The following is a 57,671-nucleotide window of genomic DNA, read 5'->3' as shown; positions in this document are numbered from 1 at the left end:
CTTTACGACGGCGGCTGCGGCGTTGGGAGCGCACCGGCCGTTGGTGGTGGGGGACCGGCTCGACACTGACATCCTGGGCGGCAACAACGCAGGCATGGACACGGCAGTCGTACTGACCGGCATCGACGGGGTCGAAACGGTGCTCGCCGCGCGCACGGCGGAACGGCCACGGTATCTGCTGGGCAGCCTGACCGAATTGTACCGGCCCTATCCTGCCGTTACGCCTGACGGCTCCGGGTTCCGCTGCGGTGCAGCGCTGGCCGCCGTCGAAAACGGAAAGCTCACCGTCTCCGGCAGCCGGGAGGACGTGGACACCTGGCGGGCCACCTGCGCGGCCTGGTGGGATGCCTATCCGCACCAGTCGTCCCCGGCCATGCCTGACCTTTCGGACTGAACGCCGATATTAGACTGACTCATGCGGTTGGGTACATCCGCCGACGCAAGGGAGGAAAGCTTGCACCTGCCAGAAACAGGCGAAAGCGGCGGCCAGATGCAGCCGCAGTGGCCGGTCCCCGGTGACTCCACGGCCGACGAGTCAGTCGACACCATCATCTCCGCCCTGACCCGTATTCCGGACCTCCCGGTACGCGAGCACCAAGCGGTGTACCAGCAGGTCCATGACGATTTGTTGGCCGACCTGGAGACCGAGGCTGATTGAGCCCAATGCCCAGACTGGACCAGGAGCTCGTTGCCCGCGGATTGGCACGGTCCCGTACCCATGCAGCGAAGCTCATAGCGTCAGGGCGGGTCAGCCGTGCCGGAACCGTTCTGACCAAGGCGTCGGCCGCCGTCGGCCCGGACGACCGGCTGGTTGTGGCCGCCGACGGAGGCCCCGATTACGTCAGCAGGGCCGGACACAAACTGGCCGGCGCCCTGGCGGCCTTCCCCGCAGTTGATCCGACCGGCCTGCGCTGCCTCGATGCCGGAGCTTCTACCGGCGGTTTCACCGATGTACTGCTTCGCTCCGGTGCGCGGGAGGTCGTCGCCGTGGACGTCGGGCATGGCCAGCTCGTCGACGCGATTCGCACGGACAGCAGGGTCAGGGTGTTCGAAGGCATGAACGTCCGGTATCTCGACCCGGCAGCGATCGGCGGCCCGGTGGATCTGACCGTCGCGGATTTGTCGTTCATCTCCCTCACCATGGTCATCGAACCCTTGGCCGGCGCCACCCGTCCGACCGGGAATCTCCTGCTGATGGTCAAGCCGCAGTTCGAGGTTGGCCGCGAACGGCTGGCGCGCACCGGCGTCGTAAGTTCACACGCGGAACGCTACAGGGCGGTACGCAACGTTGTTGCCGCGGCCTTGGAGAGGGGGCTGGACGTACGCGGATTGGCGGCCAGTCCGCTCCCGGGACAGGACGGGAACGTCGAATATTTCCTGTGGATAAGTGTGCCGCCGGGGGCTCCCGAGCGCAGAACGGGTAGTGTGCTGCAGGGGGCAGTAGACGCAGCAATGGCCGATTTCCCGCAGGATCGGGGAGCTCGGCCGGACCAGTTGAATGAACCGAGAGGGCAGGAACCGGAAGTGGAGCGATGAGCCGGCGGATATTGGTGCTCGCGCATACCGGGCGGGCAGACGCCTTGGCGGCCGCCCAGGAAACGTGCGCCCAACTCCACTCGTCGGGCCTGGTGCCGGTCATGCGACGGGAGGAGGTCGGACACCTCCAGGAGACCTATGGCGAGCTGGCCGTTCCCACCGAGATCCTGGACGAGGACATCAGCCTGGACGGTGTCGATCTGGGCATGGTGCTCGGCGGTGACGGCACCATCCTGCGCGCCGCTGAACTGGTCCGGGAATCGGACGTCCCGCTGCTTGGCGTCAACCTTGGACATGTCGGCTTCCTGGCCGAGAGCGAGCGGGCGGACCTGGCCCAGACGGTCCACTGGGTGGTAAACCGCGAATACACAGTTGAAGAGCGCCTGACCATTGACGTGCAGGTGTGGCTGGACAAGCGCAAGATTGGCCATACCTGGGCGCTGAACGAGGCAGCGGTGGAAAAAGGCGACCGGCAGCGGATGCTGGAAGTAGTGGTCGAAGTCGATGCCCTGCCCATCAGCTCGTTCGGGTGCGACGGCGTGGTGATGGCCACCCCCACCGGGTCCACGGCCTATGCCTTCTCGGCGGGCGGCCCGGTGGTTTGGCCGCAGGTGGAAGCCCTGCTGATGACACCGATCAGCGCCCACGCGCTGTTCGCCAAACCGTTGGTGGTTGCCCCGGATTCGATCATGGCAGTGGAAGTGCTCAGCCGCAGCGATGCCAACGGCGTATTGTGGTGCGACGGCCGCCGCAGCTTGGAGCTGCCGCCCGGTTCCCGGATCGAAGTGACCCGCTCCAACAAACCCGTGCGGCTGGCCCGCACCCGGAGAACGCCGTTCTCGGAGCGTTTGGTCCGCAAATTTGAACTACCGACGTCGGGATGGCGCGGCCCCGTCAGCCCCTCGGAAGAACAACCGCCGACCTCGTCCCTGCCTACCGTGCGAACAGTGGAACCACGTTACGCCCAGCCAAGCCAGGAGGCGCCAAAGTGATCGAAGAAATCCGGATCCGCAACCTGGGCGTCATCACCGAGGCCACGCTTCCGTTGGGGCCGGGCCTGTCGGTGGTGACGGGCGAGACCGGAGCCGGCAAGACCATGGTGGTCACCGCGCTTGGCCTGCTGCTGGGAGCCCGCGCCGACGCCGGGGCCGTGCGGACCGGGGCACCCAACGCCGTGACCGAGGCCGTGGTTCGGCTTGCCGCGGGAAGTCCTGCCCTGGCCCGCGCCGGTGAAGCGGGGGCGGACATCGACGAGTTCGACGGCGGAGCCGAACTGATGCTCGCCCGTACGGTGAACGCCGACGGCCGCAGCCGCGCGCACGTCGGCGGCCGGGGAGCGCCGGTGGGAACGCTGGCCGAAATAGGCGGTCACCTGGTGGCGGTCCACGGCCAAACAGACCAGCTGCGGCTCAAGAGCCAGCAGGCGCAGCGGGAAGCGCTGGACAAGTTCGCCGGTGAAGCCCTCACCACGGCGCTGTCCGGTTACGCGGCATCGTTCGCCCGGTGGAAGGAAGCCAACGCCGAGCTGGAGACCCTGCGCACCGAAGCCCGCGAACGGCTGCGCGAAGCCGAGGCGCTGCAGCAGGCACTGGAGGAAATTGACGGGCTGGACCCCCAGCCCGGTGAAGACGACGCCCTCAAGGCCGAAGCCGTGAAGCTGGCGAACGTCGAGGAACTGCGGGCTGCTGCCACTTTGGCGCACCAGGCACTCGTGGCCGAGGAGTACACCGACTCTCCGGACGCGACGGCCCTGGTGGACGCTGCGAAGCGGTCGCTGGAGCAGGTCCAGGACGAAGACGCCGAACTGGGCCGCGCTGCGGCCCGGCTGGCCGAAGTCGGAATCATCCTGGCCGACGTCGCCGCGGAGTTGGCGAGCTACGGCGCCTCGCTGGACAGCGAGGGCCCGGGCAGGCTGGAAGAGGTCGAAGCGCGCCGGGCCGACCTGGCACGGCTTGTGCGCAAATACGCGCCCAGCATCGACGAAGTGCTCGAGTGGGCCGTTCAGGCCCGCAGCCGCCTGGAGGACCTGACCGACGACTCCAGCCGGATCGAGCGGTTGGAGGCGGAAATCGCCGAACTGGACTCCGCCTTGGCGGTCCAGTCCGCCGCCGTGACGGCGCTGCGGCGTGAAGCCGCTGCCGAACTTGGCCGCCGGGTCGGCGCAGAACTGTCGGCCCTTGCCATGGCCGAGGCCGAACTGTTGATCGATATCGAACCGGCGCCCGCCCTGACGGTGCACGGCGCCGACGTCATCACGTTCTTGCTGAAGCCGCACCGGGGCGCCCCGCCGCGCCCGCTCGGCAAGGGTGCCTCCGGCGGTGAACTGTCCCGCGTGATGCTGGCCATCGAAGTGGTGCTGGCGGAGGTGGATCCCGTGCCCACCTTCGTCTTCGATGAAGTCGATGCCGGCGTCGGCGGCAAGGCAGCCGTCGAGATCGGCCGTCGCCTGGCCATGCTGGGCCGCTATGTGCAGGTCATCGTGGTGACGCACCTGCCGCAGGTGGCGGCCTTCGCCGACCAGCACATCCGCGTGATCAAGACGGCTGGCGGGGACGACGGCGGAATGACCGCCAGTGACGTCCGGTTGCTCGACGACGAGGAACGGGTGACCGAACTGGCCCGCATGCTTGCGGGCCAGGAAGAATCCCATTCCGCCCGGGCCCACGCCCAGGAACTGATCGATGGAGCGAGGGCGCTGTAGCATCGGCTACAGGCACGACCAGCCCCGCCGCCGGCGGGGGAGGAGTTGACCGGACGGTGTGTGTTCGCACACCCGGCAGCGGTCGGAACGGCCTTGAGATCCGAGGGCGTCCAGAAAGGTGATAGGCTCGAATTCCGTGGTGCAGCGAACTAATTCCCGGTTTTCCAAGTCGTCCAAGACGACCAAACATATCTTCGTCACCGGCGGCGTGGCGTCCTCGCTCGGGAAGGGACTGACGGCTTCAAGCCTCGGCCACCTGCTCCGTGCCCGCGGCCTCTCCGTGACGATGCAGAAGCTCGATCCCTATCTGAACGTGGATCCGGGCACGATGAATCCCTTCCAGCACGGTGAAGTCTTCGTCACGGACGACGGCGCGGAAACCGATCTGGATATCGGACACTACGAGCGGTTCCTGGACGAGAACCTGGACGGCTCGGCAAACGTGACCACCGGCCAGGTTTACTCCACGGTGATCGCCAAGGAACGCCGCGGCGAATACCTCGGCGACACCGTTCAGGTCATCCCGCACATCACCGACGAGATCAAGCGCCGCATGCGCCTGCCCGCCGAGCCTGTCGCGGGTAAGAAGGTTCCGGACGTGATCATCACCGAGATCGGCGGCACCGTCGGCGACATCGAGTCGCAGCCGTTCCTCGAATCCGCCCGCCAGGTCCGCCAGGACGTCGGGAGGAACAACGTGTTCTTCCTCCATGTCTCGCTGGTGCCGTACATCGGCCCGTCGCATGAGTTGAAGACCAAGCCGACACAGCATTCCGTCGCCGCGCTTCGCTCCATCGGCATCCAGCCGGACGCCATCGTCATCCGGTCCGACCGGGAAGTCCCCGCGGCGATGCGGGAGAAAATCGGCCGCATGTGCGACGTGGACATCGACGCAGTCATTGGCTGCCCGGACGCGCCGAGCATCTACGACATCCCCAAGACCCTGCACTCGCAGAACCTGGACGCGTACATCGTGCAGCACCTTGACCTGAAGTTTAAGGATGTCAACTGGACGAAGTGGGACCGACTGCTGTCGGCGGTCCACAACCCGAAGCACCACGTCGAGGTGGCGCTGGTGGGCAAGTACATCGACCTGCCCGACGCCTACCTGTCGGTGACCGAAGCGCTGCGCGCCGGCGGCTTCGCCAACCAGACCCGGGTGAAGATCCGTTGGGTTCCCTCGGACGACTGCGCCACCGAAGAGGGCGCGGCCGCCGCACTCGCCGGCGTGCACGCCATGTGCGTGCCCGGCGGCTTCGGCATCCGTGGCCTGGAGGGCAAGCTCGGCGCACTCAGGTACGCCCGCGAACACAAGCTGCCCACCCTTGGGCTGTGCCTGGGCCTGCAGTCGATGGTGATGGAGTACGCCCGCAACATCGTGGGACTGGAAGACGCTTCGTCCACCGAGTTTGATCCGGACACCAAGCACCCGGTGATCGCCACCATGGCCGAGCAGCTGGACATCGTCGACGGCAAGGGCGATTTGGGCGGCACCATGCGCCTGGGCCTGTACGAGGCAGCGCTGCAGTCCGGTTCGGTCGTTGCAGAGACCTACGGCAGCACCAAGGTCAGCGAACGTCACCGTCATCGCTACGAGGTCAACAACGAATACCGCGACCAGCTGGCTGCGGCGGGCCTGGTTTTCTCGGGTACCTCCCCGGACGGCAAGCTGGTGGAGTTCGTTGAACTGCCCCGTGACGTGCACCCGTACTACGTCTCCACCCAGGCGCATCCGGAACTCAGCTCGCGCCCCACGCGGCCGCACCCGCTGTTCGCAGGCCTCGTTGCCGCCGCCCTGGAACATGGCAAGGCCAAGACACCGGCAAAGTCCGGAGCCTGAGTGTCGGCACACCCCGAGGCCTTCGCGGACGTCCCTGATCCGCGTCCGCTGGTCGACAGCCGTACGGTGTACCGGGGACGCATCTGGGACGTGGTCAGCGACACCTTCACCCTCGGCCCGGGTACCGGCGAGACGTTGGTGCGCGACTACATCGCACATCCGGGGGCGGTGGCCATCCTGGCGATGGACACGGCGGGACGGGTCCTGCTGCTGAGGCAGTACCGGCAGCCCACCAAGATGTCGCTGTGGGAGATCCCCGCGGGCCTGCTGGACGTGGACGGCGAGGACTTCGTGGATGCCGCGGTGCGGGAGCTTGCCGAGGAAGCGGATCTGGTGGCCGGCCGCTGGAACGTGCTGGTGGACTTTTTCAATTCGCCCGGGTCATCCAGCGAGGCGATCCGGATCTACCTGGCCCGTGACCTCTCGGAGGTTCCGGAAGCCGAGCGGCATCAGCGCACCGATGAGGAAGCCGAGATCGAGCACCTCTGGGTGGATCTGGACGACGCGGTGGACGCGGTCATGGCCGGACGGCTGCACAATCCGTCGGCCGTGACCGGGGTGCTCGCCGCCGCCAGGGCTGCCGCCACCGGCTTCGAGGACCTGCGCCCGGCAGATGCTCCATGGCCCGAGCATCCCAGCCGGCGCCCGGACGGTGCAGCTGGAACCGGCCGGGACTGATCCGCCATCGCGTCCGTGCAGGCCCCGTCAGCCAAAGGAGACGAATTCACCGCGACGCCGCTGGGCCGCGCCGCAGGTGACTACTTGCAGCACATGGCGGTGGAACGCGGGCTGGCGGCCAACACCGTAGCGGCCTACCGCAGGGACCTGGGCCGTTACCTGCGTTTCCTGCAGGCGCGCGGGGTTGGCGAGCCGGCCGTGGTGACCCGGCACGATGTCACGGCGTTTGCCCAAGCCATCACCGATGGGTCCGACGGCGCCGCCGCGCTGAGCGTCAGGTCCGCGGCGCGGACCATCGTGGCCGTGCGGGGGCTGCATAAGTTTTGGACGCTTGAAGGGATCACGGAAACCGACCCCGCCACTGACGTGCACCCGCCGATGCCCGGCAAGCGCCTGCCGAAGGCGATTTCCGTAGCCGCTGTGACCCGGATCCTCGAGTCGGCCGGGGCAGACACCCCCACCGGGCTGCGCGACCGGGCGCTCTTGGAGTTCCTGTACGCGACCGGCGCGCGGATCAGCGAAGCGGTTGGCCTGGACGTCGACGATGTCAGCGTCGAACCGCAAGGCGACGGTCCCGCCGTCGTCCGCCTGTTCGGGAAAGGGTCCAAGGAGCGGCTGGTGCCGCTGGGCTCCTTCGCTGCCCAGGCGGCGGACGCGTACCTGGTCCGGGGACGCCCGGCTCTGGCCGCGAAGGGACTCGGCACACCGGCGTTGTTCCTGAACGCCCGCGGCGGCCGGCTGAGCCGCCAAAGCGCCTGGACCATTTTAAAGACTGCCGCGGAGAAGGCCGGGATCGCCCAGCCCGTTTCTCCCCACACCCTGCGGCACTCCTTCGCCACCCACCTGCTGGAGGGCGGCGCGGACGTCCGGGTGGTGCAGGAGCTGCTGGGCCACGCGTCCGTCACCACGACGCAGATCTACACGCTCGTCACCGCCGATACCCTGCGCGAGGTTTACGCGGCGGCGCATCCGCGGGCCCGGGGCTGACGGGTATCCGCGGAGCGCGGGTTCGCCGCAGCGGAACATAACCCCCGGAGCCATGGCGCCGGGTTAGACTCGCTGCCATGACTGTCGCCGTTGCCCTGTGCTTCCTGCTCCGGGAGGAGGACGGGCGCCGTTACGTGCTCCTCGGCCGGAAGAAGACCGGGTTCGGCACCGGGAAGGTCGTGGGGGTCGGCGGCAAGGTGGAGCCGGGGGAGGGCGACGACGATGCAGCCTGCCGGGAGATGCAGGAAGAGACCGGAGTACGCGTCGGGCCCGAGGCGCTGGAGCAGGCCGGACGGATTTTCTTCGATTTCCCGGAACAGCCCGCGTGGAACATGGACACCGCGCTCTTCGTGGCCCGGCGGTGGGAGGGCGACCCGGTCGAGTCTGCGGAAATTGCCCCGGCCTGGTACCGCGTGGACCGGCTGCCGCTGGGGCAGATGTGGCAGGACGCCGGCCATTGGCTGCCGCTGGCGCTGTCGGGGCAGCGGCCGCGGCTGCGGGTGCTGATGCAGCCGGATAACGAAACAGTGGCCGGCGTCGAGAATCTCGACACCGGCCACCGCGTGGCTTGGCAGACTTAGCGTCCCAGCTCCCGCTGGGCGGGCCCGTTGTATTCACTGAGCGGACGGATCAGCGAGTTCGACTCCAGCTGCTCCATGATGTGCGCGGTCCAGCCGGTGATCCGGCTGGCCACGAACAGCGGAGTGAACATTTCCGTGTCGAACCCCATCAGGTGGTAGGTGGGGCCGGCGGGGTAGTCCAGGTTCGGCTTGATGTCCTTCGCCTCGGCCATCGCGTGCTCCAGGCCGTCGTACAGGCCGAGGATTTCGGGGCGGCCGTAGTGGTCGATCATCTTGTCGAGGGCGGCCTTCATGGTCGGCACGCGGGAATCACCGTGCTTGTAGACCCGGTGGCCGAAGCCCATCACCTTCTTCTTTTCCGCCAGGGCCTGCTCCATCCAGGTCCGGGCCCGGGCGGCGGCCTCCTCGCGGGTTTCGTCGGTGCGGATGCCGATTTGTTCGAAGGTGTGCATCACCGCTTCGTTGGCGCCGCCGTGCAGCGGGCCTTTCAGCGCGCCGATGGCACCGGTGACGGCCGAGTGCAGGTCGGACAGCGTGGAGGTGATGACCCGGGCGGTGAAGGTGGAGGCGTTGAACGAGTGTTCGGCGTACAGGATCATGGAGACGTTGAACGCCTCCACGACCTCGGGGGCTGCCTCCTCGCCGAAAGCCATCCAGAGGAAGTTCGCCGCGTAGCCCAGGTCTTCGCGCGGTTCCACCAGGTCCTGGCCGCGGCGCCTGCGCTGGTCGTAGGCCACGACCGCCGGGAAGGCCGCAAACAACTCCAGGGCCTTGGCCATGTTCGCCTTCGGCGACGAATCCTCGGCCAGCCGGTGGCGGGCGCCGATCACGCTGGCCGCGGTCCGGCAGACGTCCATCGGGTGGGCTTCAACCGGCAGCGAATCGATGACCGACTTCACCACCGGATCCAGTGCGCGGCCGCCGCGTTCGGCCGCGGTGAAGTCCCGCAGCTGGTCCGCGTCGGGCAACTCTGAGTTCCACAGCAGATACGCCACCTCTTCGAAGCTGCAGTGCGCGGCCAGGTCCTGGACCGGGTATCCGCGGTACAGCAGCGAGTTGGTCTCCGCGTTGACCTTGGAGATCTTCGTGGTGTCGACGACGACGCCGGCCAGCCCCTTGCGGATCTGCGGTGCTTCGGTTGATGCATCGGTGCTCATGGCGACTCCTATGTCTTGTGGTCAGTGCCGGCCGGGCACCGGGAAATTGAATACAGAGGTGTCGAATTGGTTATACGCCTCATAATCCACCAATTCGTACAAACGCGCACGGGTGAGCATGTCCGCGACCTGCGATTGCTGGGTCCCGTCGGCCTTGATGGCGTCGAGGGTCCGCTCGGCCGCGCCCATGGCGCTGCGCAGCAGGGTGACCGGATAGATCACCATGGTGACCCCGGCGGACGACAGCTGGTCCGCGGTGAACAGGTCGCTCTTGCCGAACTCGGTCATGTTGGCCAGCACGGGCACGTCGACTGCTTCGCGGATGGCAGCGAATTCCTCCAGTGTCCTCATGGCTTCCGGGAAGATGGCGTCGGCGCCGGCGTCGACCAGCGCGCGGGCACGGTCCTGGGCGGCAGCCAGGCCGTCGACGGCTCGGATATCGGTCCGCGCCATGATCAGGAAGTTTTCGTCCCGGCGGGCGTCCGCGGCGGCGCGGATCCGCTTGCTCGCGGTCTCCAGGTCCACCACGTTCTTGCCGTCCAGGTGGCCGCAGCGCTTGGGATTGAACTGGTCCTCGATGTGGCAGCCGGCCAGGCCCGCGTTCTCCAGCTCCTGGATGGTGCGGGCCACGTTCATGGGTTCGCCGAAGCCGGTGTCGGCGTCCACCAGGGCCGGCAGGTCGGTCATCCGCGCGATTTGGCCGGCCCGGGCAGCGACTTCGGTCAGCGTGGTCAGGCCGATGTCCGGCAATCCCAGGTCGTTGGCCAGCACGGCGCCGGAGATGTACACGCCGTCGAACCCCTTCTCCTGGATCAGCCGCGCCGAGAGGGGATTGAACGCGCCGGGGAACTGCTGCAGCTCCCCGGAAGCCAGCCCCTCGCGCAGTGTCCGGCGCTTCTGCTCCGGGGTGGTCGCAGAGTAAAGCATTTAGAACAGCCCCTTCGGTCCGGCCGCGAGGTCGATGACCCCGCCGGCTGCCTGGATATTCAGCTGGTCGAGCTCACCGGCGGCGAGTTCGGGCAGGCGCTCGGCGGCGGCCAGGAACCTGTCGATTTCGGCATCGTCAACGATTCCAGCCGCCAGCGTACGCAGCTTGTTGACGTACTGTTCCCGCGCGAACGGGCGGGCGCCCAGCGGGTGGGCATCGGCCACGGCGATGTCGTCGGTGATGACCGTGCCGTCGGCCAGGGTGATCTCCACGGAGCCGCCGAATGCCTTCTCGGAGACGTCCAGCGAATGGTAGCGGCGGGTCCACTCGGGGTCTTCTTCGGTGGTGACCTTCTGCCACAGCGCCACGGTGTCCGGTCGGGCGGCCCGCTCGGGGGCGTACGAGTCAACGTGGTGCCAGGCGCCGTCCTGCAGCGCCACGGTAAAGATGTACGGGATCGAGTGGTCCAGTGTTTCGCGGGACGCCGCGGGGCTGTACTTCTGCGGATCGTTCGCGCCGGAACCAATCACGTAGTGCGTGTGGTGGCTGGTCTTGATCAGCACCGACTTCACGTTCTCGGCGCGGGTGGCTTCCGGGTGCGCGCGGTGCAGCTTGCGGGCCAGGTCGATCCAGGCCTGGGCCTGGTACTCGGCCGAGTGCTCCTTCGTGTAGGTGTCCAGGATGGCGCGCTTGGGCTCGCCCGGGGCCGGCAGCGGGACGTCGTAGGAGGCGTCGGGGCCGTCCAGGAGCCAGGCGATGACTCCGTCCTCGCCCTCGTAGATCGGCACGGGAGAGGTCTGTCCGCGCATGGCCCGGTCCACGGCTTCCACGGCCATCTTGCCGGCGAAGGCCGGTGCGTGGGCTTTCCAGGTGGAGATTTCGCCCTTGCGGGATTGGCGCGTCGCCGTCGTCGTGTGGAGCGCCTGGCCGACAGCCTGGAAGATGGTCTCCACGTCCAGGCCCAGCAGCGTGCCGATGCCGGCGGCGGCCGACGGGCCCAAATGGGCAACATGGTCGATCTTGTGCTTGTGCAGGCAGATGGCCTTGACCAGGTCCACCTGGATCTCGTAACCGGTGGCGATGCCGCGCATCAAATCCCGGCCACCCGCGCCGACGTGCTGGGCCACCGCGAGGATCGGCGGGATATTGTCGCCCGGGTGCGAGTAGTCGGCGGCCAGGAACGTGTCGTGGTAATCCAGTTCGCGCACGGCCACGCCGTTGGCCCAGGCCGCCCACTCCGGGGAGGTTTTCCCGGCGACGCCGAAGACCCCGGCGCCCTTGCCGCCGCCGGAGACCGGGTGGCTCAGCGCCTGCGCCCGTGCGGCGATAATCGGCCCGCGGTTCAGGGAGGCGACCGCCACCGAGGCATTGTCGATGATCCGGTTGATGACCATCTCGGCTACGTCGTCGGTAACCTCCACCGGGTCGGTGGCTACCCGGGCAATCTTCTGGGCTAGCTGGTCCTCGCGCGGCAGGTTCTCTTCGCTGCGGTAGACGCGAACGTGGTGCTTGACGGTCATTCAGGCTGTCCTCTCGGCTGGCAGGTCGATCCGGTGTTTCGGATCGGTGGTCTTGAAGTGTTCAAGGCTCTGGTGGAGATGGATGCGGGTGGCCGCGGCTGCCACCTGGCTGTCGCCGTCTGCGATGGCGCCGGCGATATTGGCGTGTTCGGCCGCCGACGCCAGCAGGCGGGCCGGGTTGTCCCGCGCGAGCCGGCGGATCCTCACCAAGTGGACGCGCAGGTTGGCCATCGCTTGGCGGAGGTAGGTGTTGGCAGCGGCGCGGTCCACTGCGGCGTCCAGCCTGCCGGCCAGCTCGTAGTATGCCCGGGGATCCGGCACGGCGCCGCGCATGGCCTCGGCAGCCGCAAGGAATTCCTGCTGCAGCCGCCGGAATTCGGCCGGTTCGCCGCGTTTGGCGGCCAAAGCCGTCGCCTGGCACTCCAACGCCGTGCGCAGTTCGAAGAGCTCGGTGACGTTCTCCAGCGAGACATCGGCGACGACGACCCCGCGTCCGGTGTGGGGCGTCGTCAGCCCTTCCGCGGTCAGCCGGCCCAACGCCTCGCGGAGCGGGGTGCGGGAGATGCCCAGCCGGGCGGCCTGTTCCACCTCGGCCAGGACGGTACCCGGAGGCAGCCGCCATTCCACAATGTCCTCGCGCAGCGACCAGTACGCCCGTTCGCCGGCACGCAAGTTCTGCTTCATGGTGCCAGTGTATACACAGTTGCGTCAGTCGTGCGTGAAAAGCGGAAAAAGCGCCGAGTTTGTATACATCGGTGCGCCGCCGGGCTCTCGAAGCGGGTCTTTTACCCCGCCCAGGGCGCTGAACCTTAGACCTCTACTTGAAGCTAAAGGCTCGCCGGTCATCAGCCGCCTTTCGATCGATAACAGGACGGTCACTGTAACCTTGTCAGGAAGAAGAACGGCAGCGAAACGATGGAAGCTGGGTTAGATACGTGAGCAGCGAACAAGGTTCGACAACCACTCTGCGGCAAGCGGACGAGGATGTCCTGGGCCCGACCGGGCGGCCGCTGACCGAGTTCCCAGAACCGCCCGTCCTGACGTCCCATGGTCCCGCGCGAATCGTGGCCATGGTCAACCAAAAGGGCGGGGTCGGCAAGACCACGTCCACCATCAACCTCGGCGCAGCCCTGGCCGAGGTCGGCCGCAAGGTCCTGCTGGTCGATTTCGACCCGCAGGGCGCCCTGTCCGCGGGGCTGGGCACCAATCCGCATGAGTTGGACCTGACCGTCTACAACGTGCTGATGGACCGCAAGACCGACATCCGCGAGGCGATCCAAGCCACGGACGTGGAAAACATCGACCTGCTGCCGGCCAACATCGACCTCTCGGCCGCGGAGGTGCAACTGGTCAACGAGGTGGCGCGCGAACAGGTTTTGGCCCACGCGCTGCGCAAGGTCGAGGACGACTACGACGTCATCCTGATTGACTGCCAGCCCTCGCTGGGCCTGCTGACCGTTAACGCGCTCACCGCAGCCCACGGCGTGATCATTCCGCTCATCTGCGAGTTCTTCGCCCTGCGCGCGGTGGCGCTGTTGGTGGAGACCATCGAAAAGGTCCAGGACCGGCTGAACCCGCGCCTGCAGATCGACGGCGTGTTGGCCACGATGTACGATGCCCGCACCCTGCACAGCCGCGAGGTCATCGGCCGGCTGCTGGAAGCGTTCGGCGACAAGGTCTTCGAAACCGTGATTAAGCGCACCATCAAGTTCGCCGATGCCACCGTCGCCGCCGAACCGATCACCAGCTACGCGGGCAACCACGCCGGCGCGACCGCCTACCGCGACCTGGCCAAGGAGCTCATCGCCCGCGGCGGCGCCCCCTGATGAGGCCGGCGCCGGCAGGGACAGTCCCGGCAGGGACGGTGCCGGCGGGCGGTGCCCCGGCACGGCAGGACTCCGTGACCGGCGTCCAGGAGGGCGACCGGAAGCCGGCGGGCTTCGCCGTCACCCTGGACAATTTCAGCGGGCCGTTCGATTTGCTGCTGGGGCTGATTTCCAAGCACGAACTGGACATCACGGAAGTGGCGCTTGCCCGCGTCACCGACGAGTTCATCTCCTACATCCGCCGCCTGCAGGCCGACGGCAACGACAAGGCCCTGGACGAAGCCAGCGAGTTCCTCGTGATCGCGGCGACCCTGCTGGACCTGAAGGCCGCCCGGCTGCTGCCTACCGGCGAGGTGGAGGACGACGAGGACATCGCCCTGCTCGAGGCCCGGGACCTGCTCTTCGCCCGGCTGCTGCAGTACAAGGCCTTCAAGGAAATCGCGGCCCTGCTGGGCCAGCGCCTGGCCCGGGAGGCAGAACGCTTCCCGCGGCAGGTTGCGCTGGAGCCGCAGTTCGCGGCGCTGCTGCCCGAGCTCGTGTGGCGCACGCCGCTGGCGGAGTTTGCCGCCCTTGCGGCCAAAGCACTGGAGCCCAAGGAGCCCGCGCCGACCCAGGTGGGGCTCGCGCACCTGCATGCGCCGCCGGTCAGCGTGAAGGAGCAGGCGGCCATCCTTGGGGCACGCCTGCAGGCGGGCCGGCCGCTGTCGTTCCGTGCGCTCACCGATGACGCGGACGGCGCGCTGGTGGTGGTTGCGCGGTTCCTGGCGCTGTTGGAGATGTTCCGCGACGGCGTCATCGCGTTCGACCAGGTTGCGCCGCTCGGCGAGCTGACGGTCCGCTGGACCGGCCCGGATACGGATTGGACCGGCGATAGCCTCAGCGAAGAATATGACAACGCACCGGCGGCCGACACGGCCACGGACGGAACGGAGGGACGCGATGACTGATCCGCTGGAGGAATCGGCCGGGCCCCGGATCGACGTGGAGGCGTTGCCGGGCGGTGCCCGCGCCGCCTTGGAAGCGGTCCTGATGGTGATCGACGAACCGGCCACCGATGTTGAATTGGCCACAGCACTGGCCCTGCCGGTGGACACCGTCCGGGCCCTGCTGCTGGACCTGCAGCAGGATTACGACGGCGGTGCACCCGGCAGGCCCGCCGCGGAGCCGCGGGGCTTTGAGCTGCGCAACATCGCCGGCGGTTGGCGGATCTTTTCGCGCAGTGATTTCGCGCCGCTGGTGTCCCGCTTCGTGCTGGAAGGCCAGACCGCGCGGTTGACCCAGGCCGCGTTGGAGACGCTGGCCGTCATCGCGTACCGGCAGCCGGTCTCGCGGGCCCGCGTTTCGGCGATTCGAGGGGTCAATGTCGATTCCGTGGTTCGTACACTGACTCAGCGCGGACTCATCGAGGATTCCGGCACCGATCCGGAGACCGGAGCCATCCTGTACCGGACCACCTCTTATTTTCTGGAAAGATTGGGGATAGGAAGCATCGGCGAACTGCCGGAGATCGCCCCGCATCTGCCGGGGCTGGAAAACCTGTCCGAGTACGACGACGCTTCGCTCTAGGCTGCCGGCCTCCGGCAGCAGCAGACCATTGCAGTAGTTTCCACGGGTAAGGATCCACCATGACACAACCGCCTCGTTCCGGTTCCGGACGGAACAACCCCCGCGGCGGAAAACGTCCGGGCGACGGCCGCCGGCCGGACGATGCTGAGCGCCGTCCGCAGGGCGGTTCCGCCCAGGGACGCGGCCGGCCCGGTCAGGGGTCCGGCGGCGCTGGCCGGACCGGTGCCGGCAAGCCGGGCGGCGACCGTTTCGGCGCGGCCGGACGGGACCAGGGCCGTAACGAGTTCGGCAAGAGCTCCGGTCAGCCGGGAGCCCGCCGCGGTCCGGCCGACCCCGGCGCGGCCAAGCACGGCAGCCGCAAGCCGTCGACGGCCGGTCCGGGCGCAGGAAAGCCAGGCAAACCGGCCGGCGGCAAGGCCGCAGGCAAGGCAGCGGGCAAGGCCGGTGCCGGCAAGTCACGCGGCGGGAAGCCGCAGCGACCCGCCGGCCCGCAGCCCTTCGGGCGGGAGCGCTTCGGCCAGAACCTCGGACCGGTCAGCCGTCCGGGCCGTCCCTCGCGGGCGGGAGCGGGAGCGTCCTCCGAGCTGCACGATCCCGAGGGAGTGCGCCTGCAGAAGGTCCTCGCCGGGGCCGGTGTGGCCTCCCGCCGCGTGTGCGAAGAATTGATCCAGGCCGGACGGGTCGAAGTGGACGGCGTGGTCGTGCGCGAACTCGGCGTGCGCGTCGACCCGTCCCGCGCCGTGATCCATGTGGACGGTATCCGCGTCCAGATGGACGAAACGCTCACGTACCTGGTCTTTAACAAGCCCAAGGGCGTCGTCTCCACCATGGAGGATCCGGAAGGACGCCCCTGCATCAGCGACTACCTCAAGCCGCAACAGGGCCAGCGGCTGTTCCACGTGGGCCGGCTGGACCAGGCCACCGAAGGCCTGCTGCTGCTGACCAACGACGGCGAACTCGCCAACCGCCTCACCCACCCGTCCTACGAGGTCCCCAAAACGTACCTGGTGCAGGTCCGCGGGCCCATGCCGCACGGCGTCGGGGCGCGGATGAAATCCGGAATCGAACTGGAAGACGGCGTGTCGTCGGTCGATTCGTTCAAGCTGGTCGACTCCACGCCGGGACATGTCCTGGTGGAAGTCGTGCTGCATTCGGGCAAGAACCGCGTCGTGCGCCGGTTGTTCGACGCCGTCGGCCACCCCGTGGAACGGCTCGTCCGGATCCAGTTCGGCCCCATCCGGCTGGGTGATCAGCGACAGGGCAGCATCCGCGCCCTGGGCCGCCAGGAAGCAGGGCATCTGCTGGCCTTGGTGGGGATGTAGCCGGTGAACCCAGCACACGCGCAGGCCACCCATCTGTCCGGTCCGGTCCTGGTGATCGGGACCGGGCTGCTCGGAGCCAGCATCGGGCTTGGCCTGCGTGCCCGCGGTATCGATGTCCTGCTCTCGGACCCGTCGCCGTCGGCCCAGGCCGTGGCGCAGGACATCGGTGCCGGACGGATCCTGCCCGCCGGGGAGAGGGTGGAACCCCAGCTGGTCGTCGTCGCGGCGCCGCCGGACGTCACCGCCGCCGTCGTGTCGCGGGCCCTGCGCGACTACCCGGACGCCGTCGTCGTGGATATTGCCAGCGTCAAGACGGCCGTCTTCGAGGCGCTGGCCAAGGATCCGGACCTGGGGGAGGCGGACCTTGGCCGTTACGTGGGCACCCACCCGATGGCGGGACGGGAAAAGTCCGGCCCGGTCGCTGCCCGCGGCGAGATCTTCACGTCGATGCCGTGGGTCCTGTGCCCGTCGGAGTTGTCCCTGCCGGGTGCGGTGAAGACCGCACACGCGCTGGCGATCGACCTGGGCGCGGTGGTTTCCCACATGTCGGCCGACGAACATGACGCCTCCGTGGCGTTGATCTCGCACCTGCCGCAGGTGATGTCGTCGCTGCTGGCCAGCCGGCTGCAGGACACGCCGGCGCACGCCTTGTCCCTTTCCGGCCAGGGCCTGCGCGACGTCACCCGGATCGCCGCCAGCGACCCGGCGTTGTGGGTGCAGATCCTCGGCGCGAACGCGTCCCGGCTCGTGCACATCCTGTACGGCGTCCGCGAGGACCTGGAACGGCTGATCACGACGCTTGAGCACCCCGAGGCCGACGGCTCCCGGTTGGACCTGGCCCAGCTGATCAGCGAGGGCAACGCCGGCCAGGCACGGATACCCGGCAAGCACGGTGCCCCTCCGCAGGCGTTCGCGTGGCTGACCGTCCTGGTCGACGATACGCCGGGCCAAATCGCCCGCCTGCTCACCGAGATCGGCGAGGTGGGCATCAACCTGGAAGACCTGCGCCTGGAGCACTCGGCCGGCCAGCCGGTGGGGCTGGCCGAGCTCGCCGTGCTGCCCGGCAAGCGGCACGAATTGATTGATTATTTGACCTCACACGGATGGAAGGTTGTGCAATGAGCGCGGCGGAAGTGGATATGGCTCGTTACCGGCAGGGCAAGGCGCTGGTGGTTGCCATCGACGGGCCGTCGGGCTCCGGAAAGTCGTCCGTCAGCAAGGAAGCCGCCCGCCGGCTGCACGCGTCCTATCTCGACACCGGCGCCATGTACCGGGCCGTGACCTGGTACTGCGTCAACACCGGTGTGGACCTGGCGGATGCGGCGGCCGTCGAGCAGGCCAGCAAGGACGTCGACCTGCAGATCAGCACCCATCCCGACGACGAGTATGTGCGCATCGGCTCGACGGACATCACCGACGAGATCCGCGAGCCGTCAATCTCCGCATCCGTGAGCGCCGTGGCCACCACGCTGGGAGCGCGGGCCGAGCTGGTCCGGCGGCAGCAGCAGATCATCGCCGATTCCGGCCGCCGGATCGTTGCCGAGGGCCGCGATATCACCACGGTGGTTGCTCCCGACGCCGAGGTGCGGCTGCTGCTGACCGCCAGCGAAGAGGCGAGGCTGCGCCGGCGCGGCCTCCAGCTGGGCGGGACGCAGAGCGACGCCGACCTGCACGAGCAGGTGCTGGCCCGCGACGCGAAGGATTCGACGGTCGTGAACTTCTCCGAGGCCGCCGACGGCGTCTTCACCGTGGACTCCTCCGATCTTGATTTCGAACAAACCGTCGAAGCGGTGCTCGCCGTCGTGCGGCATGCCGCCCACTGAACCAGCCGGCGCCGGCACCGGCGCGGGTCACCGGCGGCAGCGGGATGCCATCCCTCGCCGCGGCCGCGTTTTCCACGTGGCGTTCGTCTCCCCGGAGACCTGCCGGCGGCTGCCCTCGGTGTCCGGCCGTGTTTCAATGGACACTGCAGCCGAAGAGATCCGCCGGCAGCTGTCCGGCCATTGCCGGCACAGCGTGGCGTTTACCGGGCAGCCGCTTCCGGCCAACCACGCCCGCGACGACAATCGGCTTGCTGCCTACCCAGAAGGAACAGACGATGAGTGACACCCAGCCCGGATCCTCCCCGGCGGACCGGCCGGCCGACGAGGAATACCGTCCGGCGGGCGAGGACCAGATCGCCGAGCACATGCTTGAGCTCGATGACGCCGAAGCCGAATTGCGCGCCGCTTCGCTGCGCGCCGGCCTGGCCGACTACGACCTTGACGACGAGGACGCCGCGCTGCTGGCCGCGGCCGGAGAGCCCGTCCCCGAAGACGAACCGCTGCGGGTGGCGCCCGTGCTGGCCATCGTCGGCCGGCCCAATGTGGGCAAGTCGACGCTGGTGAACAGGATCCTGGGCCGGCGCGAGGCAGTGGTCGAAGACACCCCCGGCGTTACCCGCGACCGGGTCTCCTACTCGGCCCACTGGAACGGACGCCCCTTCACCCTGGTGGACACCGGCGGCTGGGAGCATGATGCCCGCGGCATCCACGCCCGCGTCGCCGACCAGGCCGAAATCGCGGTGGACATGGCCGATGCCGTCCTGCTGGTCGTCGACGCCAACGTGGGGGCCACAGCCACCGACGAAGCAGTGGTGAAGATGCTCCGGCGCAAGAAGAAGCCGGTCATCCTCGTGGCCAACAAGGTGGACGACATGGCCCAGGAAGCCGAAGCCGCCACCCTCTGGGGCCTTGGTTTCGGCGAGCCCTATCCCGTATCGGCACTGCACGGCCGTGGTACGGCCGACATGTTGGACGCCGTCATGGAGGTGCTGCCGGAGTTCTCCGCGTACGGGGGACTGGAACGCACCGGGGGGCCCCGCCGGGTGGCGCTGATCGGCCGCCCGAACGTGGGCAAATCGTCGCTGCTGAACAAGCTGGCCGGCAGCGAGCGGGTAGTGGTCGACTCGATCGCCGGCACCACGCGCGATCCGGTCGACGAAATGATCGAACTGGGCGGACGCACGTGGCGCTTCGTCGACACGGCCGGGATCCGCCGCCGCGTGCACATGCAGCAAGGTGCCGACTTCTATGCTTCGCTCCGCACGCAGGCAGCGCTCGAAAAGGCGGAGGTCGCCGTCGTGCTGTTGGCCGTGGACGAAGTGCTCAGCGAGCAGGATGTGCGCATCCTGCAGCTGGCCATCGATTCCGGCCGGGCGCTGGTGCTCGCCTTCAACAAGTGGGACCTGCTGGACGACGACCGCCGCCGGTACCTCGAACGCGAGATCGAGCAGGACCTGGCCCACGTGGACTGGGCGCCCCGGGTGAACATCTCGGCCAAGACCGGCTGGCACAAGGACAAATTGGTCCCGGCGCTGGACCGCGCCCTCGAATCCTGGGACAAGCGCATCCCCACCGGCCGCCTCAACGCCTTCCTGGGCGAGCTGGTCGCGGCCCACCCGCACCCGGTGCGCGGCGGCAAGCAGCCGCGCATCCTGTTCGGCACGCAGGCTTCCTCCCGGCCGCCGAAGTTCGTGCTGTTCACCACCGGTTTCCTGGACCCCGGCTACCGCCGCTTCATCACCCGCCGGCTGCGTGAAACATTCGGCTTCGAAGGCACCCCGATTGAGGTCAGCATGCGGGTGCGCGAGAAGCGGTCCCGCAAGCACTGATCCGGCCCCGGCGCGCGGTCCGGGCACCGGCGCCACCGCCCCGCGGGGGCGCCGGTGGTCATGGCGCAAGGAAAAATGCTGTACAGTATTTGAGGTGGTTCCGCCGGTTGCATGAAGGCGGAACTTCGGGTTGTGGCGCAGCTTGGTAGCGCACTTGACTGGGGGTCAAGGGGTCGCAGGTTCAAATCCTGTCAACCCGACAGCAAGGGATCCGGTCCGCGAGGGCCGGGTCCCTTTTCCATTGGCTTGTGCAAGGCCCTCTATGCCTATACTTTCAGCGATGGCGGGGAACGGATCCCTGCCGCAGCAACTGGCCGTCCATGGTGCGAGAAAGGCAACCGATGAGCAATATTCCTGCCGACCTGAAGTACACAGCCGAGCATGAGTGGGTGGCTGCCGCGGACGCCGAGGGCACGGTGCGCCTGGGCATCACCGACTTCGCACAGGACGCCCTCGGCGACGTGGTCTACGTGCAGATGCCGGAAGCCGGCTCTTCCATTACCGCCAATGAGGTCATCGGCGAGGTGGAATCGACCAAGAGCGTCAGCGACATCTACGCTCCCGTCAGCGGCGAAGTCGCGGCCGTCAATGACGCGCTGGAGTCCGACCCCGCCCTGATCAACTCCGATCCGTACGGGGAGGGGTGGCTGCTGGAGGTCAAGCTTTCGGATCCGGCAGCGCTGGAGACTCTGCTCAGTGCCCCGGAGTATGAACAGCAGGTAGGCTAGGAGCTACCGGAGCCACACGACGGCCAACCGGTCCTGAACCGGTTGGCCGCTACATTTCTACGGGAGGAACTATTGATGGTGGGCGAAGCTCGTAACGCCACAAACAGCGGGAACGGCGACGGCCGGAACCCGGAGGCGAACGCGGAAACCACATCCATCTCTTTGCCGCCGCAGACGCTGGTTAACGTCGCCAAACCGAGGCTTACCTCCGAGGAGGAAGCATCGGTGCTGGCGCTGCCTGCGGGGTCGGCGCTGCTGATAGCCCACGGCGGCCCGAACGCCGGGGCGCGGTTCCTGCTGGACCAGGACGTCACCACGGCCGGCCGGCACCCGGAGGCGGACATCTTCCTTGACGACGTCACGGTGTCGCGCAAGCACGTGGAATTCCGCCGCTCCGGCGACGGCTTCATGGTGGTGGACTCCGGCAGCCTCAACGGCACCTACGTCAACAACGACCGCGTGGACAGCCTGCAGTTGCGGACAGGCAATGAGGTGCAGATCGGCAAGTTCCGCCTGACCTACTACGCAGGCACGGCGGCAAAGGGGCAGGGCTAACCTGTGCCCGGGTCCCAGCCAGCACGGCGCACCCTCGGGTCGTCCCGGGAGGGGTACCGCAGCAGCGTCCTCAATATCGGCGAGGTGCTGCAACAGCTGACCGAGGAGTTCCCGCAGATCACGGCTTCCAAGATCCGCTTCCTGGAGGAAAAAGGGCTGATCAGCCCCCAACGCACGCCGGCCGGCTACCGGAAGTACACCACCCAGGACGTTGAACGCCTCCGTTTTGTGCTGGCCCTTCAGCGCGACCAGTACCTGCCGCTCAAGGTCATCAAGGATTACCTCGACGCGATCGACCGTGGCGAGCGGCCGGAAGCCCTTCCCGGCGGCATGACCCTGGCTCCCCGGATGGTCTCGGAACCGCTGGCGGCAGAACTCAATGGACGGGGCCGGGCGCTTACGCGGGCCGAACTGCTGCAGATCAGCGGAGCCTCAGCGGAGCTCGTGGACGACCTTCTCGCCTACGGGCTGATCAACGCCCACGACGCCTGTTTCGATGAACACGCACTCAAGGTCGTGCGCGCCTGCACGCAGCTGGGCAGCCATGGGATCGAACCGCGGCACCTCCGTCCGTTCCGGGCCGCCGCGGACCGCGAGGTCGGGCTGGTGGAGCGCGCCGTGGCACCGCTGGCGTCCCGGCGCGACGTCGCCTCCCGGGCGCGTGCCGCGGAAGCCGCCAAGGAAATCAGCGATCTTTGTTTGAACCTGCACACTGCGCTGGTTCACGGGCACCTGGCCCAAATGGACCGCTGAACGGAGAAGCCATGCTCGAACTCGAGGTTGTCGGAGTCCGCATTGAACTCCCGTCGAACCAGCCGCTGGTGCTGCTCAAGGAAACCGACGGCGAACGACACATACCCATCTGGATCGGGGCGCCGGAAGCCAGCGCGATTGCGTTCGCCCAGCAGGGCATCAAACCGCCGCGCCCCATGACCCACGACCTGCTGCGCGACGTCGTCGACGTGCTCGGCCGGCGCATCACCGAAGTCCGCTTGGTGACGGTCCAGGACACCGTCTTCTTTGCCGAGCTGGTGTTCGACGGCGGGGCCACCGTCAGCTCCCGAGCCTCGGACGCCATAGCCGTGGCACTGCGCGTGCCCTGCCCGATCTACTGCGCGGACGAAGTGATGGACGAGGCCGGGGTCAAGATCGCCGAAGCGGCCGACGACGAGGAATCCGACGGCCAGGCGCAGGAGACCGCGGAGAGCCAGTTGCGCGAGTTCAGGGAATTCCTGGCCGACGTGGAGCCCGAGGACTTCGAGAAATAGCCGACGCCGGCCTCTGGCTCCGGCGCCCCGACCGCCGGTCCCGGGTCCGGGCATCCGACACGCCGCAGCAAAAAAGCCAGCGTCTTTGACCGGCGGCCCCCGCCGTTCTAACGTCGAAGCATACAGTTCCCATTGCAGCGCAGGCCAACTCAGGGCAGACTTAGACCAGACCTCTGGGCTGACTGCGATGCTCATTCCCCACAGGGAACTTCGACAAGGAGGGTTCACGTGAGTCCTAAAGGTGATGCGGGCGAGATGCCGCACGCTCTGCAGACCGGCGCTGCCATACCCGCAAGTGCCCAGGGCTTGCTGTTCACCGAAGACCTGCCCGTGCTGGACGAGGACGCCGGCTACCGCGGTCCCACAGCATGCAAGGCGGCCGGCATCACCTACCGGCAGTTGGACTACTGGGCACGCACCGGACTGGTGGAACCCGCCGTGCGCGGCGCATCGGGCTCCGGCTCCCAGCGCCTTTACAGCTTCCGCGACATCCTGGTCCTGAAAGTGGTCAAGCGCCTGCTCGACACCGGCGTCTCGCTGCAGCAGATCCGCTCCGCCGTTGGCCACCTGCGCGAACGCGGCGTGGAAGACCTGGCCCAGATCACCCTCATGAGCGACGGGGCCAGTGTCTACGAGTGCACCTCCGCAGACGAGGTCATCGACCTGGTCCAGGGCGGACAGGGCGTCTTCGGCATCGCTGTCGGCCGGGTGTGGCGGGAGGTCGAAGGCAGCCTCGCGGAGCTCCCCAGCGAACATGCCGCAGAGGAGCAGGACTTTCCCGACGACGAGCTGAGCCGCCGGCGCGCTGCGCGCAAGATCAGCTGAGCGATAACAACGGCTTAAACAGCGGGAGGGGCTCCGGGGAAACCGGAGCCCCTCCCGTACTTTAAGGTGCGATCCAGGCGGTCCCTGCCGCCGGGCCGGGACCCGCTGCCAACCGGGCCGCCAACCGGGCCGCCAGCCTGGCCGTCAGCTGGGCTGGCGGCGGAGCGCGCGGCTGCGCATCCGCCCGGAGTCGGTCAGGTTCCTGAGCAGCTCGTCGAAAAGCCCGGCCGCCTGCCGTGCCGATTCACCCGGCCACTGGTGGACGGAATGCGCGGCACCCTGGATCTGCTGCCAGTTCGCCTGCTCCGCGATGGTGGGGGAGAGCAGCAGGTCGCCGAACATGGTTTGCATTTCCGCCAGCCGGTAACCGTGCTCATTGGAGCTGGGCCGGACACGGTTGGCCACCACCCCGGCCGTCTTCAGGTCCGGGGCGAATTCTTCCCGGAACAAATCGATGGCCCGCATGGTGCGTTCGGTGCCGGCCACCGAGAAGAGGCTTGGCTCGGCCACAAGCAGCACCCGGGTGCTCGCCGTCCACGCCATGCGCGTCAGTCCGTTGAGCGACGGCGGGCAGTCGATGAGCACCAGAGAGTAATCATTCACGCGGGAGAGCACGGTGGAAAGCCTGCGCAGGTCCCGGCGGCTCAGATCGGGCCGGTCGTAGATGCCGGAGTAGGCAGAACCGATGGCGACGTCGAGAACCTTCCGCCCGGCAGCCGGCGCGCTGCCGGAATCCGCTGACGCCACCCAGCCGCTCGGGGCGACGTTGGCCCGCAGATCGGCTTTGCGCGCGTTCTTGAGGAGCCGGCCGACGTCGGTCTGGCGGGACGGCTTGACGCCGAGTCCCGTGGTCGCGTCAGCATGCGGATCCAAGTCGATGACCAGCGTGGGGATTCCCGCTGCCAGCGCCGCAGAGGCCAGGCCCAGCGTGACCGAGGTCTTGCCAACCCCGCCCTTGAGGCTGCTGATGCTCACTACTTGCACGTAAAAACCAAAACCTAACGTATCGAGTCGTGGGGCTTCTGCGCCGGACCTGTCTTCACGGCACCCTATTCATCATAAGTGGAGCGCCGCAGCACACCGTGCCACCCGCGCCGTCGGGGCGTTTCGCCGCCGGCGCCGTAACATGCGGACCGTAAGGACGGCCACAGTGCGTGATCTGTGCAACACTGGCTTGCCAGTGCAACGGGCCGTCCGTGAGACTTGGCTCACTGGAGTCCGCCGGCGCCGGCGCCGGACGGTCGTGCTTCACCCACAAAGTCCGGACCCGGCAACGATGCAGGAGTGAAATGTTCGAAAAGATCCTGGTAGCCAACCGTGGCGAAATCGCCATCAGGGCGTTCCGCGCGGCCTATGAGCTGGGCGCCAAAACCGTGGCGGTGTTCCCGTACGAGGACCGCAACTCGATCCACCGGCAAAAGGCCGACGAAGCGTATCTGATCGGCGAGCAGGGGCATCCAGTCCGGGCTTACCTCGACGTCAACGAGATCATTCGGGTCGCCAAGGAATCGGGCGCGGACGCCATCTACCCCGGCTACGGGTTCCTGTCCGAGAACCCCGAGCTGGCCCGCGCCGCTGCCGGTGCCGGCATCGCCTTTGTCGGCCCAAAGGCCGAGGTGCTGGAGCTCGCGGGGCACAAGGTCCACGCCCTGCAGGCAGCCCGCAAGGCCGGGATCCCGGTGCTGAAGTCCACCGAACCCAGTGCGGATCCGGAGAAGTTGCTGGTCGAAGCCGAGGAGATCGGCTTCCCGATCTTCGTCAAGGCAGTTGCCGGCGGCGGCGGCCGCGGCATGCGGCGGGTCGACAGCCGCAAAGAACTTCCGGACGCCCTCGCGGCTGCCATGCGGGAAGCTGACACGGCCTTCGGTGATCCCACCGTATTCCTTGAGCAGGCCGTGCTGCGGCCGCGCCACATCGAAGTGCAGATCCTGGCCGACGGTCAGGGCAACGTCATGCATCTCTTCGAACGCGACTGCTCGCTCCAGCGGCGACACCAGAAGGTCATCGAAATCGCCCCCGCACCCAACCTGGACGAGGGCATCCGGCAGGCACTGTACCGGGACGCGGTCAAGTTCGCGCAAGCGCTCGGTTACACCAATGCCGGCACGGTTGAGTTCCTGGTGGACACGGTCGGTGAACGGGCCGGGGAGCATGTCTTCATTGAGATGAACCCCCGCATCCAGGTCGAGCACACGGTGACCGAGGAGATCACCGACGTCGATCTGGTGCAGTCCCAGTTGCGCATTGCCGCTGGAGAGACCCTGGCCGACCTGGGCTTGTCCCAGCAGGCCGTGTCCGTCAACGGCACCGCCATGCAGTCCCGTATTACCACCGAGGACCCGGCCAACGGATTCCGTCCGGACGTGGGCAAGATCACCGCCTACCGGTCGGCCGGCGGCGCCGGCGTCCGGCTGGACGGGGGCACCATCTACACCGGTGCCGAAATCAGCCCGCACTTTGACTCGATGCTGGTCAAGCTCACTTGCCGCGGCCGCGACTTTGCGACGGCGGCCGCCCGCGCCAAGCGTGCCCTGGCCGAGTTCCGCATCCGCGGCGTCTCCACCAACATCGCGTTCCTGCAGGCGGTGCTGGAGGATCCGGACTTCCTGGCCGGCAACGTCGCCACCTCGTTCATCGACGAGCGGCCGGAACTGCTCAGGGCCCGTGTCTCGGCCGACCGCGGCACCAAGCTGCTCACCTGGCTGGCGGACGTCACCGTCAACAAGCCGCACGGCGAGCTGCCCGTGTCCACGGCACCGGTGGCGAAGCTGCCCGAACCCGCCAGGCAGGCGCTGGAGGCCACCGGTGCGCTGACAGCCGTTCCGGCGTCCGGCTCCCGGCAGCGGCTGCAGCAGCTGGGCCCGGAGAAGTTCGCGGCCGCGCTGCGGGCCCAGACAGCCGTGGCGGTCACGGATACGACCTTCCGTGACGCCCACCAGTCGCTGCTGGCCACCCGGGTGCGCACCAAGGACCTGCTCAACGCCGCACCCGCCGTCTCGGCCCTCACCCCGCAGCTGCTCTCGGTCGAGGCGTGGGGCGGCGCAACCTACGATGTCGCGCTGCGGTTTTTGGGCGAGGACCCGTGGGAGCGCCTGGCGGCGCTCCGCCAGGCGATGCCGAACATCTGCCTGCAGATGCTGCTGCGCGGACGGAACACGGTCGGCTATACCCCGTACCCGGAGGAAGTCACCACGGCGTTCGTCCGGGAAGCGGCCGCCACCGGCATCGACATCTTCAGGATTTTCGATGCGCTCAACGATGTCTCCCAGATGGAACCTGCGATCCGGGCCGTGCGGGAGACCGGAACGGCCGTGGCCGAAGTAGCGCTTTGCTACACCGGAGACCTGCTGGATCCGGCGGAGGACCTGTACACGCTGGATTACTACCTAGAGCTGGCCGGGCGGATCGTTGACGCCGGGGCGCATATCCTGGCGATCAAGGACATGGCCGGTCTGTTGCGTCCGGCGGCCGCGGCGAAGCTGGTCACCGCGCTGCGCGAGCGCTTCGACCTGCCGGTGCACGTGCACACCCATGACACGGCCGGGGGCCAGCTGGCGACGCTGCTGGCCGCCGTCGATGCCGGTGCAGACGCGGTGGACGTCGCCAGTGCGGCCATGGCCGGCACCACCAGCCAGCCGCCCATGTCGGCGCTGGTCGCGGCGTTGGCGCACACCGAACGCGACACCGGCCTGGACCTGGCCGCCGTGGGCTCGCTGGAGCCCTACTGGGAAGCGGTCCGCCGCGTCTATGCCCCGTTCGAGTCGGGGCTGCCGGGGCCGACCGGCCGCGTGTATGCGCACGAGATCCCGGGCGGCCAGCTCTCCAACCTGAGGCAGCAGGCCATCGCGCTGGGACTCGGGGAGCGGTTCGAGGCGATCGAGGACATGTACTCCGCCGCGGACAAGATCCTGGGCCGCTTGGTGAAGGTGACCCCGTCGTCCAAGGTAGTGGGCGACCTGGCCCTCCAACTGGTCGGTGCAAACGTCGATCCCGCGGAGTTCGCGTCCGACCCGGGGAAGTACGATATCCCCGATTCCGTCATCGGCTTCCTCTCCGGCGAGCTGGGCGATCCTCCCGGCGGCTGGCCGGAGCCGTTCCGCACCAAGGCCTTGGCAGGGCGCAACATCAAACCGCGCAACGAGGAGTTGACGGCCGAGGACTCGGCAGCGCTGGCCGCGGACCCGGCCACCCGGCGTGCGGCCCTGAACCGGCTGCTGTTTGCCGGCCCGGCCAAGGAGTTCGAGAAAATCCGGGAAACGTACGGCGACGTGTCCGTGCTGGACACGCTGGATTACCTGTACGGGCTGCAGCCGGGAACCGAACACGTGATCGAGCTCGAAAAGGGCGTCCGCCTGATCGCCATGCTGGGGGCCATTTCAGAGCCGGATGAGAAGGGCATGCGCACCGTGCACTGCACGCTCAACGGCCAGCAGCGCAATGTGATGGTGCGCGACGCCAGCGTGGAATCCGAGGTCAAGGTCGCGGAGAAGGCCGACCCCGCCCAGCCGGGACACGTGGCGGCTCCGTTCGCCGGCGCAGTCACCGTCGTCGTCAAGGTCGGCGACACCATCAAGGCGGGCGACACCGTGGCCACCATCGAGGCGATGAAGATGGAGGCCGGCATCACGGCTCCCGCCGGAGGCACCGTCACGCGGCTGGCGGTCTCCGCCGTCGAACAGGTCCAGGGCGGAGACCTGCTCCTGGTCATCGACCCGGCCTAGGGCCGGAGGCACGCACCCGGGAAGAGACACGCAGGGCCGCGGCTGAAGCCGCGGCCCTGCGTGTCCGGCAAGGTTACTGACGCACGCCGGCGTAAATCTGCTCCACGTACTCGTCGAAATCGGCCAGCACCTGCGCCCGCTTGATCTTCAGCGACGGTGTCAGGTGCCCCGATGCTTCCGTGAAGTCGGACGGGATGATCCGGAAGGACTTGATCCCTTCCGCCTGGGAGACGGTCTGGTTGGCCCGGTCGATGAGCGCCTGGATTGCCGCCTTCACGACTTCGTGGTCGGCTGCCTGGTCCATCGTGGTGCCGGCGGGCAGGTTGTGGCGGTCCAGCCAGCCGGGCAGCGCCTCCTCGTCCAAGGTGATGAGCGCGGAGATAAACGGCCGGTTGTCGCCGATCACCACGCATTGGGAAACCAGCGCATCGGCGCGGATCTGGTCTTCGAGCTGGGCCGGGACAACGTTCTTGCCGCTGGCCGTGACGATGATTTCCTTCTTCCGGCCGGTGACGCGCAGGAAACCGTCCGCGTCCAGTTCACCGATGTCACCGGTGCGGAACCAGCCGTCTTCGAAGGCCTCGGAGGAGAGGTCGGGACGGTTGTAGTAGCCGCGAAGCACACAGACGCCCTTGGCGAGGATCTCGCCGTCGTCGGCGATCTTGACGGCGTTTCCGGGCAGCGGGGCCCCGACCGAGCCGATCTTGACCAGTTTGGGGGTGCTAACCGACACCGGGGCCGTGGTTTCGGTCAGGCCGTAGCCTTCCAGCACCAAAAGGCCGATGCCGTGGAAGAAGTGCCCCAGCCGTTCGCCCAACGGACCGCCGCCGGAGACCGCGTGCTCGACCCGACCGCCCATCGCCTCACGGATCTTGTGGTACACCAGCTTGTCGAAGAGCTTGTGCTTGAGCTTGAGCATCAGCGGTACCTTGCCGGCTTCATCGGCCCGGGACCAGGCGACGGCCGTGTCCGCGGCAGCGTGGAAGATCTTGCCCTTGCCGCCATCCTCCGCCTTGAGCATGGAACTGTTGTAGACCTTTTCGAACACCCGCGGGACAGCCAGGATGAAGGTCGGCCGATAGCTTTGCAGATCCGGCAGCAGGTTCTTGACGTCCGGAGTATGCGCCACGGTGGCACCCACAGCGACGCACAGGACGGAGACAAACCGCGCGAAGACGTGGGCCAGCGGCAGGAACATGATGGTCTGTGCGCCCTCGTGGGCCACTTCCGGCAGCGCCGCCGCGGCGTTCTTGGATAGCTCCACGAAATTTCCATGGGTCAGTTCACAGCCCTTGGGCCGGCCGGTGGTGCCGGAGGTGTAGATGATCGTGGCGAGGTCGTCCAGGCCTGCGACCGTACGGCGTTCCTCCACGGCGGCGTCGGGAACATCCCGGCCGGCGGCGCGGAGCGCGTCCAGCGACTCCTCGCCCAGCTGCCACACGTGTTTCAGGTCCTCCAAGCCTTCGTTGAGGGCGGCCTGGCGGATCTTCGCCTCATGGGAGGCGCTTTCCGCGAAGACTGCCACGGCACCGGAATCGCCGAGGATCCAGGCGATTTGGCTGGGAGAGGAGGTTTCGTAAATCGGAACCGACACGGCGCCGGCGAACCAGATGGCGAAGTCCACAAGGGACCATTCATAACGTGTTCGGGCCATGATGCCTACCCGGTCTCCCGGCTGAACGCCGCTGGAGACCAGCCCCTTGGCCAACCGGGTCACGTCCGCGAGGAACTCAGTGGCACGGATGTCCTGCCACTTCCCGGATGAGTCCTTGCGGGAAAACAAGGCCGGATTCGATGCCTTCTGCGCCTGCTCAACCACCAGGCTGGCGATATTGGCATCCCGTGGAACGTCAACCAGGACGGGCACGCTGTATTCGCGCACGATAGCTCCTCACTTCTTCAGCTGTGGCCAGCTCGGTATAGCCTCCCTGATGGAGGTTCCTTTTAGCCTATAACCTAAATCACAGCGGATACTGGCAGGTAACCTACGAAACGGTAACGGGTCGGCCCGCTCCTCGCCTAAGCAGCCCAGCCTGGATGGGCTGCTTAAGATGGTCTGGTGGAGAACAGCGCCCTGGCGGTGGGGATAGACATCGGTGGCACCAAGGTGGCGGCCGCGGCCGTGGACCGGTCCGGGGGCGTCGTCGCTGAGCTGGTCCGCCCCACGCCAGGACGCGATCCGCGGCACGTGGAACACCTCATCGCGACGTTGGTGCGGGAGTTGGCGGCGGACCACAACGTTGCCGCGGTGGGCGTCGGAGCGGCGGGGTGGATGGATCTTGCCGGCGGGACCGTGCTGTTCAGCCCGCACCTGGCGTGGCGGAACGAACCGCTGCGGGACAACTTGGAGCGGCTGCTGGGCCGGCCCGTCACCGTGGTCAACGACGCCGATGCCGCCGCCTGGGGCGAGTTCCGCTTTGGTGCCGGAACGGGAGAGCGGCGTCTGGTCTGCATCACCCTCGGCACCGGCATCGGCGGAGCCATGGTGATGGATGGCCGGCTGGAGCGTGGCCGGTGGGGTGTTGCCGGGGAATTCGGCCACCAGGTCATCATGCCCGGCGGGCACCGCTGCGCGTGTGGAAACCGCGGCTGCTGGGAGCAATACGCCTCGGGCAATGCCCTGGGACGCGAGGCCCGGGAGCTGGCCGCGGCGAACTCCCCGGTGGCCCAGCGCTGGCTGCAGGCCGCGGGCGGGGTGGTGGATGACATCACCGGTGCGGTGGTGACGGACCAGGCGAAACGGGCCGACCCTGCCAGCGTCCGGCTGCTGGAAGAGGCCGGGGAATGGCTGGGGCTGGGGCTGGCCAATCTTGCCGCGGCGCTGGATCCCGGCCTGTTCGTGATCGGCGGCGGGCTGTGCGAAGCCGGCGACCTGCTGTTGGAGCCGGCCCGCCATGCGCTGCAGCGGAACCTGACGGGCCGCGGGTTCCGGCCGGTGGCGGACGTGCGGCTGGCTGGCCTGGGGCCGAAGGCCGGAATGATCGGCGCCGCGGACCTGGCCCGCGGCGATTCCATCTGATTCCACGGCCAAGCGCTAGACCCGCGCCCCGTCGTCGTGCCCGTCGCGTTCCTTCGGCAGCCGGAAGACCAGATAGACGGCAGAGGCCACGAACAGGGCCACCAGCGCCAGTACCGCAGTGAAGGGTGCGCCCCGCCAGAACATGGCGGTCAGCAGCAAACCCAGCGGAGCCCCCACGGCCCCGATCCACGCCAGTACCAGCAGCGGTTCGCCTGCGCCCAGTGGAGCAGGTTCCGGCGGCACGTAGCCCTCGTCGTCGTCCGGTTCCACGACCGTGTAATCCCGCGGGCCGGGCGGGGCTTCATCCGCCGGGACCTCCGGCAGGCGGTTCTCGAAAATCTCCCGCAGGCGTTGGGGATCGGCACCGTTGCCGGCAGCGGGCCGGTCCGGAGGCATGCCGTCCGCGCTCCCGGAGTCTGTCTCTTCCAGCCGGGCCACCAGATCCTGCCACGCGGCGTCGTCCCGGTCCTGGTCATGCCCGGGCATGGGTGGCTCCCGTCTGCCCCGGCGATGTGGCTGCAGTCGCCTGGATGAATTCGGCCGACCGGCGGTAGATCAGGTCGGCGTCGTGGTCCATGGTGGCCACGTGATAACTATCCGGCAGCGGCACCACCTCCAGCCGGTCCGTGCCAATCCGCCGCCGGAGCACATCCATGGAAGATTCCGGGACTATGTGGTCCACCGCGGAGCGGAAAACGAGTGTCGGCGCGGTGACGCGGGGCAGATCGGCCACGACCGTCTTGAAGAGCTGGCCCAGCTGGTGCGCGGCGGCCACCGGGGTGCGCTCGTAGGCACCCTCATCCATGCCCGGCTTGTTGATGTCGTTGCCAATGGCCGGCACCGAGCGCAGGACGTACTTCAACAGACCCGTGAGCGGCGCCCGCGGGTCCGCGATGGTGAGACCCGGGTTGACCAGCAGCACGCCTGAGACCGGGCGGTGCGCGGCCAGCCGCAGCGCCAATGCCCCGCCCATGGACAGCCCGGCCACGAAGACGTGGCTGCGCTCGCGGTCGAGCTCCGAAAAGGCCTGCTCGGCAGCCCCGTACCAGCTTTGCCAACGGGATGTGGCCAGATCCTGCCACGTGGTGCCGTGACCGGGCAGCAGCGGCAACCGTACCGCGAAGCCGGCATCGGCCAGGCTTTCCGCCCACCCCCGCATACTGCGCGGGGAACCGGTGAAACCATGCAGCAAGACGACGCCGACACGGGAATTCGGGCCGTGCCCGGGGCTGGAAAAGACGCCGTCGGCAACAGAAGTCATGGCACTATCGTGTCATTATGGGAGCCGTTCGGCCATCGATAGCCGGCCGGTTCCTTCTCCGGTACCCCCATCCTGCGCAGCCACGCAGACGCAAAGCTGGAGTAGAGTCTCAAGCGGTATTGGTAAAGCGGCCGGCGGCGGCGGAACGGAAAGGCACACGTGTTCTACTGGTTCATGAAGACCATCGTCGTAGGACCGGTGGTCCGGCTACTCTTCCGGCCATGGGTCAAGGGGCTGGACAACATTCCGGACAGCGGCCCCGCGGTGCTGGCCAGCAACCACCTTTCTTTCTCCGATTCGATTTTCCTGCCCCTCGCGGTGCCCCGGCCCGTGGTGTTCCTGGCCAAGAGCGAGTACTTCACCGGCAAAGGCGCCAAGGGCAAGCTCACCGCGGCTTTCTTCAGGATGACCAACCAGCTTCCGATGGACCGATCCGGCGGAGCGGCCTCGGCCACGTCGCTGCTGGCGGGGCGGGACGCGCTGCAGGACGGCGGCCTGCTGGGCATCTACCCGGAGGGCACCCGGTCCCCGGACGGCAAGCTGTACCGCGGCAAGACCGGTGTGGCGAAGTTGGTGCTGCACACCGGCGTGCCGGTGATCCCGGTGGCGATGATCGGCACGGACAAGGTGCAGCCCATCGGCCGGCGCATCCCCAACATCCGCCGGGTGGGCATCATCATTGGCAAGCCGTTGGATTTTTCCCGCTACAAGGGGCTGGAAGACGACCGGTTCATCCAGCGTTCGGTCACCGACGAGATCATGTACGAGATCATGCGGCTCTCCGGCCAGGAATACGTCGATTCGTACGCCAGCACGGTCAAGGCCAGGCTGACCGCACGCAAACCGGCGAAGGCCGAAAGCCAGCGCCACGCGGTGGTCGGCCTGCCGCCGGAGCAACCGGAGCCTCCGAAGGCCAAAGCGCCCGGAGCCATCACGGTTATCGGCGGACCGGACCCCGTTGCCGCCGGACCGGACCCCGTTGCCGCCGGACCGGACCCCGTTGCCGCCGGACCGGCACCCGCCGCCGCTGGACCGGCACCCGCCGCCGCTGGACCGGCACCCGCCGCCGCTGGACCGGCACCCGCCGCCGCGGGACCGGGGGAGGCGCAGTCCGGGGCGGACGAGCAGGCTGCCGGCCAGGCCGCAGCCGCCATACCCTCCGGCGCCCTGCACGAGAGCGTGCCCGACAGCGCAGCCGAGAGCGTGCCCGACAGCGCGGCCGGGCAGGGCGGTGCAGCCGGCGAAGCCGCGGCGGACGGAGCGGATGCGGCCGGCATCCCGAACGCCGGGGGAGCAGTCCCCGGATCCGGCCGGAAGGGCCGGCGCTGACGCCGCCGGAATGTGACGCCCATGTGGCGGCCCATGACCTCTTCACGTGAAGCCAGCGAAGCCACAGGTCTACGATTGAAGGGTGACCGATACAACCTTCATTGCTTCCGTTCCCGACCAGTTGCCGACGGCAGCGGACTATCCCGGTCTGGATGACTGGCGAGAGCTGCCGGTCGTGCAGCAGCCCACCTGGCACGATCCCTCGGTCTACGCGTCCTCCGTCGCCGAGCTGAACTCCCTGCCGCCGCTGGTCTTTGCCGGGGAAGTCGACGTCCTGCGGGAGCGTCTGGCCCTGGCTGCCGACGGTAAAGCGTTCCTGCTTCAGGGCGGGGACTGCGCCGAAACCTTCGGCGCAGCCACCGCCGACAAGATCAGCGCCCGCGTCAAGACCATCCTGCAGATGGCCGTGGTGCTCACCTACGGCGCCTCGCTGCCCGTGATCAAGATGGGCCGGATGGCCGGACAGTTTGCAAAGCCCCGCTCGTCCAACGACGAAACCCGTGAAGGCGTGACGCTTCCGGCCTACCGGGGCGACATGGTCAACGGCTTTGATTTCACCCCCGAGTCCCGGGCCCACGATGCCAGTCGGATGGTGCAGGCGTACCATACGTCCGCTTCCACGCTGAACCTGATCCGGGCGTTCACCCAGGGCGGTTTCGCCGACCTGCGCCTGGTGCACCACTGGAACAAGGGCTTCACGGCCAATCCGGCACATTCACGCTACGAGTCACTGGCACGCGAAATCGACCGCGCCGTGAAGTTCATGGACGCCTGCGGCGCCGACTTCGACGCCCTCAAGCGGGTCGAGTTCTTCGCCAGCCATGAAGCGCTGGTGCTGGACTACGAGCGCGCGCTGACCCGCATCGATTCGCGGACGGGCCTGCCCTACAACACCTCCGGGCATTTCCTCTGGATCGGTGAACGTACCCGCCAGCTGGACGGCGCCCACGTGGACTTCCTGTCCAGGGTGCGCAACCCCATCGGCGTCAAGCTGGGCCCGACCACGTCCGCCGACGACGCCCTGCGGCTGATCGACAAACTGGATCCCGAGCGCGAGCCGGGCAGGCTGACCTTCATCACCCGCATGGGTGCCGGCAACATCCGCCGGAAGCTGCCGGAGCTCGTGAAGCGGGTCACCGAGAGCGGCGCCAAGGTGCTCTGGGTGACCGACCCCATGCACGGCAACACGGTCACCTCGCCCAACGGATACAAGACCCGGAACTTCGACGACGTCATCGAGGAGGTGCGCGGTTTCTTCGACGTGCACCACGAACTGGGCACGTTCCCGGGCGGCCTGCACGTGGAGATGACCGGCGACGACGTGGCGGAGTGCCTCGGCGGCGCCGATCCCATCGATCAGAACGCCTTCCTGGACCGCTACGAGTCCGTCTGCGACCCGCGGCTGAACCACATGCAGTCCCTGGAAATGGCGTTCCTGGTGGCGGGGGCGCTCTCCCGCCAGCGGTAGCCAAACCCACGCTTGCCGCCCGGCGCTGCTCAGAGCGGGGACACGGAAGGCCCGGAACCAGGTGAACAGGTTCCGGGCCTTCCGGCCGTCACGGGACGCGGGCGCCGCCGGCGGCCGGCGGCATCAGACCACGGTCAGCGTGATGACCGAGCCCTCCGGCAGAGACCCACTATCCGGGTCCTGTGTCCGCACGGTGCCGAAAAAGCCGCCGAGGAACTCCTTGACCTTCACCTCGAAGCCCAGTTCCTCCAGCGCACGCTTCGCCTCGTCCACCTGCTGGCCGACAGTGTCCGGGACCTCGACCATCCGCGGGCCCTTGGAGAGCGTCAGGGTGACGGTGTCGCCGCGGATGACCTGGCCTTCGGCCGGCGTCTGCGCCGCCACCGAGCCCGCCGGAACCCTGCGGTCGAACACGGCCTCCGGGGCCACCTCCACCTTCAGGCCGGCGCCTTCCAGGGCTGCGGCGGCGTCGGACTGCGGCTGGCCCACCACCTGCGGCACGCTGAACGGCTTCGGCCCCTTGGAGACCGTGAGCCCGACGGCGGTGCCGCGCCGCAGCTGTTCGCCCTCGGCGGGTTTGTGGCTGAGGACGGTACCTGCCGCTGCTTCCTCGTCGTACGCTTCCTTGACGTCCCCGGCGGCAAGCCCTGCTTCTTCCAGCGCGGCGGTGGCCTCCTTCACGCTCATGCCCGCCAGCGGCGGCACGCCGAAGAGCTCCGGGCCCTTCGATACCACGAGGGCCACCTGCTCGAAGCGGCGGATTTCGGCGGGCGCATCCGGTTCCGTGCCGACGGCGAGCCCCGCGGCCACCTTCTCGTCGAAGACTTCCTCAAGCGTGAACTCCAGCCCCTGTTCCCGGAGCATGCCCTCAGCTTCCGCTACCGGCTTGCCGGTCACGTCGGGAACGGACACGATGGCGCCGGGCCCGATGCCGAAGAACCACCCTGCGGCTGCGACCAAGGCGGCCACGATGGCCAGCACGACAATCCAGATGATGCCTCGGCGCCGGGGATTGCCACGGCGCAGGTTTTGTTCAGGGCGCCGCGAGCGGCGGGCCACTTCCCGCTGGCGTTTCTTCGATTCGCGGGCGGACAGCGGCCGCTGCTGCCCGGCCGGTGCCGCGGCGGCCTCGCCGGCGCTGAAAACCTGCGTGTGATGTGCGGAGCGGGAAATAACGGTGGTGCGCTGCGGATCGGAAGGGATGACCTGAGTGGATGAGGTCGCCGCCGGCCCGGTCCGGGCCGCCTGGGCATCCAGCTGGGCATCGCTGAGCGACTTGTGCACGTGCCGCAGTTCGCCCAGCAGCGCTGCGGCGTCCACCGGCCGCTGGTCCGGATCCGACCCCGTGCACCAGAGCACCAGCTCGTCGAGGTCGGGAGCCAGCCCGGGAACCAGGGTTGACGGCGAGGGCACGGTGGAATTGACGTGCTGGAACGCCACCTGGATCGGCACGTCGCCGGTGAACGGCTGGCGCCCGGTCAGCATCTCGAACAGCATGATGCCCACCGAGTAGACATCGCTGCGTTCATCGGCCGCGGTGCCGGTGACCAATTCGGGCGGCAGGTATGCGACGGTCCCGATCAGGGACCCGGTGCTGGTGCTGGTGGTCACGGCGCGTGCCAGGCCAAAATCGCCGAGCTTGACCCGCCCGTCGTCGGACATCAGCACGTTCTCCGGCTTGATGTCGCGGTGCACCAAACCTGCGGCGTGTGCGGCGGCCAGTCCTTCGATGACGGGATCAAGGACTGCCAGGGCGTGCCGCGGCGTCAGCGGAGCGGACTCGTCGAGCAGGTCCCGCAGCGTGTGCCCGGGCACGTATTCCATCGCGAGGTAGGCGACGTTGCCGTCGATGCCCTGGTCGTAGACGCCCACCACGTGGGGGTGCGAGAGCCGGGCCGCGGACTTGGCCTCGCGTTCGAACCGTTCCAGGAAGCCGGCGTCTTCGGCCAGGTAGGGATAGAGCACCTTGAGCGCCACATTGCGGTCCAGCCGGGTGTCGGACGCCAGGTAAACCGTGGACATCCCGCCGCGCGCCAAGCGCGAGGCAACCCGGTAGCGCCCGTCGATCAGGGCGCCGACCAGTGAATCAGTTGCCGGTTGCACTATACGATCCTAAGTCCTCACAGCGAAAGGACCCGAATCCACACCGTGGTTCGGGTCCTTTGCCAGGGGCGGCCGCCGGCTAGAACTTCTTCATGTGCGATTTCACCGCGGCCACGTAGGCCTTCGTGTCGCTGTACATGCCGTAGGTCATCACGCCGTACTGGCCCTGGTAGTAGGACGCAATGGCGATGTCCAGGGACGGGCTGGTGCTCACCAGGGAGCGGATGATCGCTACGCCGGCGGTCGCGTTGTCGTAGGGATCGAGCAGGTTGAGCTTGCGGCCCACCAGGGTCGAGGCCCACTCGCCCGAGGACGGAATGACCTGCATGGCGCCGATCGCGTTGGCCGGCGACACGGCGTCCTGCTGAAAGCCGGATTCCTGGTAGGCGTGCGCCAGGGCGAGCCGCGGATCCACGCCCATCTTGGCCGCCGTTTGGGCGATGATGTCCTTCATCTGGGCCGGGGTGGGCTGCGGCGTGGAGAGCAGCAGGCGCTTGTTCTCATTGGCCTTGCCCACCACCGCGGCCGGATACGTGTAGTGCAGGAAGGTGCTGGGCACCAGCGGCTGGGCCGACGCGGTGCCGACGTTCGACGTCGTGGTTTGCGCACCGCCGGGGACGCTGATCTTCTGGCCAGGGTAGATGATCGAGGTCGACTTCAGGCCGCTGGACTGCAGCAGGCTGGACAGCGTCACGTTGAGCTTGCCGGCGATGCCGGAAAGCGTGTCGCCGGACTTGACCGTATAGCTGCCCGTGCCGGTGGCTGCGGTGCTGCTGGCCGGCGCCTTGGACGACGCCGATGCGCTGGTCACGGACGAACCGCTCACCTTGATCTTCTGGCCGGGGTGGATGACCGAGGTGACCTTGAGGTTGTTGGCGGCGAGGACGGCGCCCAGGCTCATGCCGTGGCGGGCGGCAATTCCGGAGAGGGTGTCACCCGGCTTGACCGTGTAACTGCCGGTGCTTGAGGGGGCGCTGGTCCGGGTGGAAGGTTTAGCCTGAGCGGCGGACGGGACGCTGGAAGCCTTGGCTCCGCCGTTGATCGAGATTTTCTGGCCGGGGTAGATGATCGAGCTGATCTTGAGGTTGTTGGCGGAGAGGAGGGCGCCCAGGCTCATGCCGTGCTTGGCGGCGATGCCGGAGAGCGTGTCGCCGGACCTGACCGTGTAGCTGCCGGCGCCGGTTTTGGTGGAAGCTTTCGCCTGGCCCGCGGCCGAGGCGGTGGAGACGCGGGCGGCTTTGCCGTTGACCGAGATCTTCTGGCCCGGATAGATGATCGAGCTGATCTTGAGGTTGTTGGCGGAGAGGAGGGCGCCCAGGCTCATGCCGTGCTTGGCGGCGATGCCGGACAGGGTGTCGCCGGACTTGACCGTGTAGCTGCCGGAACCGGACGAGGACTGCGTCGCCGCATTGCCGGAGGACTTCGCGGCCGAGCCGCCCAGCTTGATCTTCTGCCCCGGGTGGATGATGGTGCTGGCACCCAGGCCGTTCAGCGACAGCACTTTCTGCACGGACAAGCCGTAACGGGCCGCGATGCCGCTGACCGTCTCACCGGCCCGAACCGTGTGGGCGGCGGGAGTGGTCTGCGCCCGCAGCGACGCGGGCAACTGGGCAACAACCTGGGAAGCGGGAATGAAAGCAGTCGCCGGAACAGTGACGCCCGGAATCGCCGCCTTGGGCTGCAGCGCCGAGCGCGGAGGCAGGTCGGCGGCCTGGGCCGGCATGGCCAAAGCAGCGGAGGACAGCACGACGGCGGGAATCGCCGCGGTTGCTGCCGCGGACAGCAGCACCCGGCGGGGCTGGCTGCGGTCGGTGCGCGTGATCGGGCGCTGATCGGTCATTGGTGTCCCTCATCCTCGTTTTACGGCCTGGCGAGCGTCCCCCAACGGGCCGCGCAGTGGTACTGGTGTGCCATGTGTTATCGATGTGAAAACTGTTACTCAAGTGAATTTACACTATTGACGCATAACACAAAAGCCACAGCGGGCGAATGAAGAATGAAGGCGGCGTGTCGAAAAGGAAATGGCTCAGCGGGGGCCGCCGTGGCACCCTTATACGGTGAGTGAACTTGAAGAACTGATTGCCGATTGGCTGCCGCTGCCGGACGTTGCCGAGCAACTGGACGTCTCCATTAAGAAGGTGCACGCCCTGCTTGAAGAACGCGCCTTGATCGAGGCACGAGTCGGGGACCGCCGGATCCGCTCGGTGCCGGCGGCGTTCCTGGTCGGCGGAACCGTGCTCGAAAGCCTCAAGGGGACGTTGGCGGTCCTGTCCGATGCCGGCTACAGCGACGAGCAAGCACTGGTCTGGCTCTTCACCGCCGATGATTCCCTGCCCGGCCGGCCCATCGACGCGCTGCGCGAGGGCCGCAAGACCGAGATCCGCCGCCGCGCCCAAGCGCTCGGCTGGTAGGCGTCCGGCCCCCTGCGGCACGCCGCTGGCTACGCGCCGGGGCAACGGGCTCGAGGCAACCGGCTCAGGCGCTGCGGCGCACCGCCGAGTCGGCCAGCCGGCCCAGTGCCTGGCGCACGCCGTCCGGTACCGGCAGGGCCGCCAGCGCTGCGTCGACCGCAGCGGTCCGGTCGGAAATCATCTGCTCGGCGGCAGCCAGGGCGCCGCTGCTGGTGATCAGGCCCCGCAGCTCTTCCACCGCCGCGTCGGAGAGCTCCGGTGAGCCCAGCCGGGTCTCCAGCAGGGTGCGTTCGGCCGGCGTGCAGTGGTTAAGCGTGTGTGCAATCAGCACGGTGCGCTTGCCCTCCCGCAGGTCGTCCCCGGCCGGCTTGCCGGTGGTGGCCGGATCACCGAACACGCCCAGCACATCGTCACGGATTTGGAAGGCCTCGCCCAAGGGCAGCGAGAATGCCTCGTAGGCCTCCAGCAGCCCGGCCGAAGCGCCCGCCAGCGCACCGCCCACGCTCAGGGGATGCACGGTGGAGTACTTGGCCGACTTGTAGCGCAGGATCTGCAGCGCGCGGTCCACGGCGGCTTCCGCCGGGCGGCCCGGTCCGGCCGCTTCCTCCAGCAAATCCAGATATTGCCCGGCCATGACCTCCGCGCGCATCCGGTTAAAAATTGCGCGGGCAGGCGTCCCCGACGCGGACTCCGCCCCGATCCCGGCAAAGACTTCTTCGCTGAGGGACAGGCACAGGTCGCCGGCCAGCAGGGCGGCGGCCTGCCCGTAGCGTTCGGCGTCCAGCGCCCAGCCGTTGAGCCGGTGCTGCTGTTCGAACCGCCGGTGCACGCTCGGGCTGCCCCGCCGGGTATCCGAGCGGTCGATGATGTCGTCGTGGATCAGTGCCGCGGCCTGGAAGAGTTCCAGCGCGACTCCCGCCTGAACGGACTGGCCGGCGAGCACAGACCCCCCCGCCCCGCGCCACCCCCAGTAAGCCAGCAGCGCCCGGAGGCGCTTGCCGCCCGCGGTGAGGTCGGTGATCGCCTCCACCAGCGGTGCCGCGTCCGGGGCCGCCTCCTGCAGCAGGTCCTTCTGCCCGGCCAGGAACTCCCGGAGCAATCCGGCCACGGCCTGCCGGAAGTCCTCCTGTTCGGCAGCGACCGTCGTCGTCAATGAGGGCTCCACGCCGTTACCTCCGGTCTGCCCGTGCGGGGCGGAATTCTTCAGGGCGGTACAGCATGCGGCGGAGCTCCTCGCGGTGGTACTGATGTCTCCAGCCCAGTCTAGACAATGTGGTGAGGCCGCCGGGCGGTGGCTGCCCCGGCGCGGCACGGCAGGCGACGGCCCGCCTACGATAGTGCTGTGACCTCCCCGGACCAGCAGAACTGCACCATTCTCCACGTGGACATGGACGCCTTTTTCGTCGGCGTGGAGTTGCTGGAGCGCCCGGAGCTGGTCGGGCAGCCGGTCATCGTGGGATCCGCCTCCGGCCGGGCGGTGGTGCTCTCGGCATCGTATGAGGCCCGCAAATACGGCGTCCGCTCGGCGATGCCGATGGCGCGGGCCCGCATGCTGTGTCCGCAGGCGCTCATCATTGAACCCAGCCACATCAAGTACCAGCAGGCCTCGGCCCGGATCATGGCGATCTTCCGGGAAATCACGCCGTACGTGGAACCTCTCAGCGTCGACGAAGCTTTCCTCGACGTGGCCGGTGCGCGCCGGCGGCTGGGCGAGCCGCTGGAGATCGGCGCGCTCATCCGCCGCAGGATCTCAGCCGAGCTGGGGCTGACGGCGACGGTAGGCATCGCCGCCACCAAGTTCGTGGCGAAAATAGCTTCCACGCATGCCAAGCCGGACGGACTGCTGCTCATACCCGAGGCCGAGACGGTCGACTTCCTGCATTCCCTGCCGGTAGGAGCCCTGTGGGGAGTCGGCGCCAAAACGCAAGAGGTCCTGGCCCGCCTCGGCATCCGTACCGTAGCCGATGTGGCACAGACTCCGCCCGCCGCGCTGCACCGCGTCCTGGGAGCCACCGGCGACCACGTCCATCGGCTGGCCTGGGGCATCGACGACCGGACGGTCACCCCGGAACGGGTGGAGAAGAGCATCGGTGCCGAAGAAACCTTTGAAAAGGACGTCGACGACGACGAGCTGCTGGAGCGCGAACTCCTGCGGCTGGCCTATCGGACGGCCGCCAGGCTCCGCGCCGGGAACATGCGCGCCGGGACCATAGCGCTGAAACTTCGGTATTCCGACTTCACCACCCTGAACCGGTCACGGAAGCTGCCGGCGCCATCGAACAGCGCCCAGCAGTTGCAGGCCGCAGCGGCGGGGCTTCTGGCGGCCATCGGCGAGCGTCCGCAGGCGGTCCGGCTCATCGGATTGCGGGCGGAGCAGTTGGAGGACGCCGGCCGGGGCGGCCAGCAGTTGAGCTTCGACGGCCACGAGGATACTTGGCACAGTGCCGAACAAGCCTTGGACGAAGTAAACCGGAAGTTCGGCGGCGCGGGAATCGTGCCTGCCTCGCTGCTCAAGTCCGGGCCGCGCAAGCCGACGGAGCAGGGCCCGGAATCCGGCCGCCGGCCGCGGCGGGGCCGGGGCGCTTGAAATCGCTGAGGATGGGATCACAGTTGGGTCGTCGTAGCTTTTGATTGCAGGCTTTGCGCTCTATTCTTAGTAGCAGAGGTCAATTCGGTTCCGGTTGGTTTCAGGAACTCTTGTCCCGTGGAGTTCGTTGTACGCTATGCACCCCTGGGGGACTGGAACAAAGGAGGCTCAGATGCCACTCTCAGAGCATGAACAGCGGCTGCTGGAACAACTGGAGCAGCAGTTGCATGCTGATGACCCGAAGTTTGCCAGCCACATGGAATCGGCCAGCGGCCGATCGTTGTCGACGCGCCACATCGTCGTGGGCTCACTCGTCGCGATTGCCGGAATCCTGGTCCTGCTCACCGGCATCCTCAGCCAGATCATCGCCGTCGGAGTCTTGGGTTTCATCATCATGGGTGCCGGCGTTTACTGGGCCACCACGCGCCGGGCCGGGGCAGGGTCGCCGCGGTCAACCGGCAACAAGCAGACTTCCTCGTCGAAGGGCGGCTTCATGGCGAGCCTCGAGGAGCGGTGGGACGAACGGCACCACGGCGAAGACCGCTGACACCAGACCCGGCCACCGGTAGCTGCCGCTGAGGCTCCTCCACTTTGCCCCACCCGGCCGTTAACGGCCGGACAGCACGAAGGCAAGACCCGTCAAACGTCGGGTCTTTTCGTGTTTAAACGGCCCGTTAAGCGCCGATCCGCTCCATTCCGCCCCACCACGGCCGGTGCGGCCGGCCTGGACCGGACCCTCCGGGATCTCCTGCTGCGTGGGGGCTCAAAACCCTCCACTTCCCTCCCACTTCGCTCCACCCGCCTACTTCCGCGGTCTCATGCGGATGGCACCGAACATTTCCAGCTACAAAAGGGGCCGGAAGTAGTTGACTGTGGCGTGATGTGGAGTAAAGTGGAGGACATAAGAGGGTAGTGGTGACGCAGGGGGCGACGGTCTCCTCTAATCGGCAGGGCGGTGGCGATGTTCCTCGGGACACATTCGCCGCGGCTGGACGAGAAGGGGCGCCTGATACTTCCCGCAAAGTTCCGCGAGGAGCTTGCCGATGGACTCGTCCTGACGAGGGGCCAGGAGCGTTGCATCTACGTCTTCAGCCAGAAGGAATTCGAACGGGTTCACGAGGAGATGCGGAAGGCTCCGATATCTTCCCGCCACGCCCGCGACTACATTCGGGTCTTTCTGTCCGGAGCCTCTGACGAAGTACCGGACAAGCAGGGCCGGGTCACCATCCCGCCGGCACTGCGAACCTATGCAGGGCTCGACAGGGAGTTGGCGGTCATCGGCGCGGGAACCCGCGCGGAGATCTGGGATGCCCGGGCCTGGGACGACTACCTCCAGGAGCAGGAAACCGCCTTCTCCGAAACAGACGAAGACGTACTGCCCGGAGTCTTTTGACCCCGGGACGACAAAACACCACACCCGGCACGGACGTTCTTGGATGAGATCTCCAGCCGCCCGGCAGGTCCAACCTGGCTCACCTTCCCCGGAGCCAGGCGGGACAGGCCAGGCGCGGATGGGGATCTGGTTCAAGGACCTTCGGCATTAAGAGACAGCGACCAACCGGTCCCATGTACCGGCAGGAAAGAAGGCTTCAGGATGGACAGCGAGCGGCCGGCAGGGGAGCGCCACATTCCGGTGCTCCGCGACCGCTGCATCAACCTGCTCGCCCCGGCCATCGAACGCGCGGTGGCGGAACGGGGCCGCGCCGTCGTCGTCGATGCGACGCTCGGCATGGGCGGACATTCGGAGGCCATGCTGCAGCGCTTTCCGCAGTTGCACCTGATCGGGATCGACCGGGACGAACAGGCGCTGGCGCTGGCCGGAGAACGGCTCCGGCCTTTCGCCGGGCGCACCGATCTGGTTCACGCCGTTTACGACGAGATCGCCGACGCGGTCGATGACCTCGGTGTCGGCCAGATCGACGGCGCACTGTTCGACCTGGGCGTCTCCTCGCTCCAGCTGGACGAGCGGGACCGCGGTTTCGCCTATTCCTACGACGCACCCCTAGACATGCGGATGGACACCAGCCGGGGGATGACTGCCGCTGACATCGTCAACACGTATGCCGAGGCGGACCTGGTGCGCATCATCCGGCGCTGGGGCGAAGAAAAGTTTGCCGGACGCATCGCGTCCAGCATTGTGGCAGCCCGCGATGAAGCCCCGCTGACCACCACCGGCCAACTCGTGGACGCTATCCGCAAGGTCGTGCCGGCTGCCGCGGCGCGGACCGGCGGCCATCCGGCGAAACGCACCTTCCAGGCGCTGCGCATCGAAGTCAACGAGGAACTGGACGTGCTTGAGCGGGCCCTGCCCGCCGCCATCGACGTGCTGGCCCTCGGGGGCCGGATCGTCGTCATGTCTTACCACTCGCTGGAGGACAAGATCACCAAGGCCGTCTTCGGCCAGCTCTCGAAGTCGTCCGCGCCCCGCGGCTTCCCCGTGGAACTGGAAGAACACAAGCCGCAGCTGAAGACCCTGACCAAGGGCACGGAAGTGCCTACGGCGGCAGAGATTGAAGAGAACCCGCGGGCCGCGTCGGCCAAACTGCGGGCCGTAGAACGGATCCGGAACAGGAGCGCAAAATGAGTGCCAGTGCCCACGCGGCCCGTCCCGACCAGCATCAGTACGTGCACGGCAGCGCTGCGCCGGCCCGAGGTCCCGCAACCGCGCCCCGGCAGGCGCCCCGCCGTACCCCGCTCTCCGTTGTACCCAACGGCCCGACACGCAAGCGGGTGCCGTTCGCCCTGTTCTGTTTCACCGTCCTGGTGCTCGCCCTCGGCAGCGTACTGATGCTGAACATCTCGGTCTCCAGCGGACAGTACAAGCTGGTGGAGCTGCGCAACGAGCAGGTGTCCCTGGCCCAGGCGAACGAAAAACTGACACAGCAACTCGAAAACAACCAGGCTCCCCAGAATCTGGCCGCCAAGGCGGCAGAATTGGGAATGGTAACGTCCCCGTCGGTGGGGTCCATCAACCTGGAGAGCCTTAAGGTCGCCGGGAAGCCAAAGGCGGCGGAAGCAGGCGCGGCGCCGGAGCTGCTGGTGGCCCAGCCCGAAAAACCGGGACACCAGCCGCCCGCCAATGATGGGGCCGGGAAGAAGGGCGGCGCCCCTGCCGCGGCGGAGGAAACGGCGAAATCTGCTGCCGCTGCCGAAGCCGCTGCAGAAGGGGACCCGGCACGGAAACCAGACGAGAAGCAGCTTAACGGCGGCAGCATCCCGGCGCCGAAGCAACAGACAGGCCAGTAACCGCCCGGCAACGCAAACGAGGTACGTGTGGCAGCACCAACAGCCGACCGGCAGCACCCCAACCGCACGGCGAGGGCCACACGGAGGCTCCGGGCCGGGCTGGCGATCGTGCTGGTCCTGCTGGTCATCCTCGGGGCCCGTTTGTTCCAGCTGCAGGGACTCGACACGGCCGGCATGGCCCAGGCTGCAGTCGACAAGCGGCTGCGCACCGTCGATCTGCCGGCGCTGCGCGGCGAGATCCTGGATGCCAACAACAACGTGCTCGCCCGCAGCGTGCAGCGGTTCGACGTGGTGGTGGACCAGCGGCTGGTCGAGGACTACACCAGGTTCGACCCGATCAGCCAGAAGTCCGAGGACGTCAAAATCGCCGACGCCATCGCCGAGCTGGCGGGCATCCTGGGCCAGGACGTGGAGACCGTCACCGAAGCGGTGACCGGCGACAAGCCCTTTCATTACGTGGCCAAATCGGTCACCCCGGAAGTGCAGCAGAAGATCGAGGACCTGGCCTTCCCCGGGCTGTCCGCACGTGCGACCACCATCCGCAACTACCCGGCAGGGGCGGTGGCCGGCTCCGTGGTCGGGTTCATGCGGTCGGACGGTGTGCCGCTCGAAGGCATCGAGGCCTCGCAAAACGACGTTCTCTCCGGGACGCCGGGCTCGAGGACCTATGAAATCGGCGCCGACGGCATCCGCATTCCGGTCGGGACCAACGAAGAAGTCCCGGCCGTGGACGGCCAAAGCGTGCGCCTGACCCTGGATACCGATATCCAGTGGTACGCCCAGGAAGTCATCGCCGAGACCGTGCAGGATTATGGCGCCGACTACGGCACCGTCGTCGTCCTCAATGCCAAGACCGGCGACCTGATAGCGCTGGCGGACTCCACGACCGTGGACCCCAACGACCCGGGCGCCACTCCCGACAGCGAACGGCAGTCGATGGCGGTGACCCGTGCCTTCGAGCCCGGGTCGACCACCAAGATGATCACCATGGCGGCCGCGATCGAAGAGGGCATCACGACCCCGGCTTCGCGGTACACCATCCCGCCCAAGTACACGGTCAACGGCCAGACCTTCCAGGATGCGACCCCGCACGGCACCCTGACGCGGACGACGGCCGGAATCTTCGCCCAGTCGCTGAATACCGGCACCACCATGATCGGGCAGCAGCTGACGCGCCAGCAGCGCTACGACTACCTGCGGAGGTTCGGCATCGGCCAGCGCTTCGACATCGGCATCAACGGGGCGACCGCCGGCCTGCTGGCCGAGCCCGGGACGTGGGACGGGCGGCAGGAGTTCACCGTCCTGTTCGGCCAGGGCCTCGCACAGACAGCCCTCCACACCGCCGTTGCCTTCGGGACCATCGCCAACAACGGCGTGCTGATGCAGCCGCGGCTCATCGACGCCTATATCGATCCGAACGGCACCGAGCACGAGGTGCCGGTCGAGAAGGGCAGCCGGGCGGTGTCCAAGAAGACCGCCAACCTGGTGCAGGACATGCTGGAAACCAACTCGAAGTACCACAGCGGCAAGCCCGGTAACATTAAGGAGTATCGGATCGGGGTCAAGACCGGTACAGCCGAAGCACCGGCCGCCGACGGGGGATTCAGCGGCTACACCATTTCGATGGCCGGCATCGCCCCGATGGAGGATCCGCAGTTCGTCGTCGTGGCGACCATCCAGCGGCCGCAGGGCGGGGTGCTGACGCTGTCTGCCGGACCGACGTTCAAGAAGGTCATGACGCAGGTCCTCAACGCCTACGACGTGCCGCCATCCACCAGCAAACGGGTCGACCTGCCGCTGGAATGAACCAACCTGGAGAATATGTGAGTTCCACTGCCGAGCAGCCCCACCGGTCCGCCTCGCCCTTGCGGCCCCAAACGGTCAGGCCGGTCCGGTTGGCGGCGCTGAGCAGCATGCTGCAGCACCGCGGGCTCCCCGTACCGGTCGGGGGCCCGGCGACGGAGGACCTGGTCTTTACCGGCATCACCATAGATTCGCGTTCCGTCGAGCCGGGGGACCTGTACATCGGCCTGCCCGGAGCCCGCCGGCACGGCGCCGACTTCGCCGCCCAGGCCGAAGCGGCGGGAGCGGCGGCCATCTTGACCGACGACGACGGCGCCCGGCGCGCAGCCGGCTGCGCCCCCGGGCTGCCGGTGCTGCGGTCCGGGGACCTGCGCGCCCTCGTGGGCCCGCTGGCGGCCGCCGTCTACGGCAGCCAGCCGGAGGGCGGCCGGGCGCCGGCGCTCTTTGGCGTCACCGGAACCAACGGCAAGACCACCACCACGTACTTCATCAAGTCCCTCCTGGAGGCGCTGGGCCTGCGCACCGGGCTGATCGGAACCATCGAGATCACGGCCGGTTCCGAACCGATTCCCAGCGCCCTGACCACGCCGGAATCTCCCGAGGTGCACGGGTTGCTGGCCCTGATGCGCGAACGGGGGCTGGACGCGGCGGCCATGGAGGTCTCCTCGCATGCCATTTCCTTCCGGCGCGTCGATGCCGTCCGGTTCGACGTGGCCGGTTTCACCAACCTCACCCAGGACCATCTGGACCTGCACGGCAGCATGGACGAGTACTTCGAGACCAAGGCCCGCCTGTTCAGTCCGGAACGGTCCGGCCGGGCGGTCGTCTGCGTCGACGATGACTGGGGCCGTCGACTCGCCGGCCACGCGCAGGCCGCCGGGGTCCCGGTGGCCACCGTGGCCACGCAGGGCGGCAGCGCCGACTGGTCCGTCCGCAACCCCGTCCGTGAAGGCCTGGGGCACCGGTTTGAACTGCACGGGCCCGGCGGCGTGCTGCTGCGGCTGCACACCGGCCTGCCCGGCTCGTTCAACATCTCCAACGCCGCGCTGGCGGTGGCGATGGTGGCGGCCTCCGGAACCTCTCCGGCCAGGCTCCAGCAGGCACTGGACGCGGCGGATCCGCTGACCGTCGAGGTTCCCGGCCGGATGCAGGTGCTCAGCGAGAACCCGGCAGCGATTGTCGACTTCGCGCACAATCCCGACGCGCTCCAGAGAACCCTGGCCTCGGTGCGCCGTCCCGAACCCGGGGCCCGCGTGATCGTTGTGTTCGGGGCGACGGGAGAACGCGACCAAACCAAGCGCCCGCTGATGGGTGCCATCGCCGTCCGGCTCGCCGACGTCGTCATTGTCAGCGATGACGACCCGCACGGCGAGGATGCGGCCCGCATCCGCGCCGATGTGCTGGCCGGCGCCCGCGCCGCGGCCGAACAGGAGCAACTGCCGGCCGAGATTCTCGAAGTCTTCCCCCGTGCGGAGGCCATCGAGCGCGCCGTGGCCCTGGCCACGCCCCGGGACACGGTCCTCGTCGCGGGCCGCGGCCACGAGGTCTGGCAGGAGGTCAACGGGGAGAACCTGGCCCTCGACGACCGGGAGGAACTGCGCGGGGCCCTGCACCGGCACGGATTCGAAGTGCTCTCCCCGGACGCGGTAGAGTCCTAGATCGTCATGATTGAACTAACTGCAGCCGATATAGCGGCGATTACCGGCGGACGGATCGTTGGGGAGCCCGTCGGTGCCACCGGGGAGACCGCCGGCATCACCGTGAGTTCCGCCACCACAGACTCCCGCGAGATTGAACCCGGCGGCCTTTTCGTGGCCAAGCCGGGCGAGACGGCAGACGGGCACTTCTTCGTCCCTGCGGCGTTTGAAGCCGGTGCCGTGCTGGCGCTGACCGAACGCGAGGTCTCCGACGCCGCCGGCCGCCTCCTGCCGCAGATCGTTGTGGCGGACGCCGTGCTGGCCATGGGCGCCGTGGCCGCGGCCATCGTGGCGCGGCTGCGCGCCGCCTCGGGGCTCGAGGTTGTGGGCATCACCGGCAGCGCCGGCAAGACCACGACCAAGGACCTGCTGGCGGGCATCCTGCGCCGGGTGGCGCCCACCGTGGCCCCGATCGGCTCGTACAACGGCGAGGTCGGCGTCCCGCTGACCGTGTTCGCCGCGGACTTCGACACCCGCTACCTGGTGGTGGAGATGGGTGCCACCGGCATCGGCCACATCCGGTACCTGACGGACATGGTCAACCCGGGCGTCGGCGTGGTGCTCGGCGTCGGCAGCGCCCACGCGGGGGAATTCGGCGGCGTGGAGAACATAGCCATCGCCAAGGGCGAGCTTGCCGAGGCAGTGCCACCCGGCGGTACCGTCGTGCTCAACGCAGACGATCCCCGCGTCCAGGCCATGGCCGCCCGCACCCGGGCCGGCATTCTGTACTTCAGCGCCGACGACGACTTCACCCTGCCCGACGGGAGCGCGGCACAGTTGCTGCGGGCACTCGGCGCCGGCGTCAACGACGCCGGGCACCCCGAATTCACGCTTCGCTTCCCGGACGGCTCCGAGCACCGGGTGACCTCCGGGCTGATCGGCGTCCACCACGTGACCAACCTGCTGGCCGCCGCCGGCGCCGCCTGGGCGCTGGGCGTGCCGGCGGAAACCATCGCCGCGGGCCTGAACGGGGCCGGCCCCGCCAGCCGCTGGCGGATGGAGCGCACCGAGCGTGCGGACGGCGTCACGGTGATCAACGATGCCTACAACGCCAACCCGGAATCCATGCGCGCAGCGCTGCGCACGCTGGCCGAACTCGGCCGCGGCCGCCGTACCTGGGCGGTGCTGGGCGAAATGCTGGAACTGGGCGAAGACTCCGTGCATGAGCACGACGCGATCGGGCGGATAGTGGTCCGGCTGAACATCTCGCACCTGATCGTGGTGGGAGAGGGGGCCAAGGCCATGCACAACGCCGCCGTCTTGGAAGGCTCCTGGGGCGACGAATCGCTCTGGGTACGCACGCCCGAGGAGGCCCGCCGGGTGCTCGAGGAGAAGCTGGAACCGGGCGATCTGGTGCTGTTCAAGTCCTCCAACGGAGCCGGGCTGCGGTTCCTGGGCGACCGGGTAGCATTGGCGAATCCGTCGGCGGATGGCCCCGCGGCGGCTGCCCCGTGCGGAAGCGAATCCCAAGAGGAAGGCCAGGCGCAGTGATAGCCCTGCTGATCGGTTCTGCCCTGGCGCTGGTCCTGTCCCTGCTCGGTACGCCCTTGTTCATCAAGCTGTTGGTGAGGAGGGGCTACGGCCAGTTCATCCGCGACGACGGCCCGACGGCGCACCACACCAAGCGCGGAACGCCCACCATGGGCGGCGTGGTCATCGTGGCCTCGGTGATGCTCTCCTACTTTGCCACGCACCTGATGATGTGGCTGATGAACGGGGACGCGCACCCCGGGCCCACCGTCTCCGCAGCCGTGCTCATGCTGCTGATGGCCGGCATGGGGCTGGTGGGTTTCCTGGACGACTTCATCAAGATCTCCAAGCAGCGCAGCCTCGGGCTGCGGGCCTGGGCCAAGATCGTGCTGCAGGGCATCGTCGGCATTCTCTTTGCCGTCCTGGCCCTGAACTTCCCGGACAACATGGGCCGCACCCCGGCGTCGATGAACATCTCCTTCGCCCGTGACATCCCGTGGCTGGACCTCGCCTTCGGCGGCACCGTGCTCGGCACTATCCTGTTCATCATCTGGTCGAACATCATCGTCACCGCAGCTACCAACGGCGTGAACCTGACCGACGGGCTGGACGGGCTCGCGGCGGGTGCGTCGGTGATGGTGTGCGGCGCCTACATGCTGATGGGCATCTGGCAGTTCAACCAGAGCTGCGGCTCGGTCAAGGTGCCCGGGGAGGTCTGCTACGAGGTACGCGACCCGCTGGACCTGGCTCTGCTGGCAGGAACCATGGCCGGCGCGCTGATCGGGTTCCTGTGGTGGAACACCGCGCCCGCCAAGATCTTCATGGGCGACACCGGGTCGCTGGCGATCGGCGGCGCCATCGCCGGGTTCGCCATCCTGTCCCGCAGCCAGCTGCTGCTGGTGGTCATGGCGGGCCTGTTCGTGATCATCTCGCTCTCCGTGATCATCCAGGTGGTCTACTTCAAGGCCAGCGGCGGCAAACGCGTCTTCAAGATGGCACCGCTGCAGCACCACTTCGAGCTCAAGGGCTGGGCCGAAGTCACCGTGGTCGTGCGCTTCTGGATCATCGCCGGGCTGTGCGTGGCGGCCGCGCTGGGCATCTTCTACGCCGAATGGGTCCTGGGCTCATGAGCCGGCTCGATTCACTCACCTCCTGGGACGCGGACTGGTCCGGGCTGCGCGTGGTGGTCGCCGGCATCGGGCTGTCGGGATTCTCCGCCGCCGACACACTGATCGAACTGGGCGCCGCCGTCGTCGTCGTCGACGGCAGCGACACGGAGGAAAACCGGGCCAAGGCAGACACGTTGAAGATTGTCGGGGCCCGGCAGGTCCTCCTCGGCGAAGACCACGCCCGCGCACTGCCCGACGTCGGCGGGGAGCCGGCCGAGCTGGTGGTCGCCTCGCCGGGCTGGCAGCCGCGGTCCCCGCTGCTGGCGGCCGCCGCTGACGCAGGGATTCCGATCTGGGGTGACGTCGAACTCGCCTGGCGGGTCCGCGAACGCGCCGGCCGGCGCACTGCCGAATGGCTGGCCATCACCGGTACTAACGGTAAGACCACGACGGTGGGGATGGCCGAATCCATGCTGCAGGCGGCCGGGCTGCGCGCCATCGCGGCGGGCAACGTCGGCACGCCGATCCTCGACGCAGTGCGTGATCCCATCGGCTACGACGTCATCGCCGTCGAGCTTTCCAGCTTCCAGCTGCACTGGACCCACACGATGTCCCCGCTGGCCTCCGTGGTGCTCAACGTGGCCGAAGACCACGTGGACTGGCACGGAACCTATGAGGCGTACCTGGCCGACAAGGCCAGGATTTATGAGCGGACCAGGATCGCGTGCATCTACAACGCCGAGCAGCGCGAGACCGAGGAGATGGTCGAAGAGGCCGACGTCGTCGAAGGCTGCCGGGCGATCGGCTTCACCACCGGAATGCCCTCGGTCAGCATGGTCGGCGTCGTGGAGAACCTGCTGGTGGACCGGGCCTACATCGAAGAACGCCGGGACTCCGCGGCCGAGCTGGCCGGCCTCAGCGACCTGGGTGAACCGGCGCCCCGGCACCAGGTGGCCAACGCCCTGGCCGCCGCCGCCCTGGTCCGGGCCTATGGCGTGGAACCGGCCGCGGTCCGCGAAGGACTGCGGCGGTTCGATCCGGGGGCACACCGGATCCAGAAGGTGCTGGAGCGCGCCGGAGTGCTGTGGGTCAACGACTCCAAGGCGACGAACCCGCATGCGGCTTCGGCCTCGCTGGCGTCTTTTTCCCAGGTCGTGTGGATCGCCGGGGGACTGTCCAAGGGCGTCAACTACGACGAGCTGATCGCCGACCACGCGCGCAGGCTGAAGGCGGTCGTGCTGATCGGCAGGGACAATACCGCCCTCCTGGCCTCCTTGCAGCGACACGCACCGGATGTCCCCGTCGTCCACGCGTCCCCGGGGGACACTGGAGGCAGGCCGCCGACGACGGGGAACGCCGACGGCGCAACCGTGATGGCGGCGGCCGTGGAAGCAGCAGCCGGCATCGCCGCCGACGGGGACACCGTGCTGATGGCCCCGGCAGCCGCGTCGATGGACCGGTTCACGTCCTACGCTCACCGCGGCAACGCGTTCATGGAAGCCGTCCGCCGGTACGGAGAGGGACAGGCACCGTCGACTAAGGAGCAGTAATGGCCACCACCCGCAGCGGAAGCCGGACACCGGCCTCCGCCGCTGCCCGCGGACACGCCGCTCCCGGGACGGAGGCCGCCCCCGCCGGCCGCCTGCGCGAGCTCCGCCAGCGCGGCACCGACCTGTTGGACCGCATCCAGGGCACCGGAACGCAGTCCAGCGGGGCCAGCTACTACCTGATCCTCGGCTCCGCCCTCGCCCTGACCGCCATCGGCCTGCTGATGGTGCTCTCGTCGTCGGCGGTGGAATCCATCGCCGATGAAACCTCGCCGTTCAGCCTGTTCATGAGGCAGGCCCTGTTCGCTGGCCTGGGCGTCACGGCGATGCTGGTCCTCTCGCGCTGGAAGGTCTCCACCTATCGAAAGCTGGCCTGGCCTGCCCTGGCGGTGTCGGTGCTCCTGCTGCTGTTGGTCTTCACCCCGCTGGGCGAGTCGGTCGGCGGCAACCGCAACTGGATCCACCTTCCCGGCAATGTTTCCCTGCAGCCCTCGGAAGTCGCCAAGCTGGGGATGTCCCTGTGGATGGCGACGGTGCTGGCGGCCAAGGAACGGCTGCTGGGCCAATGGAAGCACCTGCTCATCCCGGTGGTGTTCCCCGGTGCGCTCCTGGTGGTCGGCCCGGTGCTGCTGGGCAACGACCTGGGCACCGCGATGATCCTGATGCTCATCATCGCCGGCGGGCTGTTTTTCGCCGGCGCCCCGTTGAAGCTGTTCGGCCTGGCCGGACTCGGAGCCGGCGCGCTGGTGTTGCTGCTCGTGGTGGTCAGCCCCAACCGCATGGGCCGCATCCTCATGTGGACCGACCAGAGCTGTGAGGCGACGACGGGGCTGAACATGCAGTCCTGCAACGGGCTCTTCGCGCTGGCCTCCGGCGGCTGGTGGGGTGTGGGACTGGGCCAGAGCCGGCAAAAATACAACTGGATTCCGGAGGCCCACAACGACTACATCTTCGCCATCATCGGCGAAGAGCTCGGCCTGCTCGGCACCACCGTGATCCTGGCCCTGTTTGGTGTCCTGGCCATCGCGCTGGTCCGCACCGTGATGCGCCAGGAATCCCTTTTCGTACGGGTCCTCGCCGGTTCCATCATGGTCTGGATCATCGGCCAGGCGTTCGTGAACATCGCGGTGGTCACCGGCCTGCTTCCGGTGATCGGCGTGCCGCTGCCGTTCATCTCCTACGGCGGTTCCGCCCTGACGGTGACCCTGGCCGCCGTCGGTGTACTCTTGTCCTTTGCCCGGACCGATGTGCCTGGCCGGAAGGAGTCCGGGGGACTCCTTGCCCGGCTGCGCCAGCAAGCGCCGGCCGGGAACCGCTGACCCCACCCCAGACCACCAGCAGTCGAGCAGAAGGTATTCCAGCTACACCATGAACACTTTTGAGCCCTCTGTTGTCCTGGCCGGCGGCGGCACCGCCGGGCACGTCAGCCCGCTGCTGGCCATCGCCGGCGCCGTCGTCCAGGCCGCCCCCACGGCCCGCATCCTCGCGGTGGGCACCGCCGTCGGCATGGAGACCCGGCTGGTCCCCGCGGCCGGCTACCGGCTCGCCACGATCGGACGGGTGCCGCTGCCGCGCCGCCCGTCCCTCGACCTGCTGAAGCTGCCGTTCAAGTTCGCTGCGGCAGTGCGCCAGGCCGCGGGCATCCTCGACGGCGCGCGGGCCGACGTCGTGGTGGGCGTGGGCGGGTATGTGAGCACTCCGGTCTACATCGCCGCCAGGCTGCGCCGGGTGCCGATCGTGATCCACGAAGCCAACGCCCGCCCGGGGCTGGCCAACCGCGTCGGGGCGCGGCTCACCCGGTGGGTCGCGGTCGCGTTCAAGGACACGCAGCTGCCCGGCGCCCGCTGGGTCGGCATGCCCATGCGGCCCGAGATCTCCACCCTGGACCGGGAAGCCTCGCGCGAAGCCGCGCGCCGCCGGCTGGGGCTGGCGCCGGACCAACCTACCCTCATTGTCACCGGCGGCTCCTCGGGCGCGCTGAGCATCAACCGCACCATCGGTGCTTCGCTGCCGGAGCTTGCCGCGGCAGGCATCCAGGTGCTGCAAATCACCGGGCGGAACAAGGCTCTGCGGGACGCCGACGGGCAACTGCTCGCCGCCCCCGGCTACCACCAGGTGGAATTCGTGGACAGCATGCAGGATGTCTACGCGGCGGCGGACCTCCTGCTGGCCCGCGCCGGCGCGGCCACGGTGTGCGAGATAGCCGCCGTGGGGTTGCCGTCCGTGCTGGTGCCGCTGCCGCACGGCAACGGCGAACAGGCCCTGAACGCGGCCTCCCTCGTGGCGGCCGGCGGGGCCGCGCTGGTCCGCGACGGCGAATTCACAACCCGCTGGGTCACGGACGAACTCATTCCGTTGCTGAAAAACCCGGAGCGGCTGCAGCAGATGTCCGCGGCGGCACACGCCCTGGGAATCCGCGACGCTGACATCCGAATGGCACAATTGGTGCTCGAGGCAGCAGGGAGGAACACAGATGAAAGCCGCTGATTTCCACACCACGGCCCGGCTGCCGTTCGGCGACCTCGGCGCCGTGCACTTCATTGGGTTGGGCGGCGCCGGAATGTCCGCCATCGCCCGGATCCTGCTGGCCCGCGGCGTGCCGGTATCCGGTTCGGACGCGAACGACTCAGCGGTGCTGCGCCAACTGGAGGCGCTCGGTGCGCGCGTCTTCGTCGGCCACGAGGCGGCCCATGTCGCGGGCGCGGACACGGTGGTGGTCTCCACGGCCATCCGGCCGGAGAACCCCGAACTGCAGGCCGCCGCCGCCGCCGGCCTGAACATCGTGCACCGCTCGGTGGCGCTGGCCGCCGCGATGGAGGGGAAGCGGCTGATCGCCGTCGGCGGCACCCACGGCAAGACCACCACCACGGCCATGGCGACCGTGATGCTGCAGGCAACCGGATGCGAACCTTCGTTCGCCATCGGCGGCGATGTGGCGGCGCTCGGCGTCAACGCCGCCCACGGGCAGGGCGACTTGTTTGTCGCCGAAGCCGACGAATCCGACGGCTCGTTCCTCAACTACCGGCCGCAGGTCATCGTGGTGACCAACGTGGAGGCCGACCATCTGGATTACTACGGGTCAGCCGAAGCCGTGTACGCCTCCTTCGACCGGTTCGCCGCACTGCTTCCGGCCGACGGCACCCTGGTGGCCTGCCTCGACGACGACGGCGCCCGCGCCTTGGCGGAGCGGGCGGCGGAGTCCGGCGCAGGAGGCCGTGTGCTGGGCTACGGCTACGCGGCCGACGCCCAGGTGCGCATCGTAGAAACTGAATTCGCCGGCTCGGGGAGTACCAGCAGGATCGAATACCCCGGCGGCAGTTGCACGCTGCGGCTGCAGGTCCCGGGCGAGCACAACATCCGCAATGCCGCCGCCGCCATCGCCGTCGCCATCACGCAGGACATCGATCCGGCCGCCGCAGCCGAGGGACTGGCCGGGTTCACCGGGGCGGCCAGGCGGTTCGAGGCCAAAGGCACGGCGGCAGGCGTACGCGTGTTCGACGACTACGCACACCATCCCACCGAGGTCCACGCAGCCCTCACGGCCGCGCGCAAGGTAGTCGGCGGGCATGCGGTGCATGTCCTGTTCCAGCCGCACCTGTTTTCCCGCACCCGGGAATTCGCGGCGGAATTCGCCCGGGCCCTGCAGTTGGCCGACTCGGCCGCCGTCCTGGATATCTATGCCTCCCGCGAAGATCCGATCCCGGGCGTGACCAGCGAACTGATCACCAGCCGGCTGGCTCCCGGCAGCTATGCACCGGATCCGGGGCGGGCGGTGCAGGACATCGTGGCCCGCTCCGAACCCGGGGATATCGTGCTGACCGTCGGCGCCGGAGACGTGACCCAATACGGGCCGGTTTTGGTCGAGGCCCTGGGGCAGGCCGCAGCGGCGGCGCGATGAGTCCGCGCAAGCCCCGCACTCCCGCTGCACGTCCCGCCGCCCCCCGGCAGCCGGAAGCCCCCCGCCGGCCGGAGGCCGCCGGGCAGCAGCCCAATCCGGCAGCGGCGAGCGACGCGGGCCGGGGTACAGACGCCGGCGGAAATCCGGGGGTGCGGATCAACACCGGCCGGGTGTCGGCCATGCCCGCCGCCGAGTCCGCGGAGTCCGCCACGGGAGCCAAGCCCGCGCCGGCCGCCAGGGGGTGAGCAATGCGGCGAACCGTCGACGCATTTTCGATGCGAAGTCCGAGTCTCGGACTAGCACACCGGCTTCCAGATTTCCATGTGCTGCGG

The 57,671-nt window shown here is 68.2% G+C and carries 49 protein-coding genes, 1 tRNA gene and 1 pseudogene (1 of these 51 running past the window's edge); 40 read left to right on the top strand and 11 right to left on the bottom strand.

Annotation, left to right across the window (positions count from 1 at the left end; genetic code table 11):
- From AC5RVD_RS16765 to AC5RVD_RS16725, 9 genes are all read left to right on the top strand, one after another.
- Window positions 1–394, top strand: partial view of an HAD-IIA family hydrolase gene (locus AC5RVD_RS16765; protein WP_494127549.1) — the end only. 587 nt of this gene lie to the left of the window's left edge; only the last 394 of its 981 coding nucleotides appear in the window; its start codon lies off the left edge, out of view; the stop codon is at window positions 392–394.
- Between the two features lie 60 nt (window positions 395–454).
- On the top strand, window positions 455–658 hold the full coding sequence (locus AC5RVD_RS16760) for a hypothetical protein (protein WP_494127548.1): 204 nt from the start codon (window positions 455–457) through the stop codon (window positions 656–658).
- A gap of 5 nt (window positions 659–663) precedes the next feature.
- Window positions 664–1,536, top strand: coding sequence for a TlyA family RNA methyltransferase (locus AC5RVD_RS16755; RefSeq protein ID WP_494127547.1), 873 nt, complete (start codon window positions 664–666; stop codon window positions 1,534–1,536).
- Entirely contained in the window at window positions 1,533–2,528 is a 996-nt protein-coding gene (locus tag AC5RVD_RS16750; RefSeq protein WP_494113766.1) for an NAD kinase, read from the top strand. The genes AC5RVD_RS16755 and AC5RVD_RS16750 overlap by 4 nt, the downstream gene beginning before the upstream one ends.
- Entirely contained in the window at window positions 2,525–4,237 is a 1,713-nt protein-coding gene (recN, locus tag AC5RVD_RS16745) for a DNA repair protein RecN (protein WP_494127546.1), read from the top strand. The genes AC5RVD_RS16750 and recN overlap by 4 nt, the downstream gene beginning before the upstream one ends.
- A 118-nt stretch (window positions 4,238–4,355) precedes the next feature.
- Window positions 4,356–6,077 (top strand): CTP synthase, encoded by a 1,722-nt coding sequence (gene pyrG, locus AC5RVD_RS16740; protein WP_494127545.1) that lies wholly within the window; start codon window positions 4,356–4,358, stop codon window positions 6,075–6,077.
- Window positions 6,078–6,755, top strand: coding sequence for an NUDIX domain-containing protein (locus AC5RVD_RS16735; protein ID WP_494127544.1), 678 nt, complete (start codon window positions 6,078–6,080; stop codon window positions 6,753–6,755).
- 15 nt (window positions 6,756–6,770) lie between these two features.
- The gene (xerD, locus tag AC5RVD_RS16730) at window positions 6,771–7,742 is read left to right on the top strand and encodes a site-specific tyrosine recombinase XerD (RefSeq protein WP_494127543.1); all 972 of its coding nucleotides are present in this window, start codon (window positions 6,771–6,773) and stop codon (window positions 7,740–7,742) included.
- 77 nt (window positions 7,743–7,819) lie between these two features.
- Window positions 7,820–8,323: an 8-oxo-dGTP diphosphatase gene (locus tag AC5RVD_RS16725; RefSeq protein WP_494127542.1), complete on the top strand. Its 504-nt coding sequence runs from the start codon at window positions 7,820–7,822 to the stop codon at window positions 8,321–8,323.
- Here the strand turns inward: AC5RVD_RS16725 and AC5RVD_RS16720 are convergent.
- The 4 genes from AC5RVD_RS16720 to AC5RVD_RS16705 are packed head-to-tail and all read right to left on the bottom strand — an operon-like array spanning window position 8,320 to window position 12,600.
- Window positions 8,320–9,480 carry a bifunctional 2-methylcitrate synthase/citrate synthase gene (locus AC5RVD_RS16720; RefSeq protein WP_494127541.1) on the bottom strand — a complete coding sequence of 387 codons (1,161 nt, stop codon included), beginning with the start codon at window positions 9,478–9,480 and terminating at the stop codon, window positions 8,320–8,322. The genes AC5RVD_RS16725 and AC5RVD_RS16720 overlap by 4 nt on opposite strands.
- Window positions 9,481–9,501: 21 nt before the next feature.
- Window positions 9,502–10,407, bottom strand: a complete 906-nt coding sequence (gene prpB / locus AC5RVD_RS16715) for a methylisocitrate lyase (RefSeq protein ID WP_494127540.1) — start codon at window positions 10,405–10,407, stop codon at window positions 9,502–9,504.
- Window positions 10,408–11,928 (bottom strand): MmgE/PrpD family protein, encoded by a 1,521-nt coding sequence (locus AC5RVD_RS16710; RefSeq protein WP_494127539.1) that lies wholly within the window; start codon window positions 11,926–11,928, stop codon window positions 10,408–10,410.
- Window positions 11,929–12,600, bottom strand: a complete 672-nt coding sequence (locus tag AC5RVD_RS16705) for a GntR family transcriptional regulator (RefSeq protein ID WP_494127553.1) — start codon at window positions 12,598–12,600, stop codon at window positions 11,929–11,931.
- Between the two features lie 263 nt (window positions 12,601–12,863).
- Between AC5RVD_RS16705 and AC5RVD_RS16700 the strand changes: the two genes are divergently transcribed.
- The 13 genes from AC5RVD_RS16700 to AC5RVD_RS16640 all read left to right on the top strand — a co-directional run bounded on the left by AC5RVD_RS16700 (window position 12,864) and on the right by AC5RVD_RS16640 (window position 23,670).
- A complete protein-coding gene (locus AC5RVD_RS16700) occupies window positions 12,864–13,754 on the top strand; it encodes a ParA family protein (protein WP_493987502.1) in 891 nt (296 codons plus the stop codon).
- A complete protein-coding gene (locus tag AC5RVD_RS16695) occupies window positions 13,754–14,701 on the top strand; it encodes a segregation and condensation protein A (RefSeq protein ID WP_494113757.1) in 948 nt (315 codons plus the stop codon). The genes AC5RVD_RS16700 and AC5RVD_RS16695 overlap by 1 nt, the downstream gene beginning before the upstream one ends.
- On the top strand, window positions 14,694–15,320 hold the full coding sequence (gene scpB / locus AC5RVD_RS16690; protein ID WP_494113756.1) for an SMC-Scp complex subunit ScpB: 627 nt from the start codon (window positions 14,694–14,696) through the stop codon (window positions 15,318–15,320). Before AC5RVD_RS16695 ends, scpB begins: the two co-directional genes overlap by 8 nt.
- A gap of 59 nt (window positions 15,321–15,379) precedes the next feature.
- On the top strand, window positions 15,380–16,642 hold the full coding sequence (locus AC5RVD_RS16685; RefSeq protein ID WP_494127538.1) for a pseudouridine synthase: 1,263 nt from the start codon (window positions 15,380–15,382) through the stop codon (window positions 16,640–16,642).
- A gap of 3 nt (window positions 16,643–16,645) precedes the next feature.
- Window positions 16,646–17,764 (top strand): prephenate dehydrogenase, encoded by a 1,119-nt coding sequence (locus AC5RVD_RS16680; protein WP_494113531.1) that lies wholly within the window; start codon window positions 16,646–16,648, stop codon window positions 17,762–17,764.
- On the top strand, window positions 17,761–18,465 hold the full coding sequence (gene cmk / locus AC5RVD_RS16675) for a (d)CMP kinase (RefSeq protein WP_494109104.1): 705 nt from the start codon (window positions 17,761–17,763) through the stop codon (window positions 18,463–18,465). Before AC5RVD_RS16680 ends, cmk begins: the two co-directional genes overlap by 4 nt.
- Window positions 18,466–18,740: 275 nt before the next feature.
- Window positions 18,741–20,294, top strand: coding sequence for a ribosome biogenesis GTPase Der (gene der, locus AC5RVD_RS16670; protein ID WP_494120460.1), 1,554 nt, complete (start codon window positions 18,741–18,743; stop codon window positions 20,292–20,294).
- Window positions 20,295–20,420: 126 nt separating this feature from the next.
- Window positions 20,421–20,494: transfer RNA gene (locus tag AC5RVD_RS16665), tRNA-Pro, on the top strand.
- A 141-nt stretch (window positions 20,495–20,635) separates the two neighbouring features.
- A complete protein-coding gene (gene gcvH, locus AC5RVD_RS16660; protein WP_493977985.1) occupies window positions 20,636–21,022 on the top strand; it encodes a glycine cleavage system protein GcvH in 387 nt (128 codons plus the stop codon).
- Window positions 21,023–21,097: 75 nt separating this feature from the next.
- The gene (locus tag AC5RVD_RS16655) at window positions 21,098–21,577 is read left to right on the top strand and encodes an FHA domain-containing protein (protein ID WP_494113529.1); all 480 of its coding nucleotides are present in this window, start codon (window positions 21,098–21,100) and stop codon (window positions 21,575–21,577) included.
- A gap of 75 nt (window positions 21,578–21,652) precedes the next feature.
- Window positions 21,653–22,330 carry a transcriptional regulator FtsR gene (ftsR, locus tag AC5RVD_RS16650; protein ID WP_494127552.1) on the top strand — a complete coding sequence of 226 codons (678 nt, stop codon included), beginning with the start codon at window positions 21,653–21,655 and terminating at the stop codon, window positions 22,328–22,330.
- 11 nt (window positions 22,331–22,341) lie between these two features.
- Entirely contained in the window at window positions 22,342–22,845 is a 504-nt protein-coding gene (locus tag AC5RVD_RS16645; RefSeq protein WP_494113528.1) for a bifunctional nuclease family protein, read from the top strand.
- A 228-nt stretch (window positions 22,846–23,073) separates the two neighbouring features.
- Window positions 23,074–23,670 carry a MerR family transcriptional regulator gene (locus tag AC5RVD_RS16640; RefSeq protein ID WP_493999446.1) on the top strand — a complete coding sequence of 199 codons (597 nt, stop codon included), beginning with the start codon at window positions 23,074–23,076 and terminating at the stop codon, window positions 23,668–23,670.
- A gap of 144 nt (window positions 23,671–23,814) precedes the next feature.
- Here AC5RVD_RS16640 and AC5RVD_RS16635 read toward each other — a convergent pair whose 3' ends face one another.
- Window positions 23,815–24,654, bottom strand: coding sequence for a ParA family protein (locus AC5RVD_RS16635; RefSeq protein WP_494127537.1), 840 nt, complete (start codon window positions 24,652–24,654; stop codon window positions 23,815–23,817).
- A gap of 305 nt (window positions 24,655–24,959) precedes the next feature.
- On the opposite strand from AC5RVD_RS16635, the gene AC5RVD_RS16630 reads away from it, so the two are divergent.
- On the top strand, window positions 24,960–28,391 hold the full coding sequence (locus tag AC5RVD_RS16630) for a pyruvate carboxylase (protein ID WP_494127536.1): 3,432 nt from the start codon (window positions 24,960–24,962) through the stop codon (window positions 28,389–28,391).
- A 73-nt stretch (window positions 28,392–28,464) separates the two neighbouring features.
- Here AC5RVD_RS16630 and AC5RVD_RS16625 read toward each other — a convergent pair whose 3' ends face one another.
- Window positions 28,465–30,273, bottom strand: a complete 1,809-nt coding sequence (locus AC5RVD_RS16625) for an AMP-dependent synthetase/ligase (RefSeq protein WP_494127535.1) — start codon at window positions 30,271–30,273, stop codon at window positions 28,465–28,467.
- A gap of 177 nt (window positions 30,274–30,450) precedes the next feature.
- Between AC5RVD_RS16625 and AC5RVD_RS16620 the strand changes: the two genes are divergently transcribed.
- On the top strand, window positions 30,451–31,410 hold the full coding sequence (locus tag AC5RVD_RS16620; protein ID WP_494127534.1) for an ROK family glucokinase: 960 nt from the start codon (window positions 30,451–30,453) through the stop codon (window positions 31,408–31,410).
- A 15-nt stretch (window positions 31,411–31,425) separates the two neighbouring features.
- Here the strand turns inward: AC5RVD_RS16620 and AC5RVD_RS16615 are convergent, their stop codons facing one another.
- Both AC5RVD_RS16615 and AC5RVD_RS16610 read right to left on the bottom strand, forming a co-directional pair.
- Window positions 31,426–31,896, bottom strand: coding sequence for a hypothetical protein (locus tag AC5RVD_RS16615; RefSeq protein ID WP_494127533.1), 471 nt, complete (start codon window positions 31,894–31,896; stop codon window positions 31,426–31,428).
- Window positions 31,883–32,671, bottom strand: coding sequence for an alpha/beta hydrolase (locus AC5RVD_RS16610; RefSeq protein ID WP_494127532.1), 789 nt, complete (start codon window positions 32,669–32,671; stop codon window positions 31,883–31,885). The genes AC5RVD_RS16615 and AC5RVD_RS16610 overlap by 14 nt, the downstream gene beginning before the upstream one ends.
- Before the next feature lie 159 nt (window positions 32,672–32,830).
- On the opposite strand from AC5RVD_RS16610, the pseudogene AC5RVD_RS16605 reads away from it, so the two are divergent.
- Window positions 32,831–33,503: pseudogene (locus tag AC5RVD_RS16605) on the top strand (lysophospholipid acyltransferase family protein); the annotation flags it as partial.
- 579 nt (window positions 33,504–34,082) lie between these two features.
- On the top strand, window positions 34,083–35,468 hold the full coding sequence (locus tag AC5RVD_RS16600) for a class II 3-deoxy-7-phosphoheptulonate synthase (RefSeq protein WP_494113521.1): 1,386 nt from the start codon (window positions 34,083–34,085) through the stop codon (window positions 35,466–35,468).
- Window positions 35,469–35,591: 123 nt separating this feature from the next.
- Here AC5RVD_RS16600 and pknB read toward each other — a convergent pair whose 3' ends face one another.
- Window positions 35,592–37,571, bottom strand: a complete 1,980-nt coding sequence (gene pknB / locus AC5RVD_RS16595) for a Stk1 family PASTA domain-containing Ser/Thr kinase (RefSeq protein ID WP_494127531.1) — start codon at window positions 37,569–37,571, stop codon at window positions 35,592–35,594.
- 79 nt (window positions 37,572–37,650) lie between these two features.
- Window positions 37,651–38,895, bottom strand: a complete 1,245-nt coding sequence (locus AC5RVD_RS16590) for a LysM peptidoglycan-binding domain-containing protein (RefSeq protein ID WP_494127551.1) — start codon at window positions 38,893–38,895, stop codon at window positions 37,651–37,653.
- Window positions 38,896–39,628: 733 nt separating this feature from the next.
- On the opposite strand from AC5RVD_RS16590, the gene AC5RVD_RS16585 reads away from it, so the two are divergent.
- A complete protein-coding gene (locus AC5RVD_RS16585) occupies window positions 39,629–39,982 on the top strand; it encodes an Rv2175c family DNA-binding protein (RefSeq protein WP_493987484.1) in 354 nt (117 codons plus the stop codon).
- A gap of 64 nt (window positions 39,983–40,046) precedes the next feature.
- Here the strand turns inward: AC5RVD_RS16585 and AC5RVD_RS16580 are convergent, their stop codons facing one another.
- Entirely contained in the window at window positions 40,047–41,147 is a 1,101-nt protein-coding gene (locus AC5RVD_RS16580; protein ID WP_494127530.1) for a polyprenyl synthetase family protein, read from the bottom strand.
- Window positions 41,148–41,324: 177 nt separating this feature from the next.
- On the opposite strand from AC5RVD_RS16580, the gene dinB reads away from it, so the two are divergent.
- From dinB to murC, 13 genes are all read left to right on the top strand, one after another.
- Window positions 41,325–42,569: a DNA polymerase IV gene (dinB, locus tag AC5RVD_RS16575; protein ID WP_494127529.1), complete on the top strand. Its 1,245-nt coding sequence runs from the start codon at window positions 41,325–41,327 to the stop codon at window positions 42,567–42,569.
- 172 nt (window positions 42,570–42,741) lie between these two features.
- Entirely contained in the window at window positions 42,742–43,116 is a 375-nt protein-coding gene (locus tag AC5RVD_RS16570) for an SCO2097 family morphological protein (protein WP_494113518.1), read from the top strand.
- Window positions 43,117–43,530: 414 nt separating this feature from the next.
- Window positions 43,531–43,962, top strand: coding sequence for a division/cell wall cluster transcriptional repressor MraZ (mraZ, locus tag AC5RVD_RS16565; protein WP_493987551.1), 432 nt, complete (start codon window positions 43,531–43,533; stop codon window positions 43,960–43,962).
- 201 nt (window positions 43,963–44,163) lie between these two features.
- Window positions 44,164–45,153, top strand: coding sequence for a 16S rRNA (cytosine(1402)-N(4))-methyltransferase RsmH (gene rsmH / locus AC5RVD_RS16560; RefSeq protein ID WP_494127528.1), 990 nt, complete (start codon window positions 44,164–44,166; stop codon window positions 45,151–45,153).
- Complete coding sequence (gene ftsL, locus AC5RVD_RS16555; protein ID WP_494127527.1) at window positions 45,150–45,815, top strand: cell division protein FtsL; 666 nt, start codon at window positions 45,150–45,152, stop codon at window positions 45,813–45,815. The genes rsmH and ftsL overlap by 4 nt, the downstream gene beginning before the upstream one ends.
- A gap of 27 nt (window positions 45,816–45,842) precedes the next feature.
- Entirely contained in the window at window positions 45,843–47,621 is a 1,779-nt protein-coding gene (locus tag AC5RVD_RS16550; RefSeq protein WP_494127526.1) for a peptidoglycan D,D-transpeptidase FtsI family protein, read from the top strand.
- On the top strand, window positions 47,618–49,276 hold the full coding sequence (locus AC5RVD_RS16545; protein ID WP_494127525.1) for a UDP-N-acetylmuramoyl-L-alanyl-D-glutamate--2,6-diaminopimelate ligase: 1,659 nt from the start codon (window positions 47,618–47,620) through the stop codon (window positions 49,274–49,276). Before AC5RVD_RS16550 ends, AC5RVD_RS16545 begins: the two co-directional genes overlap by 4 nt.
- A 6-nt stretch (window positions 49,277–49,282) precedes the next feature.
- Window positions 49,283–50,806, top strand: a complete 1,524-nt coding sequence (locus AC5RVD_RS16540; protein WP_494127524.1) for a UDP-N-acetylmuramoyl-tripeptide--D-alanyl-D-alanine ligase — start codon at window positions 49,283–49,285, stop codon at window positions 50,804–50,806.
- The gene (gene mraY, locus AC5RVD_RS16535) at window positions 50,803–51,915 is read left to right on the top strand and encodes a phospho-N-acetylmuramoyl-pentapeptide-transferase (RefSeq protein ID WP_494113841.1); all 1,113 of its coding nucleotides are present in this window, start codon (window positions 50,803–50,805) and stop codon (window positions 51,913–51,915) included. Before AC5RVD_RS16540 ends, mraY begins: the two co-directional genes overlap by 4 nt.
- Window positions 51,912–53,444 (top strand): UDP-N-acetylmuramoyl-L-alanine--D-glutamate ligase, encoded by a 1,533-nt coding sequence (gene murD / locus AC5RVD_RS16530; protein ID WP_494127523.1) that lies wholly within the window; start codon window positions 51,912–51,914, stop codon window positions 53,442–53,444. The genes mraY and murD overlap by 4 nt, the downstream gene beginning before the upstream one ends.
- Complete coding sequence (ftsW, locus tag AC5RVD_RS16525; RefSeq protein ID WP_494127522.1) at window positions 53,444–54,760, top strand: putative lipid II flippase FtsW; 1,317 nt, start codon at window positions 53,444–53,446, stop codon at window positions 54,758–54,760. Before murD ends, ftsW begins: the two co-directional genes overlap by 1 nt.
- Before the next feature lie 49 nt (window positions 54,761–54,809).
- Window positions 54,810–55,928, top strand: coding sequence for an undecaprenyldiphospho-muramoylpentapeptide beta-N-acetylglucosaminyltransferase (murG, locus tag AC5RVD_RS16520; RefSeq protein WP_494127521.1), 1,119 nt, complete (start codon window positions 54,810–54,812; stop codon window positions 55,926–55,928).
- Complete coding sequence (gene murC, locus AC5RVD_RS16515) at window positions 55,915–57,339, top strand: UDP-N-acetylmuramate--L-alanine ligase (protein WP_494127520.1); 1,425 nt, start codon at window positions 55,915–55,917, stop codon at window positions 57,337–57,339. The genes murG and murC overlap by 14 nt, the downstream gene beginning before the upstream one ends.
- Window positions 57,340–57,671: the final 332 nt, after the last annotated feature.

The sequence above is a fragment of the Arthrobacter sp. THG-b23 genome (assembly GCF_059091265.1).
This window is presented reverse-complemented; position numbering and strand designations above follow the sequence as displayed.

What these genes read in the sequence shown, in the direction of transcription:
- AC5RVD_RS16590 (WP_494127551.1), bottom strand. Translation starts at nt 38,895, where the DNA reads ATGAGCCTGGGCGCCCTCCTCTCCGCCAACAACCTCAAGATCAGCTCG.
- AC5RVD_RS16655 (WP_494113529.1), top strand. Translation starts at nt 21,098, where the DNA reads ATGGTGGGCGAAGCTCGTAACGCCACAAACAGCGGGAACGGCGACGGC.
- ftsL (WP_494127527.1), top strand. Translation starts at nt 45,150, where the DNA reads ATGAGTGCCAGTGCCCACGCGGCCCGTCCCGACCAGCATCAGTACGTG.
- rsmH (WP_494127528.1), top strand. Translation starts at nt 44,164, where the DNA reads ATGGACAGCGAGCGGCCGGCAGGGGAGCGCCACATTCCGGTGCTCCGC.
- AC5RVD_RS16750 (WP_494113766.1), top strand. Translation starts at nt 1,533, where the DNA reads ATGAGCCGGCGGATATTGGTGCTCGCGCATACCGGGCGGGCAGACGCC.
- AC5RVD_RS16610 (WP_494127532.1), bottom strand. Translation starts at nt 32,671, where the DNA reads ATGACTTCTGTTGCCGACGGCGTCTTTTCCAGCCCCGGGCACGGCCCG.
- AC5RVD_RS16645 (WP_494113528.1), top strand. Translation starts at nt 22,342, where the DNA reads ATGCTCGAACTCGAGGTTGTCGGAGTCCGCATTGAACTCCCGTCGAAC.
- AC5RVD_RS16720 (WP_494127541.1), bottom strand. Translation starts at nt 9,480, where the DNA reads ATGAGCACCGATGCATCAACCGAAGCACCGCAGATCCGCAAGGGGCTG.
- murC (WP_494127520.1), top strand. Translation starts at nt 55,915, where the DNA reads ATGAAAGCCGCTGATTTCCACACCACGGCCCGGCTGCCGTTCGGCGAC.
- ftsW (WP_494127522.1), top strand. Translation starts at nt 53,444, where the DNA reads ATGGCCACCACCCGCAGCGGAAGCCGGACACCGGCCTCCGCCGCTGCC.
- der (WP_494120460.1), top strand. Translation starts at nt 18,741, where the DNA reads ATGAGTGACACCCAGCCCGGATCCTCCCCGGCGGACCGGCCGGCCGAC.
- mraZ (WP_493987551.1), top strand. Translation starts at nt 43,531, where the DNA reads ATGTTCCTCGGGACACATTCGCCGCGGCTGGACGAGAAGGGGCGCCTG.
- AC5RVD_RS16615 (WP_494127533.1), bottom strand. Translation starts at nt 31,896, where the DNA reads ATGCCCGGGCATGACCAGGACCGGGACGACGCCGCGTGGCAGGATCTG.
- AC5RVD_RS16545 (WP_494127525.1), top strand. Translation starts at nt 47,618, where the DNA reads ATGAACCAACCTGGAGAATATGTGAGTTCCACTGCCGAGCAGCCCCAC.
- murG (WP_494127521.1), top strand. Translation starts at nt 54,810, where the DNA reads ATGAACACTTTTGAGCCCTCTGTTGTCCTGGCCGGCGGCGGCACCGCC.
- AC5RVD_RS16695 (WP_494113757.1), top strand. Translation starts at nt 13,754, where the DNA reads ATGAGGCCGGCGCCGGCAGGGACAGTCCCGGCAGGGACGGTGCCGGCG.
- murD (WP_494127523.1), top strand. Translation starts at nt 51,912, where the DNA reads ATGAGCCGGCTCGATTCACTCACCTCCTGGGACGCGGACTGGTCCGGG.
- AC5RVD_RS16540 (WP_494127524.1), top strand. Translation starts at nt 49,283, where the DNA reads ATGATTGAACTAACTGCAGCCGATATAGCGGCGATTACCGGCGGACGG.
- AC5RVD_RS16710 (WP_494127539.1), bottom strand. Translation starts at nt 11,928, where the DNA reads ATGACCGTCAAGCACCACGTTCGCGTCTACCGCAGCGAAGAGAACCTG.
- AC5RVD_RS16755 (WP_494127547.1), top strand. Translation starts at nt 664, where the DNA reads ATGCCCAGACTGGACCAGGAGCTCGTTGCCCGCGGATTGGCACGGTCC.
- AC5RVD_RS16570 (WP_494113518.1), top strand. Translation starts at nt 42,742, where the DNA reads ATGCCACTCTCAGAGCATGAACAGCGGCTGCTGGAACAACTGGAGCAG.
- gcvH (WP_493977985.1), top strand. Translation starts at nt 20,636, where the DNA reads ATGAGCAATATTCCTGCCGACCTGAAGTACACAGCCGAGCATGAGTGG.
- scpB (WP_494113756.1), top strand. Translation starts at nt 14,694, where the DNA reads ATGACTGATCCGCTGGAGGAATCGGCCGGGCCCCGGATCGACGTGGAG.
- AC5RVD_RS16685 (WP_494127538.1), top strand. Translation starts at nt 15,380, where the DNA reads ATGACACAACCGCCTCGTTCCGGTTCCGGACGGAACAACCCCCGCGGC.
- AC5RVD_RS16725 (WP_494127542.1), top strand. Translation starts at nt 7,820, where the DNA reads ATGACTGTCGCCGTTGCCCTGTGCTTCCTGCTCCGGGAGGAGGACGGG.
- cmk (WP_494109104.1), top strand. Translation starts at nt 17,761, where the DNA reads ATGAGCGCGGCGGAAGTGGATATGGCTCGTTACCGGCAGGGCAAGGCG.
- prpB (WP_494127540.1), bottom strand. Translation starts at nt 10,407, where the DNA reads ATGCTTTACTCTGCGACCACCCCGGAGCAGAAGCGCCGGACACTGCGC.
- AC5RVD_RS16630 (WP_494127536.1), top strand. Translation starts at nt 24,960, where the DNA reads ATGTTCGAAAAGATCCTGGTAGCCAACCGTGGCGAAATCGCCATCAGG.